Origin of the sequence: Ornithinibacillus scapharcae TW25 (assembly GCF_000190475.1) — a bacterium.
GTDB lineage: Bacteria > Bacillota > Bacilli > Bacillales > Amphibacillaceae > Ornithinibacillus > Ornithinibacillus scapharcae.
The window spans coordinates 1-57,671 of record NZ_AEWH01000004.1 but is presented as its reverse complement, the minus strand read 5'-3'; the positions used below and the strand labels follow the sequence as shown (position 1 = coordinate 57,671).

Below are 57,671 nucleotides of genomic sequence, written 5' to 3'. Positions count from 1 at the left end.
AACTTTTTACCCTCATCCGTCTGTTGTTCTTAAAGACAATCATGATGTAAAATATATTACACCGCTTCGAGAAAAACAGGAGATAATGGAAAGTCTAGGAGTAGACCGATTATATATTATTTCCTTTACAAAAGAATTATCTTCATTATCACCACAAGAATTCATCAATCATTTTATCATGGGGTTAAACATTCATCATGTTGTCGCTGGTTTTGATTTTACATATGGGCATAAAGGAAAAGGGAACATGGAGACGATTAGTGAGCATTCTAAAGGATTATTTGGGTATACGACAATTGATAAAGTTACTTTAGGTAATGAGAAGATTAGCTCTACTAGAATTAGAAACCTACTTGCTTTGGGTGATATGGAACTAGTCAAAACGTTATTAGAAAGACCTTATATAACGAGAGGTATCGTTATTCAAGGAGATAGTCGGGGCAAAGAGATTGGCTATCCGACTGCAAATATTCAATATAACGATGAAGCTTTACTTCCAAAACCAGGTATATATGCAGTTAAAGTGAGAATAGATGATGAGTTGTTTGTAGGAATGGCTAGTTTAGGAACCAATCCGACCTTTACGGAGGATCGTAAGGACCTCTCGTTAGAAGTAAACATATTAGATTACCAAGGTAATCTCTATGGAAAAGAATTAGTAGTGGAATGGTATAAATACATTCGTGATGAGGAAAAATTTAATAGTGTAGAAGAACTAGTTCAGCAGATAGTTGAAGATGAGAAAGCTATTCGGAATTATTTTGCGGTTAAGTCTGAATAAGACTTATCCATTTCGTCTATTCTGCTAATCTCTTGCAATTATGATGAAAAAGGTGTAAGATAAAACAGTTAAAACCTTCGCTTGGCAAATCGAGACTCCGACGTTTGCTAGGGGACAGGGGATACTAAAAACTAGGAGGTGGCCTGAATGGCTATTACAAAAGAACGCAAGAATGAAATTATTAATGAGTACAAGGTGCATGAAAGTGATACTGGATCTCCAGAAGTACAAATCGCTGTACTAACGGAAGAAATCAATACTTTAAATGACCACCTACGTGTTCATAAAAAAGATCACCACTCACGTCGTGGTCTATTAAAAATGGTTGGTAAGCGTCGTAACTTACTAAACTACTTACGTAACAAGGATGTAACTCGTTATCGCGAATTAATTCAAAAGCTTGGCTTACGTAGATAATTGTAAAAGCAGGAGTAATCCTGCTTTTTTTATACGTTAGAGCAGTAAAATAACGTATACCATTTGGGATAGATTGAAATTTATCTCACAAATCGTTTAAAATACATAGCTAAATTTACATTATTGATTTTAAAGTATAAAATAATGATTAGAATGCTTTAAAGAAAGGAGTACTAGGAATAATGGCACAAGATAAACACGTATTCTCCACAGAAATCGCTGGAAAACCGTTTGTTGTAGAAATTGGAGAACTAGCTAAACAAGCAAGTGGAGCTTGTATGGTTCAATATGGAGATTCTTCTGTACTTGCGGTTGCAACGGGTTCAAAAGAACCGAAAGATTTACCATTTTTCCCTTTAACAGTTAACTATGAAGAACGCCTTTATGCGGTTGGTAAAATCCCAGGAGGCTTCATAAAAAGAGAGGGACGACCTAGTGAGAAGGCAATACTTGCTTCTAGATTAATTGACCGACCAATTAGACCGTTATTTCCAGATGGTTATAGAAATGAAGTTCAAGTAATTAGTACCGTTATGAGTGTCGATCAAGACTGTTCTACGGAAATTGCTGCAATGATTGGATCATCAATTGCTCTATCTATTTCTAACATTCCATTTGAGCAGCCAATTGCAGGTGTTCATGTTGGTAGAGTAAATGGAGAATTTATTATTAATCCAACTGTTGAACAAGAGGCATTGAGCGATATTGAACTTACAGTTGCTGGTACAAAAGATGCCATTAACATGGTTGAAGCTGGAGCTAATGAAGTACCTGAAGAAATCATGCTTGAGGCAATTATGTTTGGTCATGAGGAAATTAAACGTTTAGTAGCTTTCCAGGAAGAAATTGTACAAGCCATCCAACCTGAAAAGTCTGAAGTTGTTTTATTTGAGTTTGACCAAGACTTAAAAGCAAAAGTAGAAGCAGAAGCGCATGAATCTTTACTTGCAGCAATTCAAGTCAAGGAAAAACACGCTAGAGAAGCTGCAATAAGTGAAGTGAAGTCACAAGTACTAGCTAAATACGAAGAGGAAGAATCTGAGGTTGTTTCTCAAGTGAGCGCCATCTTAGACAAGATGGTTAAAGAAGAAGTACGTCGATTAATTACTAAGGAAAAAATCCGTCCGGATGGTCGTAAAATCGATGAAATTCGTTCCCTTTCTTCTCGAGTTGGAATTCTTCCAAGAGCTCATGGATCAGGTCTATTTACTCGGGGCCAAACACAAGCATTGAGTGTATGTACATTAGGTGCACTTGGGGATGTTCAAATATTGGATGGTCTAGACTTAGAAGAATCTAAGCGTTTTATGCACCATTATAATTTCCCGCAGTATAGCGTTGGGGAAACTGGACCAATAAGAGGACCAGGTCGAAGAGAAATTGGTCATGGTGCATTAGGGGAAAGAGCTTTGGAAAAAGTTGTTCCATCAGAAAAAGATTTTCCTTATACGATTCGATTAGTATCAGAAGTATTAGAGTCTAATGGTTCTACATCACAAGCTAGTATTTGTGCGAGTACGTTAGCTATGATGGATGCGGGTGTACCAATCAAAGCACCTGTTGCTGGTATTGCTATGGGACTTGTTAAATCAGGTGATGATTACACAATCTTAACGGATATTCAGGGAATGGAAGATGCTTTAGGCGATATGGACTTCAAAGTTGCCGGAACCGAAATAGGGGTTACTGCACTTCAAATGGACATTAAGATTGATGGATTATCAAAAGAAATATTAGAAGAAGCACTAACGCAAGCTAAAAAAGGTCGTTTACAAATTCTGGAGTCTATGATGGAGACAATTAGCCAACCTAAGACAGAATTATCTCGCTATGCTCCTAAGATTTTAACGATGTCTATCCATCCAGATAAAATTCGCGATGTAATTGGACCTAGCGGAAAACAAATCAATAAAATTATTGATGAGACTGGTGTTAAGATTGACATTGAACAAGATGGAAGTATCTTTATTTCATCTACTGACCCAGAAATGAATGAAAAAGCGAAACAAATAATTGAAGATATTGTTCGGGAAGTTGAAGTTGGACAAGTGTACCTAGGTACTGTAAAACGTATTGAGAAATTTGGTGCCTTTGTAGAAATCTTTAAAGGAAAAGATGGCTTAGTCCACATTTCTGAACTTGCTGAAGAGAGAACAAATAAGGTTGAAGATGTTGTGAAAATTGGCGATCAAATCATGGTTAAAGTGAAAGAAATTGACCACCAAGGCCGCGTTAACCTTTCTCGTAAAGCTGTGTTAAAAGAACAAAAAGAAAAAGAAGAAAAATCAACGATGTAATTTCTAAGAAGCTGGAACTCCAGTTTCTTTTTTTGTTCTAAAGATCATTATAATATTTCTCATTATGTTTCAAACAGATTTTGTTCTTTCATATCTTGTCCTTCTCTCTCATATAAATGGAGTAGAGGAGTGATAGAATGAACAATTATCGGAAGTATCTACATCTTATTGTTTTTGTCATTATAGTTATGATATCGTTTAACATAAATCAAAATCCTTTTCAAATTCATGACCAAGCTGTATTTTCCCAATTTGAATTCGTTCAATCGAACGATACATTGTACCAGGAGATTCAATCGAAAAGCGAGCATTACTTCGAAGAGCCGAGTGATGCTTATATTGACCGTGTATGGAAAAAGACACCAGGTCGAAATGGTCGAAAAGTAGATGTCGAGGCATCCTATCAGCGAATGAAAAAAGCAGGGAGTTTTAAAGAAGAATTATTAGTGTATGAGCAAATTCCACCAAAGGTATCCTTAGATGATCTAGAGCCTTCTCCCATTTATCGTGGTCATCCTAAAAAGGATATGATTGCATTCTTAATTAATGTTTCTTGGGGAACAGAGTATATTCCTGAGATTTTAGATATTCTTAAGAAACATAACGTAAAGGCCACATTTTTTATCGAAGGCAAATGGGCTAAGGAGAATGTTGATTATGTGAAAATGATTCAGGAAGAAGGGCATACTATTGGTAACCATGCCTATAATCATCCTGATATGGCTAGATTAGGTAGATCTGAAATTACGAAACAAATGGAGGAAACTAACAAAGTTATCCATGCAATTACAGGTCAAACACCAAAATGGTTTGCGCCACCAAGTGGAAGTTTTTCACATGAAGTTGTCAAAGTTGCCGATGAGCTTCATATGAATACAATTTTATGGACGGTAGATACCATTGATTGGAAGAAACCTTCTGTAAATGTTATGATGAATCGTGTAATGGGGAAAATTCATCCAGGTGCTACTGTACTTATGCATCCAACTCAATCTGTTGTTAATGGATTACCTTCCTTAATTACAGAAATAAAATCAAAAGGATACAAAATTGGAACTATTGACAAGCTATTGTCTGAAAGTCGATAGGTTGTTTGAAACAGGAGGAAGTAACTTGATTGAGAAACATACTAGTAAAAACGGACTACGAATCGTACTAGAAAAAATACCAGCAGTAAGATCCGTAACAATCGGTATTTGGGTTCTAACAGGATCCCGAAATGAAAATGAGAGAAACAATGGAATTTCGCATTTTTTGGAGCATATGTTCTTTAAGGGTACAGAAACAAGATCATCAGTCGATATTGCTGAGGCTTTTGATTCTATTGGTGGACAGGTAAATGCTTTTACCTCAAAAGAGTATACTTGTTTCTATGCTAAAGTATTAGATACTCATAAAGATTACGCTCTTGAAATTTTGGCAGATATGTTCTTTAATTCTTCCTTTGATCCGGATGAAATGGAAAGAGAGAAGAAAGTTGTTTATGAAGAAATAAAGATGTATGAGGATACTCCTGATGATATCGTACACGATTTATTAGCAAAGGCAGCTTATGGGAATCATCCATTAGGTTACCCTATTTTAGGAACAGAAGAATTATTGAATAAATTTACGCCGCAAACATTAAGAGAGTACATAAGTAACTATTACACACCGGAGAACGTTGTGATTTCGATAGCGGGAAATGTGGAGTCTGATTTTATTGCAAAAGTAGATAGTTATTTTGGAAACTATGGTAAAAATGTAACAAGACCAACTATCATGAAGCCTACATTTATCAGTGAGACCATTGAACGTCATAAAGACACGGAGCAAGCTCACTTATGTATCGGTTATAATGGTTTACCTCTAGGAACTGAAAATGTATACAGTTTAATCGTCTTAAATAATGTGCTTGGTGGAAGTATGAGTTCGAGACTCTTCCAAGAGGTTAGAGAAAAACGTGGACTAGCATACTCTGTATTTTCGTATCATTCAGCATACCAAGATAGTGGCATGCTTACTATTTATTCTGGTACAGGTAAGGAACAGTTAGGATTACTACGAAAAACCATTGAGGAGACTGTTGAATCACTAGTTCAAACAGGACTAACAGATAAAGAGTTAAGAAATAGTAAAGAGCAACTAAAAGGAAGCTTAATGCTTAGCCTAGAAAGTACGAATAGCAGAATGAGTAGAAATGGTAAAAACGAATTACTACTGAAGAGACATCGTACACTGGATGAAATGATACAAGAGATTGATGCTGTCAATCATGATTCCATTCGACTAGTGATTGATGAAACTTTTGGTAGTAATCCTTCAGTGGCAATTATTGCACCGAAAATTGGCTAGAAATACTGATTGAAGATAGAACCTATGATAACATAGGTTCTTTTTTTTAGGCATATACATATAAAAAAGAGGTTGGGGTGTGTAGCATTGCGGTATAACGATATTAGTAGCAAAGAGATTGTGAACATTACCAATGGGAAACGCCTAGGAGTTCTAGGTCAAACCGATTTAGAAATCGATGAACATACTGGACAAATTCAATCTTTTATTTTACCGAATTATAAATGGTTTGGTTTAAAGAAAGAAGGCGAAGAAGCAAAAATACATTGGAATTCGATTAAAAAAATTGGTGAGGATATGATTATGATTGAGGCTAAACCGTAAGAGTCAAAAGGGCTAGTATCTACAGAGATACTAGCTCTTTTTTGGTAAATAGAAATGTATAAAAATCTTTCTAGCCTGCATAAGAAAACGAACGCATTCGTAAAAAGACGAGCGAATGCGTTCGTTTTTAAAGGTTTTTTCATAAGTACCATTCACTATCCGCCTAAAAACACATAAGCTATAAAGAAAAATGCATTCATGATAATCCAGCAAAAGTAACAGAAGGATAATTTTATAGGTTGGAGGGTGTTCTAGGTAATGAAACTATTAATAGCTGTAATAGGTGGAGATGCGAGATATTTAGAGTTAATTCGGCAACTGAAAGCCATTGACAATATAGAAATAGCTTTAGTTGGATATGACAAGTTAGAACAAGGATTCACAGGATTAAACCAAATTGATTTTCAAGAACTTCAGGTGGAAGACCTGGATGTAGTTATTTTACCTATCACAGGTATGGATGAGGAAGGGAATGTAGAGACCGTTTTTTCTGACCAAGACATTCAATTAACAGAAGCGTGGTTTAGAAAATTGAAAGAAAAAGCTATTGTTTTTACGGGAATAACAAATACCCATTTATCAGAACTAACTAAAAGAACTGATACAGAGTTAATCCCATTATTTGATCGAGATGATGTCGCAATATACAATTCTATTCCTACTGCTGAAGGCACCATTATGATGGCGATCGAGAACACGGATTATACCATTCATTCTTCGAGAGTTATTGTAGCGGGATTCGGTAGAGTCGGAAACACGGTTGCAAGTAAATTTGCTGCACTTGGTGCTAAGGTTTCTGTTGCAACAAAAAAATCTAGCGACTTAGCAAGAATTACGGAAATGGGCTTAAATCCTATTTCGTTAAATAAATTGCCGGATTATACAAGTGAGTGTGACTTGTTAATCAACACCATTCCAGCAATGGTCATCACCAAAGAGGCCATTCAAAATCTTCCATCAAGTTCCGTTATTATTGATTTAGCCTCTAAGCCTGGTGGTACTGATTTTGCTTATGCAAAACAAAGAGGTATCGAAGCCATATTAGCACGTAGCCTGCCAAGTATTGTTGCACCTAGAACAGCAGGTAAAATATTGGCAGATGTTATTATTCAAATTTTAACAAAAGAAAAGGAGTTATAACGAATGGATCTTAAAGGAAAAAGAATTGGTTTTGGAGTTACTGGCTCCCATTGTACCTATGAAGCAGTATTTGGACCAATGGAACGCTTAGTAGAATTGGGTGCTGAAGTTGTTCCTGTTGTAACCTATACCGTGATGAATGTCGATACTAAATTTGGTAAAGCAAAGGATCATATTGCTCGTATTGAATCCATAACGGGGAAGAAAGTCATTTCCACTATGCCAGAAGCTGAACCGCTTGGACCTGCAAATCCACTAGACTGTATGGTCATAGCTCCACTTACGGGAAATTCAATGAGTAAGTTTGCTAATGCACAGACAGATTCTCCACCTTTAATGGCAGCGAAAGCTACGATGAGAAACGGTAGTCCAGTTGTGTTGGGTATTTCTACAAATGATGCATTAGGATTAAACGGGGTAAATCTAATGCGATTAATGGCAAGTAAATTTATCTATTTCGTTCCCTATGGTCAAGATGATCCGTTTAAAAAGCCGAATTCACTTGTTGCTCATATGGAGTTACTACCAGAAACAATTGAGGCAGCAATTCAAGGGAAACAACTTCAGCCTCTATTAGTATCATTTTCTAACTAAGTTATGATAAAATATATCATTAAGATTTATATGATTCAAAAAATTAATTAAACTACTACCTTTGAGGAGGGTGTCATCATCATGACAAAAGAGACGTATAACCTGGCAATAGTTGGAGCAACAGGAGCAGTAGGTCAAAAGATAATGAGTATACTAGAGGAAAGAGATTTTCCAATCAATCAATTAAAGCTTTTATCCTCCAAGCGTTCTGCGGGAACTAAGGTGTTGTTTAAAGGTGAAGAATTAATTGTTGAAGAGGCTGTGGAAGATAGCTTTCTAAATATAGATATTGCGTTGTTTTCTGCTGGAGGTGCAGTGTCCAAACGATTGGCACCCGAAGCGGTTAAACGAGGTGCAGTAGTTATTGATAATACAAGTGCATTCCGGATGGATGATGATATTCCATTAGTGGTGCCAGAAGTAAATGCAGAAGACTTGGCACTGCATCAAGGAATAATTGCTAATCCAAATTGCTCCACTATTCAGATGGTCGCCGCACTAAAACCGATAAAGGATGCATTTGGTCTGAATCGGGTGATTGTATCTACCTATCAAGCTGTTTCAGGTGCCGGTAATCAAGCAGTAGAAGAGTTAAGAGATCAATCGGAGAGACTATTAAATCAAGAAGAAGTCGTACCAGAATTGTTACCGGTAAAAGGTGACAAAAAGCATTACCCAATAGCATTCAATGCTCTTCCTCAAATTGATTTATTTCAAGATAATGGGTACACCTTTGAAGAAATGAAAATGATTAATGAAACTAGAAAAATTATGCATGTCCCTGATCTGAAAGTCACGGCAACATGTGTACGATTACCATTTTTCACTTCTCATGCAGAAAGTGTATATATTGAAGTAGAGCAAGAAGGATTAACTACTTCTGATGTATGGAAAGTTCTTGAGCAAGCTGAAGGTGTTATCCTACAAGACGATCCTAGTAATCAAGTATATCCAACTCCTCAAAGTGCTTCTGGGAAAAAAGAGGTTTTTGTAGGGCGGGTAAGAAAAGATTTAGATGATGACAAGGGCTTCCATATGTGGGTGGTTTCCGATAACTTGCTAAAAGGTGCAGCTTGGAATACAGTTCAAATTGCTGAGCGCATCGTAGAGAAGGGACTGTTGTTAAAATAATTATGTTGTTAGGTAGAGGTGTCAAATTGTGCAGATAGTAGTGCAAAAATTTGGTGGAACTTCTGTACAAAGTAAAGAAACTAGACAACATGTATTAGATCATATAGAAAACGCACTAGACAACGGCTATAAGCTAGTTGTAGTGGTATCTGCTTTAGGTAGGAGTCCAGGAGCGTATGCTACTGATTCACTTCTTAAACTAGTTGATTATCCTGAACACTCGGTTTCCAATCGAGAGTTGGATATGTTGATGGCATGCGGAGAAATTATCTCGTCCGTCGTATTATCGAACGAATTAAAAATGCGTTCCGTTAATTCCATAGCGCTAACTGGAGCACAGGCTGGTATCATTACAAATGCCGATTATACGCAAGCAAAGATAAAAGAAGTTAATCCAAATCGTATTCAAGCAGAATTGAAAAAACATGATGTAGTAGTTGTTGCTGGCTTTCAAGGGAAAAACTCACAAGGAGAGCTTACTACGTTAGGACGTGGTGGAAGTGATACAACAGCTGCTGCATTGGGTGCAGCATTAAATGCGTCAAGCATTGATATCTTTACAGATGTAAATGGGATTATGACTGCAGACCCACGAGTTGTTAAAGATGCTCAATCTCTTGATGTGGTCACCTATCAAGAGATTTGTAATCTTGCATACCAGGGTGCCAAAGTAATTCATCCTAGGGCAGTAGAGATTGCGATGCATGCAAAAGTTCCAATTCGAGTTCGTTCGACGTATGAAGAATCTGGTGGAACACTTGTTACAACTGCTTCAGATAGAAAAGTTGGTGTCGATATTTCTGACCGTTTAGTTACTGGCATAGCTCATTTAGCAAATATAACGCAAATCAAGGTCCAGACAAAAGAGAAGGAAGCTTATCGACTTCAATCAGAAGTATTTAAAGTGATGGCTGATGCAGGAATATCAATTGATTTTATAAATATCTCACCTACAGGGGTTATTTACACTGTTCCTGAAGTACAAAGGAAAAGGGCTGTATCCATGTTAGAGAAGAATGGGTTCCAGCCTACAGTTATAGAAGACTGTACAAAGGTTTCAGTAGTAGGAGCTGGAATGACAGGGGTTCCAGGTGTAGCATCAAGAATCGTGCAGGCACTAACAAATCAGGGAGTACAAATACTACAGTCAGCAGATAGCCATACAACCATTTGGGTATTAATTCCAAGTAGAGACGTATATCAAGCAGTCAATGCACTACATGAGGAATTTGAACTAGCTAAGAAATCGACAATTTTGCATGATTTTATTATAGAAAGGTGAGTTATCATGAAATTTGGGAAAATATTAACAGCGATGATTACTCCATTTGATGAAAAGAATGAAATAAATTTTGAGGAAACGACTAACTTAGTGAACTATCTATTAGATAACGGAACAGAGGGATTAGTTGTGGCTGGAACTACTGGAGAGTCTCCAACACTCACAACCGAAGAAAAAATTGCGCTGTTTTCTCATGTCACAAAGGTTGTCAATAAGCGAGTACCAGTTATTGCAGGTACAGGTGGAAATAACACAAAAAGTTCTATCGAATTAACAAAAGCAGCTGAAGATTGTGGTGTAGATGGTGTTATGTTAGTTGCACCATATTACAATAAGCCTAATCAGCAAGGACTATATGACCATTTTAAGGCAATTGCAAGTGAAACTAATCTTCCTGTGATGCTTTATAATATACCTGGAAGATCTGTAGTGAAAATGTCCACAGATACGATTATTAAGCTAAGTGAAATTGATAATATTGTTTCTGTAAAAGAAGCAAGTGGGGATTTAGATCAAGCTGCAATAATTATCGAGAATACAAGTGAAGATTTTTCCGTTTATAGTGGTGATGATGGGTTAACATTACCAATGATGGCAATAGGCGGGGATGGTATTGTTTCTGTTGCTTCCCATATAATTGGTAATGAAATGCAAGCAATGATTGAGGCGTTTGAGCAAGGTAATCATAAACTGGCTGCTTCACTCCATCGAAAACTACTCCCAGTTATGAACGGTTTATTTGAAGCCCCATCACCAACTCCAGTAAAAGCAGCACTTAAAACAAAAGGAATTGCATCAGGTGGGGTAAGATTACCATTAGTTCCATTGACAGAATCAGAGGAGAAAAAATTACTCTCCCTTTTGAATACAATAAATGTAACGAACGGCGTTTAGTCGTCTACTGATACTTTTTAAACCGAACTAATTCCGACAAAATATCGGGAATAGTTCGGTTTAACTTTACTATAAATGATTATTCCTTACCTGAAACATACCGTAACGGTGCCAGCAGTAATCATTCTAATAAATGGAAACTGATACATTTTGGATGCTATGTTTTCTTAGAATGTTATCTGCTGTTTACGTTCATACTATATTTATAGTTATGATTGGAAAGGAGTTATGAAATATGGAAAAAGATACCGAAAAAAAAGAGGGTCAGGATGAACAGTCTGGATCTTCTTTAGTCCAAAAGATTCAAGCGCTTGGGCAGACAAATGTACCGCAAGCTCCAGATTCAAATATTCATGTCTTATCGATAATTGGCCAGATTGAGGGGCATATTCAATTACCACCTCAAAACAAAACAACCAAATATGAGCATTTATTACCACAATTAATCGCGATTGAGCAAAATCCCAAAATAGAAGGGTCGTTATCCTCTTAAATACAGTAGGTGGGGATGTTGAAGCGGGACTAGCTTTATCTGAGATGATTGCATCTCTTTCTAAACCTACTGTATCCATTGTCCTTGGGGGTGGACATTCGATAGGTGTTCCAATCGCTGTATCTACCAATTATTCGTTTATTGTTCCAACGGCTACAATGACCATCCATCCTGTACGTCTAACGGGATTGGTAATTGGAGTTCCGCAAACCTTTGAGTATTTAGATAAAATGCAAGAACGAGTGATAAATTTTGTTGTGAACCATTCCAACATCAAAGAAGAAAAATTTAAAGATTTAATGTTTGCAAAAGGCAACCTAACACGAGATATTGGTACGAATGTGGTGGGAACAGATGCTGTGGAATATGGTTTAATTGATGAAGTTGGCGGTGTAAAGGAAGCCATGGCTAAAATAAACGAACTCATCAATGAGACCAAGGGGACAATGGAACAGGAGGTCATCCAATGATTTTGTACACACCTCTTTCACAAGACGATATTTTCCCTACTACTGAGAATGTATACAACAATCGACAATGTATTACATACGAGGGGAAAACTTGTTATGTTGAAAAGAATAGCAATGGCGAATACCAACTCATTCAATTATTATCGACAGATCCGCAAGATTTTCTAAATGTGAACTTTACCCCGGGAACAATCATCGGTTAAATTGAATCGTTTAATTTCTTACCTTATGATATACTATATCTATTCAGCATGAAAAAACCCTTGCCATAAATGTTGGCAGGGGTTTAGATTTAATGGCAGCTAAGACAGCTGTAAGAGGGTGAGTAAATGGCTAAGAGAAAAAGAAAAAAGAAGAAACAAACATTAAAAAAACAGGTGCAATTTGAATTATTAGGGATATTATTTGTGTTTCTAGCAATCTTCGGTAGTGGAGCAAGTGCCATTAGTGATGGAGCCATTCCTGGAGGCTTGGAACATATATTTCGCTTTTTTCTAGGTGTTTGGTATTTTGTTGCATCCCTGTTTTTATTGGGTATCGGTTTATATCTAGTAATTAAACGGAAATATCCAAACTTTTTACATAGAAAAATGGTAGGCTTCTATATTATTTTATTAGGGATTTTACTTTATACACACATACAATCTTTTGAAAGTTTACTAGTGTCGTCAAAAGATACTTCTATTATAAAAGCTACCTGGGATAACTTTTTCGATTTCATTGGTGGACAAGTTCCTGCTAGTCAAATAGGAGGAGGGATGGTTGGTGCAATTCTTTTTGCTTTTTGTTATTATCTATTCTCCTCTGTCGGGGCTAAAATAGTAGCTGTTTTCTCCGTGTTAATTGGACTAATCTTTTTAACAGAGTTTTCAGTTGGCGATTTCCTTACTAAGCTTCTAAAACGTAGTAAAGATTCTGTAAAGAAAGCAAAAGGAAGACAGAAAACGAAAAAAACAGTAACTGAACACAATCAACCATTAGAAGAGGATGTTCTGGTCATTGACCCTGAACCGGTTACAGAGGTAAAGGCGGACGAATACCCGGACGTTACGTATGCATTTGATGCCCAACTTGAGCAAGAAAAAGAACCTACTGTATCCGTACGTGCAAAAGGTGCAAAAGAAGCTGAGCATAAAGAGGTAGATGACCTCGGTGATGTAATGACAATGGCCGAAACGGAAAATCCGGAATATATCTTACCATCTCCTAGTTTATTGGCTGAACCAGCCAATAACTCTCAAATACAAGATAAGTCACAAATTCAATCGGTAGTTAGAAAACTAGAACGTACTTTTCATAGTTTTGGTGTCAAAGCAAGAGTGACGAAAGTAAATGTCGGACCTGCTGTGACGAAATATGAAGTATATCCAGAAGCAGGTGTGAAGGTGAGTAAAATTGTTAGTCTACATGATGATTTAGCTCTTGCCTTAGCAGCAAAAGATATTCGTATCGAAGCTCCAATTCCTGGTAAGTCTGCAGTGGGGATAGAAGTACCAAATCAGGAGATAGCGATGGTATCCTTACGGGAAGTATTAGACAGTACGAGTAATAACCAAGCATCCAAACTTCTTGTCGCACTTGGGAAGGATATTTCGGGAGAAGCGGTACTAGCTGAACTGAATAAAATGCCACATTTATTAGTTGCTGGGGCAACTGGAAGTGGGAAAAGTGTTTGTGTTAATGGCATCATCACAACAATTCTGATGAGGGCAAAACCACATGAAGTAAAAATGATGATGATTGATCCGAAAAAAGTAGAACTCAATGTTTATAATGGTATTCCACACTTATTAGCGCCAGTTGTAACAGATCCTAAGAAGGCATCCCGTGCTCTAAAGAAAGTAGTGGCTGAAATGGAACGTCGTTACGAATTGTTCTCTGATACGGGAACTAGGAACATTGAAGGTTATAATGAATATGTAAGAAAGCATAATCGTTCGGTGGACGAGACCGAGCAACAACCAAATCTACCATATATTGTAGTTATTGTAGATGAATTAGCTGATTTAATGATGGTTGCTTCCAGTGATGTAGAGGATGCTATAACACGACTTGCGCAAATGGCAAGGGCTGCTGGAATTCACTTGATTATCGCTACACAAAGACCTTCTGTAGACGTAATTACAGGCGTTATTAAAGCCAATATTCCATCCCGTATTGCCTTTAGTGTGTCATCTTCAACAGATTCGAGGACGATACTTGACTCTGGAGGTGCGGAAAAACTACTTGGGCGTGGGGATATGTTATTTTTACCAGTGGGATCCTCTAAGCCTATTCGCGTACAAGGTGCATTTTTATCAGATGATGAGGTTGAAAGAATTGTGGACCATTGTATTGAACAACAAAAGGCTAGTTATCAAGAAGATATGATTCCAGAGGATACCAATGAAGAAATCGCTGAAGTAGATGATGAACTGTATGATGATGCCGTTCAATTAGTACTAGAAATGCAAAGTGCGAGTGTATCGATGCTCCAAAGAAGATTTCGAATTGGCTACACTAGAGCTGCCAGACTAATCGATGCAATGGAAGCAAGAGGGATTGTCGGTCCATATGAGGGAAGTAAGCCAAGAGCAGTACTTATCTCACAAACGGAAGAAAAAACATCATAAAGAAGAATATTATAAGGACTAGGTGACAATGTATTATTACACATCGTTTTCTAGTCCTTTTTAGCAAATAGAATAGTATGACTTTTCCATAGAATCTAACTATATTCCTGCACTCAGTAGAAATTTTGAATGAATTGTCAGTTATGAAGAAATATTGTCATGATTTTTTACAAAAACTATTTATTTGTTGGGTAAATAATGATATATTAATCAAGGTATGGTTGTCAGTATTTGTCGGATAACCTATCGCCCAATAAGTATCGGGTAAAATAATTGGGGGTTCAATATGTCCATAAAATCAGACTCAAGGCATCTATATTTACAAGTTATCGATAGGATTAAACAAGATATTGAAAACGGTTTATATTCTGCCAATGAGAAATTACCGTCAGAATTCGAGCTTTCTAAAAAACTAGGAGTATCAAGAGCTACGTTAAGAGAAGCACTTCGAATTTTAGAAGAGGACAATGTTGTGAAGCGAAAACATGGTGTTGGTACGTTTGTAAACCCAAAACCAATTGTTTCATCTGGTATTGAAGAATTGACAAGTGTTACACACATGATTGAAAAAGCTGGTAAGGAAGCGGGTTCTCAATATTATTCTACAGATATCATCGAACCAACTGAGGAGGATCGTTTGAAATTTAAACCAAACGATATAACCCAGTTAGTAAAAATTGAACGAATTAGAACAGCAGATGGAAAGCCTGTAGTATTCTGTATCGACAAAGTACCACAGGGCCTAATTCCTTTAGAAGAGGCACATAAAGAAGATTCTTTATTTAAAATTATGGAAGAGCATTCTGGCAAGAAGATTAGTTATGCTATTGCATATATTGAACCAGTGAGTTATCATGAGAAAATTTTCAATGTATTGGATTGTGAATTTGATCAATCTTTGTTATTACTGAAACAGATGCACTATACAGAGGACGATGAGCCGGTCTTATATTCGCTTAACTATTTTCGTTCTGATGTATTTAGTTTCCAAGTACTACGGAAGCGCATATAGATTTATTGACTAAAAACTTCGCCGGATAATGGACTTAAACTTGTCTGAATAGGGTATTAAGTCTTAATGATAGTAAGTATGCGAATGAAATTGCGCACTTTTAGGGGGTGATTTTAGGACTTTTGTAGGAAGGAAACATAAGAAGTACAAGCCATTTATACTTAATTAAAAATTTCTTATTGGGGGTATTTTCCATGAAAAAACTAGGCTTTTTATTAGTACTTTTCCTTGGATTAGGATTACTATTAGCTGCTTGTGGTGGAGAAGAGAAGGAAACTGACAAAGGTAACAATGATAAAGGTGATAAAGCGTCTAGCGAAGAATCATCAGATTTCTCAGTAGGTATGGTTACGGATATTGGTGGGGTAGATGATAAATCATTTAACCAATCTGCTTGGGAAGGTATTAAAGCATTTGGTGAGCAAAACGGCATGACTCAAGGTAACGGTTTTGATTATGCACAATCAAATGATAAAGCTGACTATGTACCAAACTTAACTCGTCTAGTTCGTGACGAATATGATCTAATCTTCGGTATTGGTTTTGAACTAAAAGAAGATTTACAAGCTATTGCTGAACAATACTCTGATACTAACTTTGCTTTAGTAGATGATATTGTAGAAGCACCTAACGCTGTAAGTATTACTTTTAAAGAGCATCAAGGATCATTCTTAGTTGGTGTAGCTGCAGCACTTAAAACAGAAACAAATAAACTAGGTTTTGTTGGTGGTATTGACTCACCATTAATCAATAAGTTTGAAGCTGGTTTCATTGCTGGTGCGAAATCAGTAAATCCTGATATCGAAGTTGAAGTACAATATGCAGAGAGCTTCGGTGATCCTGCAAAAGGTAAAACAATTGCAGCTAGCATGTATGACAGTGGAATTGACGTAATTTACCATGCTTCAGGTGGTACTGGTAATGGAGTGTTCAACCAAGCGAAAGATATTAAACAAAATGATCCGGATCGTCAAATTTGGGTAATCGGGGTAGACCGTGACCAACATGATGAAGGACAAATTGGTGACCATAACGTTACATTAACTTCTATGATTAAACGTGTAGACGTTGCAGTTGAGGAAGTTTCAACTATGGCTTTAAACGGGGAATTCCCTGGTGGAGAAAAATTAGAGTTTGGTATTGAAGAAGATGGTATTGGTTTCGCTACTACAAACGAAGAAGCGATGACTGAGGAAATCGTTGGAACAGTTAATGAATATCTAGATAAGATTCTAAATGGTGAAGTAGAAGTTCCGCAAACTCGTGAAGAATTAGAAACTTTTCTTGGATCATTATAAAAATTAGATAAGATTGGTGGAAAAGGCCGTAGTTATCGGTCTTTTCCCATCTTTAACTTTTCAAGATAAAATTCTCAACTGAAGAAGATGAAACTTCATCTTTTTCATTTGGTGATTTTATATAATGAAATCATATAGTGAAACTACAATGTCTAATAATGTTTTAGCAAATATCAAGTATATTGTAGTGGAACAAACGTAGTGTTTGACTATTTGTATATCTTTATATGTACTAAATGATAAAGGAGGAGCATCTAGGTAAACCTGCGATAAATATATTTTCTTCTATCATCTAGTAGAAAAATGAGGGGTGACATTAGTGGAATATGTGATTGAAATGTTAAATATCCGTAAGGAATTTCCGGGTATTGTTGCTAACGATAACATTACAGTCCAGTTAAAAAAAGGGGAAATTCATGCACTTCTTGGAGAGAATGGTGCAGGGAAATCCACTTTAATGAACGTTTTATTTGGATTATATCAGCCAGAAGCTGGTCAAATTCGAGTAAAGGGAGAAGAAGTAAAGATTACAAATCCAAACGTCGCAAATGACTTAGGGATTGGAATGGTTCATCAACATTTCATGCTGGTAGAGCCTTTTACAGTTACGCAAAATATTATTTTAGGAAGCGAACCTAAGGGCAAATTTGGTAAAATTGATATCAAAAAAGCAGAAAAAGAGATTCAAGAAATTTCTGATCTTTACGGATTAAAGGTCGATCCATCTGCTAAAATCAGTGATATATCTGTAGGAATGCAGCAACGTGTTGAAATCTTAAAGACACTATACCGTGGTGCAGAGGTTCTTATATTTGATGAACCAACAGCGGTGTTAACACCTCAAGAAATAACAGAATTAATTGAGATTATGCGTTCCCTAGTTAAAGAGGGCAAATCTATTATTCTTATCACACATAAATTGAAAGAGATTATGGAAGTTTGTGACCGTTGTACCGTTATTCGCAAAGGGAAAGGGATTGGAACGGTTAATGTAAAAGAGTCCAATCCAGATGAACTTGCATCTCTAATGGTAGGACGAGAAGTAAACTTTAAGACTGAAAAAACGCAAGCACAACCTAAAGAGGTTGTATTAGACATTAAAGATTTATTTGTCAAAGATGCTAGAAAAGTAGATATCGTAAAAGGTTTGAATCTGGACGTTAGAGCAGGAGAAATAGTAGGAATAGCTGGTGTTGATGGTAACGGACAGTCCGAATTGATTGAAGCAATTACTGGCCTTCGAAAATCTCAATCAGGACAAATTATGTTGAACAATAAGAATATCACGAACATGAGTCCTAGAAATGTGACAAAGAGTGGGCTAGGTCATATCCCTCAAGATAGACATAAGTACGGATTAGTTCTAGATTACCCAATTGGAGCAAACATGGTACTCCAAACGTATTACCAAAAACCTTTTTCAAACGTTTCTGTCTTAAATTACAAAGAGATTTACAAAAAGGCAAATGAATTAATTAACGAATACGATGTGCGTACACCAAGTGAATTTACTCCAGCTCGTGCTTTATCTGGAGGAAACCAACAAAAAGCAATTATCGGGCGTGAAATCGATCGCTCTCCTGACTTGCTAATAGCGGCTCAACCTACACGTGGTCTTGATGTAGGGGCTATTGAATTTATTCATAGAAAATTAATTGAAGAACGAGATAAAGGAAAAGCTATTTTACTAGTTTCCTTTGAACTAGATGAAATTATGAATGTTAGTGATCGAATTGCGGTTATGTTTGATGGTCAAATCATCGCTAATGTGAAGCCTGAAGAAACGAACGAACAAGAACTTGGTTTATTAATGGCTGGTAGTAAGCAAGATGAGGCAGGTGATTCAAGTGACAACTAATAATAATCGGCTTTTTGGACTTTTAGTTCCAGTTATTTCTGTAATTCTAGGTTTATTAGTTGGTGCAATTATCATGATTGCGTCAGGTCACAATCCAATCGAAGCATATGGTGCACTATGGAGAGGTGCATTTGGAGATGCATTTACGATAGGAGAAACGATTCGCCGTATTACTCCCTTAATCCTAACAGGTTTAGCAATTGCCTTTGCTTTTCGTACTGGATTATTTAATATTGGTGCGGAAGGTCAAGTGATTGTTGGCTGGTTAGCGGCTGTTTGGGTAGGTTTAGCTGTTGACGCTCCAATGATTATTCATTTACCGATGGCGATTCTTGCGGGGGCTATTGCTGGTGGTCTTTGGGGGTTCATACCTGGTATTTTAAAAGCGAAACTAGGTGTACATGAGGTTATTGTTACGATTATGATGAACTACATTGCCATGTTTGTCTCGAATGAAATCGTTCGTTCTGTCCTAACTGATCATAAAACGACAACAGAAAGAATAGCTGATACCGCTTCCCTGAGTTCTGCTTGGCTTCAAGGGCTAACTTTCTATTCGAGAATGCACTATGGAATTTTAATTGCTTTATTTGCAGCAGTCGTTATGTGGTTTATTATTCAACGTACAACATTAGGGTATGAGCTGAAAGCTGTTGGTTTCAATAAACATGCATCAAAATATGCCGGAATGAATGTTAGTAAAAGTATTGTATTGTCGATGGTAATTGCTGGTGGATTTGCAGGACTAGCAGGAGCTATGGAAGGTCTGGGCACCTATGGAAGTGTGTCCGTTATATCTGGATTTACTAACTTAGGATTTGATGGAATAGCTGTAGCTCTTCTAGGAGCTAATAATCCCTTTGGTGTAGTACTTGCAGCTATTTTATTCGGAGTATTAAAAGAAGGTGCAGGAGAAATGCCAACTGGTGCAGGAGTACCTACTGAACTAGTAGATATTATCATTGCTATCATTATTTTCTTTGTCGCATCCAGTTATATTATTCGTTGGGCTTTACTTCGCTTCAAAAAGGAGGGGAAATAAATGATTGATATTTTACAATCTGTCATTCCTACAGTATTATTCTTTTCAGCACCCCTTATACTAACTGCATTAGGCGGAGTATTTAGTGAACGTTCTGGTGTCATCAACATTGGTCTAGAAGGATTAATGGTAATTGGGGCATTCGTAGGTATTGTATTTAATTTAACATTTGCCGATTCATTAGGAGCTTGGACACCTTGGATTTCAATCATTGTTGCTTCCATCGTTGGGGCATTATTCTCTGTCATCCACGCTGTTGCATCTGTATCTCTTCGTGCCGATCAGACGGTAAGTGGGGTAGCAATTAACATGCTAGCACTTGGACTCGGGGTTTATTTAACGAAGGTATGGTATGACAAAGGGCAAACAGATATGGTAACACAACCATTTTTCTCAACTAATATCCCAATCCTATCCGAAATTCCAGTGATTGGACCTATCTTCTTTAAAGGGATATATGTCACATCCTATATTGCTATTATCCTTGCATTTGTTGCTTGGTATGTGCTTTATAAGACAGCATTTGGGTTAAGACTACGTGCTGTAGGTGAGCACCCAATGGCAGCAGATACGAATGGTATCAACGTATATAAAATGCGCTATATTGCTGTCATAATTTCAGGTGCTTTAGGTGGTCTAGGTGGGTCAATCTTTGCGTTAACAATCGTATCGAATTTCTCACATTCTACCATCGTAGGACAAGGGTTTATGGCGCTGGCTGCCGTAATCTTTGGTAAATGGCATCCGCTTGGAGCTATGGGTGCGGCATTATTCTTTGGATTTGCTCAAAGTTTAAGTATTGTTAGTTCAGGAATACCTGTACTTTCTGATATTCCACAAGTCTTCTTGCTTATCGCACCATATTTATTAACAATTCTTGCTTTAGCAGGGTTTATTGGACGTGCAGAAGCACCAAGAGCAAATGGTGTGCCTTATATTAAAGGTAGTAGATAACTAAAAAATGAAACTGATTTGAACAGATGTTCAAGTCAGTTTTTTTTGGTTCTACTAGGGAATAATGGTAAACTATGGTTATCAATAAATCGTTCATGGAATTACCAAAAATCGTGCAAACTATTTAGTAGCATTTTTGGATTGTATCAAATTGGAGGAACTAAAATGGTCAGTATACAAGAAGAAGTGAAACAATTAACTGGTTTTAATTTGCATCTTATACCGAATGAAAAATTTAAGACGGTCAACATCGTAATGAAATTTAAAGCACCTTTAAATCGAGAAACCATTACAAAACGTGCCTTATTACCACACGTGTTACAACAGGGTTCAGAAAAATATCCTAGTCGCAAGGAACTGCAAGTAGCTTTAGATAATCTCTACGGTGCTGGATTATCAATTGACGGTGGAAAAAAAGGTAACAACCATATCATTAGTTTTAGACTAGAAGTTGCCAACGAAAAATTTATTCCAAACGAATCAGAGGTGTTAGAGAATGCCATTCGTCTTTTAAATGAAGTAATCTTTCACCCGAATATTGAAAATGATTCTTTTAACGAAACAGTATTTGAAAGAGAAAAGGAAACATTAAGACAGAAGATTAAATCAATCATCGATGATAAGATGAAATATGCCAATATGAGATTAATTGATGAAATGTGTGATGGAGAAGTATACCAGCTTCATGTAAGTGGATATGAAGAAGATTTGGATAAGATAACTGCCAAAGATCTGTATCAATACTATCAATCCCTCTTACAAGAAGATCAAGTAGATATTTATATATTAGGTGATGTGGACAGTGGAAAATTGGAGTCCATCATTAACGCCAATTTCGAAAGACAAGATTCTCCTAATCCGTCCGTAGAAATTGAGGAAGACCAATCGAAGTCTTCGCAATCGGATGAATTAAAAGAAGTGATTGATAATCAAAATGTCCAACAAGCAAAACTTCATATTGGTTATCGTACAAATATTCGATACCAAGACGAGCAATACCCTGCTTTGCAAGTTTTTAATGGGATTCTAGGTGGATTTCCTAATTCTAAATTATTTATCAATGTTCGGGAGAAAAACAGTCTTGCATACTATGCTTCTTCTCGATTAGAAAGTCATAAAGGATTATTACTTGTTTTCAGCGGGATTGCTCCTAATGATTATGAGAAGGCAAGAAAGATTATGGAAGAACAAATAACAGCAATGAAAAACGGGGAAATAACAGAGGAAGAACTAAGTGAGACAAAGGAACTCATTGTTAACCAACTATTAGAAACTTTAGACCACCCACAAGGTATCATCGAGATGTTCTATCAAAGTGTCATCGCAAATGCAGAGCTTTCTCCAAACCAGTTAATTAGAAAAAATTAAGGCCGTTACGTTAGATGATGTTAAAAAAATAGGAGATAGCATCGTTGGTGACACAGTATACCTATTGACTAGTGAAGGAGGTTCAGGAAATGAGTAAAAAACAGTATAACCATATTCAGGAGACACTTTACCAAGAAAAATTAGATAACGGACTAACTGTATTCTTATTACCTCGACCCCAAATGTCGAAAACGTATGCCATTTTCTCGACAAACTATGGTTCCATTGATCGAACATTTGTACCAATTGGGGAAACAGATAAGATTACGGTACCAGATGGAATTGCTCATTTCTTAGAGCATAAACTCTTCGAAAAAGAGGATCGGGATGTTTTTGCAGATTTCGGAAAACAGGGCGCATCTGCTAATGCTTACACATCTTTTACAAAGACAGCTTACTTGTTTTCAGCGACCACAAATATTGAGGAGAATGTGAAGACCTTATTAGACTTTGTCCAGGATCCTTACTTCTCTGAAAAGTCAGTAGAAAAAGAAAAGGGTATAATTGGTCAGGAAATAAAGATGTATGATGACCAACCAGATTGGCAGTCCTTTATGGGAACATTAAAAGGGTTGTTTAAAGAAACCCCTGTGAATATAGATATTGCTGGAACAGTAGAGTCTATTAGTAAGATTACAAAAGATGACCTCTACACTTGTTATCATACATTTTATCATCCAGAAAATATGGTATTTTTATGGCAGGTAATTTTAATCCTGAACAAATGTTGCAAATGATTAAAGAAAATCAAAGTGGAAAAAAATTTGATAAGCTTGAAGATATTCAACGCTTCTATCCTGAAGAGCCAGAAGAAGTTGCCAAGAAAGAAAATGAACAAGTGATGCCCGTATCAGTTGCAAAATGTACAATTGGAATAAAGGAATCCGTCGAAGAATTGGAAGGTGATGCATTTATCAAGAAGGATTTATTACAAGACATGATGCTAACCTATTATTTCTCGAAGAGTGGACAATTTTATGAAGAGCTCTATCAGCAGAATATAATCGATTCTAGCTTCTACTTCGAAACCAATTTAGAAAAGAATTTTGGATATTCTATTTTAGGTGGTAATACAGATGACCCAGATAAGTTTGTGGAAAAATTAAAGCATTTGTTATTATCCACAAATGAACGGAAAATTTCAGAAGAAGATTTTTGAACGAATGAAACGAAAGAAGATTGGTCAGTTGCTCAGATCCATGAATTCACTGGAAAACATTGCATCTAAGTTTATTCATTATCATACAGTTGGGGTTGATTACTTTGAAATCATTCCCATTATCCAAAAGTTAACTGTAGATGATGCAAATGAGTTTTTACAGAATTGGATCAAAGAAGAACGTTTAGGTGTTTGTAAGATAGTCGCAAAGTAAGGAGAATATATGGGGAAAAATGTTTTAATTATCGGTGCAAGTGGTGATATTGGAAAACAGGTGGCATACCAACTGGGGCAGGAAGGATATTTTTTAATCCTCCATTACCATAACAACAACAATGCCGTTGGGGAACTACAGGATAAATTAGGAAATCAAGTGATTGGAACGATAAAAGCGGATTTGTCTCATGTTGATGGTATTGAAACTTTATTATCCAACATACTATATCCGATCGATTCGGTGATTTTTGCCAGTGGTATTGCTTATTATGGATTGTTTCAGGATACCCCTGAAGCAATCTTTGATGAGATGATTGCCATTCATGTAAAAGCACCATTTTCTATTGTCAAGGCATTGTTACCGGCAATGATTAGTCGTAAGGCGGGAAAAATCATCTTAATTTCCTCGATATGGGGAGAAATAGGGGCAAGCTTTGAGGTCCTTTATTCTGCAGTTAAAGGAGCACAAAATAGTTTTGTTAAAGCATTAGCTAAAGAGGTTGGGCCAAGCGGAATTACTGTAAATGCAGTTAGCCCTGGTTTCATTGATACCAAAATGAATCCTTTAAGTGACGATGACAAAGCCGCATTAGTAAATGACATTCCATTGAATCGGGCTGGGACTACCCAGGATGTGGCGGATGCTGTGTCATTTTTATTAAGTGATAAAGCAAGTTATATTCATGGTGAGATTTTGAAAGTAACTGGTGGTTGGGACTAAGAAAATAATTCCTTTTCCATGTGATAAACATGCATAATCACGGAATATATTCAAATACTATGCATGTATCATGAGAAGGAGGAATGAAGATGTCTGTTTTAGATAACTTTGAATCCTGGAAGCACTTTTTGGCGAATAGATTAGAACAAGCACAAGCACAGGGAATGTCTCAAGATACAATTTCCCAAGTTGCTTATGAAGTTGGAGATTATCTTGCGAAAAGTGTCGAGGCAAAAAATAGTGAAGAAGCAGTATTAAGAGAACTGTGGAATGCGGCCTCTAAGGAAGAACAGCAAGCAATTGCGAATTCCATGGTTAAATTAGTACAAAGTCAAGGCAATAGTTAAGTTTGAAATGCAAATAAAAGAAGCTGCGCAAAATCGTAGCTTCTTTTATATTCTAGTAAGGGATGTCTCACGGGAATGAATATATCATAACGAAAAAGTACATTCTTTAGGAATTATTTACACTAATACTTTAAACAAAAGTAAAAATCATTTATTATATGATTATAGGAACTTTTTGGTTATGATACCATTTGGCGAAGGGGAGTTTCTTACTTGAAAAAAACAGAATGGTACTTAGAATACGAAATTCAAATCAATCGCCCTGGCTTATTAGGGGAAATTTCTTCTTTGCTTGGAATGCTGGCCATTAACATTGTCACGATAAACGGTGTCGAAAATGGTCGAAGAGGTATGCTACTTCTTACGGATAACCAAGAGCAAATTACTCGACTTCGATTAATTCTAAAAACCATGGACACGATTAAATTGACAAAATTACGTAAATCAAAGCTTCGTGATCGCCTTGCAGTTAGACATGGAAAATATATACATAGAGATGCAGATAACCGCAAGACGATTCAATTTGTACGTGATGAATTAGGAATACTAGTTGATTTTATGGCAGAGCTTTATAAAACAGAAGGACATAAACTTATTGGTGTAAGAGGGATGCCTAGAGTTGGCAAAACAGAATCCATTGTGGCAGCAAGTGTTTGTGCTAATAAACGTTGGTTGTTTGTATCTAGTACTTTAATAAAACAAACTGTTCGAAGTCAGCTAATTGCTGGTGAATATAGTAACGATAATATCTTTATTATTGATGGTATTGTATCGCAGCAGAAAGCAAATGAAAAACATTGGCAGTTAATCCGTGAAATAATGCAGCTTCCTGCCATTAAAGTTGTAGAACATCCGGATATATTCGTACAATCTACAGAGTATAATATTGACGACTTTGATTATATTATTGAATTGCGAAGCCATGAAGATGAAGAAATTACATATGAAGTTGTTGAAAACACACATTTTAATCAAGGAAATGGTTTTTCAATGTTTGATTAATAAATTGGATGGTGTTATTTATGGGAATTGGTGCAAGATTGAGGGAAGCTAGAGAATCAAAAGATTTATCGCTTGATACCTTACAAGATATTACAAAAATACAAAAGCGATATCTTGTAGCAATTGAGGAAGAGAATTTTTCCGTTCTACCAGGAAAGTTTTACGCTAAAGCTTTTATTAAGGAATATGCAATTGCTGTTGGGTTAGATCCTAATCAGTTAATGGAAGAATATGTGGAGGATATTCCTTCACCAGAAGAGGATACAACACAGTATACTAGGATACATCGTTCTAGAAAGGATAATATGCCAACGAAAAGTAATGCTATCTTTTCTTTTATCCCAACATTAATTGTTGTAATATTAATTATCGGTATTTTCTTTTTAGCGTGGTGGTTTATTACATCAAAAGCAAATGATGATAATTCGTCACCAAACGAAGAACCAGAGGATAGTGCTTTTTACAGAGATGATAATAAAAAAGGTTCTAATAATAGTGGTAGCGATGATGAAAACAGCGATGATAATAAAGATGATACTAATGACAAAAATGCAACTGATGAAGACCAAGAACAAGACACTACTGAAGATAATGCAACCGATAACCAAGAGAACGATACAGAGAATGAAGCAGAGCTTGGTATCACGGTGTTAGAACAAGGGACAGTTCCAAAACCACAGTCAGAGGTGGAGCTAACGAATGTTGGCGAGGAATTGATTCTAGAATTTACGGCTACTGCGGATGTTTGGCTAGATGTTAAAAGCGCAGACGGACAATCTTTTTATAGTAATATGGTTAAACCTAATGAGCCTGTAGAATTGACACTCACCGGGCAGCAAAGATTTCTACTAAACATCGGTAATGCTCCAGGGATGACTGTTAAGATTAATGATGTAGCTTTAGAATATCCGGTGGATCCAACACAAAGAGGAGCCGATCATCAACGTATTTGGTTAAATGTTGTAGAATCAAATGAATAGGATATAAACCCTTCTAAAAGCTTTAGTGCTTTAGGAAGGGTTTTATACCTTTTATTATTGGAGGAGACATAGAAATGAACATACCTAATCGTATTACACTATCAAGAATATTATTAATTCCTATTTTTATCATTCTAATGAGTATTCCATTTGACTGGGGAGAATGGGATATTGGTGATACTAATTTACCGATATCACACTTTATTGCAGCACTATTATTTATTATTGCTTCTACTACTGATTGGATTGATGGTCATTACGCAAGAAAACATAATCTCGTTACCAATCTAGGTAAATTTTTAGACCCATTAGCAGACAAATTATTGGTTTCAGCAGCTTTAATCATTTTAGTAGAAATGGGTGCTGCGCCAGCGTGGGTTGTAATTCTAATTATAAGTAGAGAATTTGCTGTTACTGGATTGCGATTGGTAGCAGCTGGGGAAGGAATTGTACTTGCTGCTGGTAAAATGGGGAAACTGAAAACAGCTACCCAAATGATTGCCATAGCAACATTATTATTGCATAATTTTCCATTTTCCTATATTAGTATTCCTTTTGGGACTATTATGTTATATATTGCTTTATTCTTTACAGTCCTTTCAGGTGTTGATTATTTCGTTAAAAACTGGCATGTCATGAGGGATTCTAAGTAATGAAGAATGCGAATGCGGAAATAATTGCTGTTGGTACGGAACTTCTATTGGGGCAAATTTCGAATACGAATGCTCAATGGATTTCTGAACAGTTAGCGGTACAGGGAATAAATGTCTATTATCATAGTGTTGTTGGTGATAATTTGAAACGTGTTCAAGACATCTTTACGCTTGCTGAGAAACGCTCGGATATTGTAATCGTAACCGGTGGTCTTGGACCAACTGATGATGACTTAACTAGAGAGGCATTTCACTCTATAACTGGGCTTCCAATCCTTGAACATAAACCTTCCATGGATAAGATCGAAGCATTTTTTATCAAGAACAATGTAGTCATGACACCTAACAATCGAAAGCAAGCACGTGTGTTTGAGAATTCAATTGTCATCGATAACCATGTCGGTATGGCACCTGGAATGATATTAAGACAAGAGGAAACTATATGGGTATTCTTGCCTGGTGTTCCTCGAGAGATGAAATCCATGATGACAAATAGCGTTTTACCGTATTTAACGAAAACCTTAGAACTAAACGCGGTAATAAAATCATATGTTCTTCGTTTTATTGGAATAGGGGAGTCTAAGCTTGAGCATGACTTAAAAGAACTGATGGAACAACAACAAAATCCAACTATCGCACCATTGGCTCAAACTAATGGTGTTGTGATTAGATTAACTGCAAAAGCAGAAACGGATGCGGATGCAATTCGCTTGCTTGATCATACGAAACAGGAGATTTTAAATAAAGTTGGCTCGTACTATTACGGTATGAATGAAGAAACTCTGGAACAAACCATTCTTAATAATTTGAAGAGAAAAGAATTGAAAATCGCTTCTGCTGAAAGTCTTACTGGTGGGAAATTTATCGAAAGACTAATTTCTGTTCCGGGGGCTTCACAGGTTTGTAAAGGATCTGTAGTTTGTTATGACACTTCCGTAAAACGAGAAGTACTGAAAGTCTCTGATAACATTATTCAAAAATCTGGTACTGTGAGTGCGGAATGCGCTTTGGAAATGGCCAAAAATGTCGCACAAATTTTGGATGCTTCGATTGGTATAAGTTTTACCGGTGTAGCTGGCCCAGATATGGTAGAGGGTAAGCCTGTTGGCACCGTATATATTTCCATATATATGAATGATAGAAAACAAATAGTAGAAAAGTTCGAATTCACTGGGAGTCGCGAAAGAATTCGAGATCGAGCTGTACTAAAAGGTTATGAAATTCTATGGAATCTATTAAAATAAACTAATACAAAGAAATTTCAATTCAAAATTCGATTATAGGTATGGTTACACATCCTATAATCGAATTTTTATGAGATACGACACGTGAAAAAATGAGAACATTTATTCGATTTTTTACTTGGCAAAATGAAAAAAACAATGTATGATAGATATAGTTAATTTAAGGAGGTAGTATCGTTGAGTGATAGAAAACAAGCCTTAGACATGGCTTTAAAACAGATAGAAAAACAGTTCGGTAAAGGTTCCATTATGAAATTAGGAGAAAATGCTGGTCAAAAAATAGAAACGACATCTAGTGGTTCTCTAGCTTTAGATATTGCATTAGGTATCGGTGGTTATCCAAAAGGAAGAATTATTGAAATTTATGGTCCAGAATCTTCAGGTAAAACAACTGTGGCTCTACACGCTATTGCTGAAGCACAGAAGCAAGGCGGTCAAGCTGCTTTTATTGATGCGGAACATGCACTTGACCCAACATATGCAAGAGCATTAGGTGTTAATATCGATGAATTATTACTATCTCAACCGGATACTGGGGAACAAGCGTTAGAAATAGCAGAAGCACTAGTTCGTAGTGGAGCTGTTGATGTACTTGTTGTTGACTCAGTTGCTGCATTAGTTCCAAAAGCAGAAATTGAGGGTGAGATGGGAGATTCTCACATGGGTCTACAAGCAAGACTTATGTCACAAGCCCTTCGTAAACTATCAGGTGCTATTAACAAATCAAAAACAACAGCAATTTTCATTAACCAGGTTCGTGAGAAAATCGGTGTCATGTTCGGTAATCCAGAAACAACTCCTGGTGGGCGCGCTCTTAAATTCTATTCGTCTGTAAGACTGGAAGTTCGTCGTGCTGAAACCTTAAAACAAGGTAATGAGATGATTGGAAATAGAGCAAAAATTAAAGTGGTTAAAAATAAAGTTGCACCACCATTCAAAACTGCTGAAGTCGATATCATGTACGGTGAAGGTATTTCAATTGAAGGGGAAATACTTGATATAGGATCTGATTTAGATATTGTTCAAAAAAGTGGTGCTTGGTATGCTTACCAAGGTGAAAGACTTGGCCAAGGAAGAGAGAACGCAAAAGAATTTCTAAAGGAAAATCCAGAAATAATGTCGGAAGTTCATCAAGCAATTCGTGATCATTATGGACTCGATGGCAGTGTAGATGCAACGGTAGAAGAAGAAGCAACACAAGAGACATTGGATGTTTAAATAGAAATTGTTGACATATTAAATATGTTATACGATTTTGAAAGGTCTGTACCTACTGCTGGTACAGACCTTTTTTGAACATGGAGGGGTTTAGGTCTCTAGACCCAGTATAAAAGTTACAATTGCTATTTAAAGTGACGAATATTTACTTAATTTATGTCGATTCCTTGACATTATTTTTACGTAAAGATAAAATTAGTATGTATAATTTTAACTTTTATTATACGATTAGAAAATTATTCATTGAATATGGTACATGCCGACATTTTAAATGAATGAACCGAAAAACAATTTTATAGCAAGAGGAGGTGAAAACGTGGAAGACTTTAATCTACTCATCTCCATTTTGCTTGCCGTATTTTTCCTTGTAGTCGGTTTGTTTGTTGGTTATCTGATTCGTAAATCTATTGCGGAAGCTAAAATCTCAAGTGCGGAAAATTTAGCGAAGCAAATAGTTGAAGAAGCACATCGAAATGCAGATGCCGCCAAAAAAGAGGCGCTTCTTGAGGCGAAGGATGAAAATCATCGCCTTCGTCAGCAGACAGAGCAAGAATTACGTGAACGTCGTTCTGAAGTACAAAAGCAAGAAAATCGCCTGATGCAAAGAGAAGAAAATCTGGATAGAAAAAGTGAAACACTTGATAAGCGTGAACTCAGCCTAGAAAAACGTGACCAATCGCTTACAGAAAAACAACAACAAATTGAAGAAATGGAAAGCAAAGTGGAAGCAATTTTACAAGAGCAGCAATCTGAGCTTGAACGCATTTCCGGTTATACTACTGATCAGGCTAGAAGTATTATTTTAGAGCGACTTGAAAAGGAACTTGCACATGAAACAGCTATCATGGTAAAAGAGGCTGAAAATCGTGCGAAAGAAGAGGCAGATAAGAAAGCAAAAAATATCTTGTCTCTAGCCCTTCAACGCTGTGCTGCAGACCACGTTGCTGAGACAACTGTATCCGTTGTAAATCTTCCAAATGATGAAATGAAAGGTCGTATTATTGGTCGTGAAGGTCGAAACATTCGTACATTAGAGACGTTAACAGGAATCGATTTAATCATTGATGATACACCAGAAGCAGTCATACTGTCTGGTTTTGACCCAGTTCGTAGAGAAACAGCTCGTATAGCTTTAGAGAAACTAGTACAGGATGGCAGAATTCACCCTGCTCGTATCGAGGAAATGGTGGATAAGGCTAGACGTGAGGTTGACGAGTATATACGAGAGGTTGGAGAAGAAACAACATTTGAAGTTGGTGTACATGGTCTACATCCGGATCTAATTAAGATTCTTGGTCGCTTAAAATACCGTACAAGCTATGGTCAAAATGTGTTAAAGCATTCGACAGAAGTAGCCTATTTATCAGGTTTACTTGCTGCTGAATTAGGTGAAGATGTAAGATTAGCAAGAAGAGCCGGATTACTTCATGATATTGGGAAAGCAATTGATCATGAAGTAGAAGGAAGCCACGTTGAGATCGGTAAGGAGCTAGCTATTAAATACAAAGAACACGAAGTAGTCATTAATGCGATTGCTTCTCACCATGGTGATGAAGAACCTACTTCCGTTATTTCCGTACTAGTGGCAGCAGCAGATGCTTTATCCGCTGCGCGTCCTGGAGCGAGAAGTGAGACATTAGAAAATTATATCAAGCGACTTGAAAAGCTTGAGGAAATTTCTGAATCATTTGCAGGTGTAGAAAAATCATTTGCAATTCAAGCAGGTAGAGAGATTCGAATTATGGTGAAGCCAGATGAAATAGATGATATTGATTCTGCTCGCATTGCACGAGATATTCGTAAACGTATTGAGAGTGAGCTTGATTACCCAGGTCATATCAAAGTGACTGTTATACGTGAAACAAGAGCAGTAGAATATGCAAAATAATAATGAACTGCGTAAGTGGGGGATATTATTCCCTCACTTTTTTGTTTGTTCCATAATATATTTTGACATTATAGTCTCTTTGTGAAAAACTTAAAGGTACATTTTATATATATGTTAGGATGATTACGAGAATGAAAATATTATTTATTGGCGATGTATTTGGTTCACCAGGAAGAGATATGGTACAGGAATACCTTCCAAAGCTGAAAGATAAATATAAACCAAATGCTATCATTATAAATGGTGAAAATGCAGCCTCCGGTAAAGGAATTACCGAAAAAATCTATAAACAATTTATGGGATTGGGAGCAAATGTTATCACGATGGGTAATCATACATGGGACAAAAAGGACATCTTCGAATTTATTGATGATGCTAAAAATCTAATTCGTCCTGCGAATTTTCCTGTTGGAACTCCGGGCAAGGGTCTCACATTTATTAATATGAACGGTACGGAATTAGCAATTATGAACTTACAAGGTCGTACCTTTCTACCCGCAATTGATGATCCGTTTAGAAAGGTTGACGAATTAATTAAAGAAGCCAAAAAAAGAACCAATATTATATTCTTAGACTTCCATGCGGAAGCAACTAGTGAAAAGCAAGCTATGGGTTGGTATGTTGATGGCCGAGTAAGTGCTGTAGTTGGAACACATACGCACACACAAACAGCAGATAATCGCATTTTACCAAGTGGAACTGCATATATTACGGATGTAGGGATGACAGGACCATATGATGGAATATTAGGTGTCGAGCGAGATGCCGTCATTAAGAAATTTCTAACTAGTTTACCAGTTCGCTTTGAACCGGACAAAGAAGGTAGGACACAACTAAACGGTGTAATTGTTACTATCAATGAACAAAATGGAAGAGCAACAAAAATTGATAGAATCATGATAAATGAGGATAATCCTTATCTAGACTAGAAGGTCACCTCCAGGAAATTTGAATTTTTTGAATTCTTGATGCATAATATGGTTATAAGCTTACGATGAAAAGAATATAGTAGCTATAGAACTATAATAGCAAATGAAGGAGGTACTAGTAGTGGAAATATTAAAAGTCTCAGCAAAATCAAATCCAAATTCAGTAGCGGGAGCACTTGCGAATGTATTACGCGAACGTGGCACAGCAGAAATTCAGGCTATCGGTGCTGGTGCGTTGAACCAGGCCGTTAAAGCAGTTGCGATCGCTCGAGGATTTGTAGCACCTAGTGGTGTCGATCTTATCTGTATCCCAGCTTTTACGGATATAATGATTGATAATGAGGAGAGAACAGCAATTAAACTAATTGTAGAACCCCGGTAAGCGTTTTACATAGTGTTACGCGAATATGCGTAGCACTTTTTTATTTGGCGAAATAGATTGCCTCGATTTATGGATGGAACTATCCCTGCTAGTATCAGAAGGGTACCTACTTACATCATTTTTGCATAATATAAATGCACTTATATGTGACGAATTTTCACATTTATTGTTAAAATGATTGAAAAGCTTTATACTGTAATAATGAATGCCCATACATAACATTTTTCCTGATAGAAAGGAGATTGCTTAATGAATGAACAACAAAGACTCGCTCAAGCGCAAATTAACCAGGTTAATTCTATGGATACAGAATCCGAACAGGATAATATGGAACGAATTAAAAAGATTTCTAGTGATGAATTGATAGCGAAATATTTTCAAACTAGTTATCAGCCACCAGATTTAAAGAAAGCAAGAAAGCGACGTAGAGAAGAAGTTCAATTTCATTATGACTTTCAAATTCCTGAAGAAATGCAAGAAATAGGAAAAGGTAAAAAGTTCTTAATCCGTACATACGGTTGCCAAATGAATGAACATGATACTGAGGTCATGGCAGGTATTCTTTCAGAAATGGGATATGAGTCAACTACTGAGACCAGTGAAGCCGATCTCATCTTACTCAATACGTGTGCGATTAGGGAGAATGCAGAGAACAAGGTGTTTGGTGAAATCGGACACTTGAAACCGTTGAAAACAGAAAAACCTGATTTAATTCTAGGTGTCTGTGGCTGTATGTCTCAAGAAGAATCAGTTGTTGATAGAATTATGAAGAAGCACCAACATATTGATTTAGTATTTGGTACACATAATATTCATCGGTTACCGAACTTAGTACAGGAAGCGATGTTTGGTAAAGAGCAAGTGGTGGAAGTATGGTCTAAAGAAGGAGATATTATCGAAAATCTCCCTAAGGCTCGTAAGGGTAAAATTAAAGCATGGGTTAATATCATGTATGGCTGTGATAAGTTTTGTACTTACTGTATCGTACCGATGACCCGTGGGAAAGAAAGAAGTCGTCGACCAGACGATATCATCCAGGAGATACGTCATCTTGCGGCAGAGGGATATCAAGAAGTAACTTTATTAGGTCAAAATGTAAATGCCTATGGAAAAGACTTTGAAGACATTGACTATCGATTTGGAGACTTAATGGACGACATTCGTAAAATCGATATTCCACGTATTCGATTCACTACGTCTCATCCAAGGGATTTTGATGACCATCTAATTGAAGTCCTTGCAAAAGGTGGAAATTTATTAGATCATATTCACTTACCTGTTCAATCTGGTAGTAGTGAAGTTCTTAAGCTTATGAACCGAAAGTATACACGTGAGGATTATCTGGAAGTGGTTCGCAAAATTCGAGAAGCTATTCCAAATGCAACACTTACAACCGATATCATTGTTGGTTTCCCAAATGAGACTGACGAACAGTTTGAAGAAACGATGACCTTGGTGGAAGAGGTTGGCTTTGAAGCAGCATATACATTTATTTATTCACCAAGAGAAGGTACTCCAGCTGCTAAAAAGAAAGACGATGTTCCAGAAGAAGTGAAAAAACAGCGCTTGTACCGTTTAAATGAATTAGTGAATAAACAGTCAGCTGCATCTATGAAATCATATGAAGGCAAAACCGTTAAAGTACTTGTTGAAGGGGAAAGCAAAAAGGATCCTAATATTCTTGCGGGTTATACCGAAAAGAATAAACTAGTAAACTTTAAAGGCCCTAAATCATCGATTGGAAAGATAGTCGATGTCAAAATTACAGAAACAAAAACATGGTCCCTAAATGGAGTCATGGTGGAAAATACGGTAGAGGTGAAATAAATGACTCAATATACACGCACAGACATACTGGAAGAAGCAAAAAGATTAGCTAACATGCTTGCTAATACAGAAGAAATCGATCGATTTAAGCAAGTGGAAGCAAAAATTAACGAAAACAAGAAGGTTCAAAAGTTAATTCAAAAGATAAAGACTTTGCAAAAACAAGCGGTTAATTTCCAAGCATACGAAAAAAGAGAAGCTCTAAAGAGAATTGAAGAAGAAATTGATCGCCTTCAAGCAGAAATTGATGAAATTCCCATTGTACAGGAATTTAAGGAAACGCAAATCGTTGTTAATGATGTGCTACAGCTTGTATCAGGAACGATAGCGAGAGAGGTTACGAATCAAGTAATCGAATCAACTGGCGGAGATCCGCTATCAGGTAAGACGGCTTCTGGTGAGCAAAATAGTGTAGGCTGCGACCATTAATTTTGTACTAAACAAGAAATCCGAACAAGAATTCCATTCGAATTCGTTCGGATTTTTTATTACAAAGATTTAATTTCGAGTAAATAGTATCCCTGCAATTCCTGTTGTGTAACGGTTTATGCCTATATTTTTACTACTTTCTTCACCTTTCATAGATTCATTATGCACTTTAGGTATTTGTCTTGCATAAAATGACTATGAAAAAAGAGGAGGTAAACGTAACTATGAGCTTTCTAGATAAAGACTATCGAGAAATTATCACAAAAGCGGTTATCGGAAAAGGTAAAAAATTTACGCAAGCTACTCATTCTGTTTCGCCATCACATAGACCTACAAGTATACTGGGATGTTGGGTGATTAATCATCTATATAATGCAAAGAAAAAATCCGAAGATACCATTGAGGTTAATGGAAGCTATGACATTAACATTTGGTATTCTTATAATGATAATACAAAAACTGAAGTCGTGACAGAAAGGGTAACATATTGTGATTACATTCCATTAGGAGTGTTAGATGAAAATTGCATTAATGATGATTATGATGTAATTTGTAAGGTCCTTCAACAACCTAATTGTCTGGAATGTAGAATTGCAAATCAAGGTAATAAGGTACTTGTCGACATCGAACGAGAATTTCTAGTTCAAGTAGTTGGTGAAACTAAAGTATTTGTTAAAGTTAGCACAAAAGGTCATCAATCGCACGATGACGATGAAAGCTGGGATTACGCTGTAACGGAGGATGAGTTAGGCAATTTAAACCCAGACTTTTTAGAGAGTAGCTCAGCAAGCAGAAATAAAGATTAACAAAACTTACGGGGGATGTTCCTCGTAAGTTTTTTTTTGAAGATAATAACATTTAACCCGCAAGGTAAAAAACGCTAGATGCAATCGTAATAATACATTTTATGATATAATACTAGAATAATATGTAGGCTTTTGGAGGATTTTGTAATGGCAAAATATACACCAATGATGGAACAATATTTAACAATTAAAGCAGATTATCAAGATGCATTTTTATTTTTTAGACTAGGTGACTTTTATGAGATGTTCTTTGAGGATGCAATAAATGCCTCTAGAGAATTAGAAATCACTCTAACCAAGCGGGATGCGGGACAAGATGAAAAGATTCCAATGTGTGGAGTCCCATACCATTCTGCTGAAAACTATATAAAAAACTTAGTTGAAAAAGGGTATAAAGTAGCCATTTGCGAACAGGTAGAAGATCCTAAAACAGCAAAGGGAGTTGTCAAAAGAGAAGTTGTACAACTAATTACTCCTGGAACTGTAATGGAAAGTACCATGTTAAATGAACGAAATAATAATTACATTGCTAGTGTATCCCATTTTGGGGATGGCTCCTTTGTTGTGGTATACCTTGATTTATCTACAGGAGAAAGCAGAATTGCGCATGTAGAGGTAAGCTTTGATCGTGTCATTCACGAATTATATAACCAACCAATTAAAGAAATTGTCATTTCATCTAACTTACCGGAAGTACTGCAAAAGCAATTGAAGGATCGCTTACAAATTACGCTCTCATACCAGGATGAAGTGACATTCAATGGGGAGTACCGTGATATCTGTGAAAATCTAAATGATGAGCGATTGGTCAAAGCTTTTAGTCGTCTGTTAAATTATGTGCAATTTACTCAAAAGCGCTCACTAGACCATCTGAAACGAGCAGAAGTGTTAGAACTGGATCAGTATTTATCATTAGATATGTATTCTAAACGAAATCTAGAGCTAACGGAGACCATCTTAAGAAACAAGCGTCATGGTAGCCTGCTTTGGGTGTTAGATAAAACAGTAACTGCTATGGGGTCAAGAATGCTTAAAAAATGGTTAGAACGACCCTTACTAGATAAAGTCTTAATCGAAAATCGTCTAGAAGCAGTAGAAGGCTTTTACCACGCATTCATGGAGCGAGATGCATTACGAGATAGTCTGAAGTCTGTTTATGATTTAGAACGGTTAGCAGGACGAATTGCATTTGGAAATGTAAATGCACGAGATCTTATACAGCTTAAAAAATCTCTAAATAGAATTCCAGAAATCAAAGAATTATTGGTAACAATAGATAATCAAGAGATTGTAAATTTAGCGAACGAACTAGATTATCCTGAGGACATTGTTCGTATACTGGAAACAAGTATTGCTGAAGAACCGCCGATATCGATAAAAGAGGGATCGATTATTAAAGACGGATATAATGATCAGTTGGACAGTTATCGAGATGCTTCTCGAAACGGCAAAAAGTGGATTGCGGAATTAGAACAAAGAGAAAAACAGGAAACTAATATTAAATCTCTGAAAATAGGTTTTAACCGAGTATTTGGTTACTATATAGAAGTTACGAAGGCTAACCTCCACCTTTTACCAGAAGGTAGATATGAACGTAAACAAACATTAACGAATGCCGAACGGTTTATTACCCCAGAATTAAAAGAAAAAGAACAATTAATTTTAGAAGCAGAAGAAAAAAGTGTTGATTTAGAATACACACTGTTTACGGAGATACGTGAACAAATTAAATCAAAGATTCCTAGAATTCAAACCCTTGCAGACATTGTGAGCAAAATTGATGTTTTACAAGCATTTGCCACTGTTAGTGAAGCAAATAATTATCATCGTCCAAGCTTTACAGATAATCGACTCCATATTAAAAATGGACGTCACCCGGTTATAGAAAAAGTAATGGATGATGGTACATTTGTCCCTAATGATGTAGAGCTTGACGAAAAGAAAAGTATGTTATTAATTACTGGGCCAAATATGTCAGGTAAAAGTACGTATATGAGACAGCTAGCGTTAATCGCTATAATGGGACAAGTTGGTTGTTTTGTTCCATGTGATGAAGCGGAATTAATGATATTCGATCAGATATTTACACGAATTGGTGCCGCAGATGATCTTGTGTCTGGGCAAAGTACATTCATGGTGGAGATGTTAGAAACCAACCATGCGATTGAACATGCAACTAATCGAAGCTTAATCTTACTGGATGAGATTGGTAGAGGAACAAGTACGTATGATGGTATGGCACTTGCCCAAGCAATCGTTGAATATATTCATCATAATGTTAAAGCTAAGACTTTATTCTCAACACATTATCACGAGTTAACAGCCCTTGAGGATAGTTTACCTAAGTTAAGTAATGTACACGTTCGAGCAGAAGAATATGAGGGTAATGTTGTATTTTTACATCAAATTAAAGAAGGCGCAGCAGACAAAAGTTATGGAATTCATGTTGCGAAGTTAGCGAGCCTTCCGGAAAATTTAATAAATCGCGCAAGTGTTATATTAAATCAGCTCGAAAGTAAAGGTTCTAAAGTAGATGGTAATAACGGTGAAGTAAGTGAGGGAACATCAGATCAATTATCATTTTTTATAGAAGAAAACGTGACGGAAAATAATAAAACGTTAAATGATGATGAAGAAAGTATTATCAAGGGATTGAATGAACTTGATTTATTCGATATGACACCATTGGAAGCGATGAATGAATTACATCGCTTGCAGAAACTAGCCAAACAAAAATGGAAAACAAAGTAGTTAAAGATAGAAAGGGTTCTTTCTAATGAAAATTTATCAAATGCCTGATGCTTTAGCGAATAAAATTGCTGCAGGTGAAGTAGTGGAACGACCAGCATCAGTTGTGAAGGAATTAGTCGAAAACAGCATAGATGCTGGAAGTACGTGGATTAAGGTTGATGTAAACGAAGCAGGACTTGAACTAATTAGAATTACCGATGATGGAGAAGGAATGGCGGAGGATGACGTAGAAAGAGCCTTCCTTCGTCATGCAACGAGTAAGATACGGAACGAATCCGATTTATTTCATGTACAGACACTAGGATTCCGCGGTGAAGCACTTGCTAGTATTGCTTCTGTCAGCCGCTTAGAAATTAAAACGTCTCAAGGAGATAGTGCAGGTACTTTTTTATCCTTAGAAGGCGGAAACGTAGTGGACCGTGGTAAAAGTGATGCTAGAAAGGGTACTGAAATAACCGTTTCTGACTTATTTTATAATACTCCAGCCCGATTAAAGTATATGAAAACTATTCATACGGAACTCGGTCATATTACCGATTTATTAAATAGATTAGCTCTTTCTCATCCAGAAGTACGGTTTGAAGCAACACATAACGGCAAACCATTATTTAAGACTCCAGGTACGGGGGACTTACTTCAGGTTATTGCTCAAATCTATGGAATGGGTGTAGCAAGGAAAATGTTACCTGTAGAAGAAGAGACATTAGATTTTAAAGTAAGTGGGTATATCGCAAAACCCGAAATTACAAGAGCATCAAGATCCTATGTATCCATTATTTTGAATGGTAGGTTTATTAAAAGCATTCCATTAACACAGGCTATTATCCGAGGATATCATACTTTATTACCTATTGGCCGCTCACCGATAGTAGTTTTACAAATTGAAATGGACCCGATTTTAGTAGATGTCAATGTTCATCCAACAAAACTAGAAGCTAGATTTAGTAAGGATAAAGAGTTGTATTTGTTAGTAGAAGAGTTAATCCGTAAAACGTTTAGACAAACAAGACTTATTCCTGAGATTCCTCAAAAACCAATAGAAAAACCAAGACAATCCTACCAAAATACAATAGACTTTGATACGGCTAAGCCGATAGCAAAAGAAGATACATGGAACCGAACAGGGCTAGTACAAGAAAAATCTAGTATACAACCAGATCCATACGGATTTAAAAATCAGACCAACGAATTCAACAAGGAAGAAGTCGGGGTCACAAATGATAGTGAGACCGTTGAACAAGTAGTGGAAGAACAGATTGAGATAACAAAGGAGGAAGTCTTTGCTCCTGAGGAACGTGTACCAACGATGTATCCAATTGGACAGCTTCATGGTACGTATATACTTGCTCAAAATGAAAATGGTTTTTACATGATAGATCAGCACGCAGCTCAAGAAAGAATCAAGTATGAATTTTTCAAGAAAAAGCTAGGGAAAACAACTAATGAGGTGCAAGAACTACTCATTCCACTTACGTTCGATTTTTCAAAACAAGAAGCAATTTTTATTGAACACTATCAAGAAGATTTAGAAAAAGTAGGATTGTTTTTTGAATCGTTCGGAAACCAATCTTATATTATTAGATCGTATCCGAATTGGTTCCCTACAGGTTTTGAAGAAGAGGTTATCCGAGAGATGATTGAACAAATTATGCAAGATGAACGTATTAATATCGAGTCTATTCGTGAGGAAGCGGCGATACTAATGTCTTGTAAACGTTCCATTAAGGCGAATCATTATTTAAATCATGACGATATGTTCCGGTTACTAGAAGATTTAAGAAAAACAACGGATCCGTTTACATGTCCACATGGACGACCGATTATTGTTCATTTTTCAACATATGAATTAGAAAAAATGTTTAAACGAGTGATGTAACTAGGTATATTTCCACTGCACTTCGAGAATCCTAATAAAGAGGTGGAGTGCAGATGGAAAATCAAAAACTAATAAATTTCTTAAATCAACTATTATCTAATCAATTTGTCATGTATGTGAAGCTACACCGGTATCATTGGTTTGTTCAGGGACGACATTTCTTCCAACTTCACAAGATATTTGAGGAAATGTATACCAAACTCGCTGTTGACATAGACGAGGTTGCAGAGAGAATTCTTATGATTGATGGAAAACCATTAGCTACTATGTCAAAATATTTAAAAGAAGCAACATTAGTGGAAGCAAATGCAGATGACGAAGAAGATGAAATTATCGACCAGCTACATCATGATTACAAGCAAATGATGGATGAAATTCGTGATATTGGATTTAAGCTTGCTGAAGAACGAAACGATGAACCGACAAAGGATTTATTAATATCACTTCTAGGAAGCTATGAAAAATATGTTTGGATGTTATCCGCATATCGAGCATATAAATAAGTATCGTTATAGGGGAAGATAAATGAAGCAAAAGGTAATAGCTATTGTTGGACCAACTGCAGTTGGAAAAACAAAACTTAGTATAGAGATAGCAAAGGCATATAACGGAGAAATCATCAGTGGCGATTCCATGCAAGTGTATAAAGGGATGGACATTGGTACAGCTAAAATCAAAAAGGAAGAGATGCATGGAGTACCTCATCATATGATTGATATTAAAAATCCAGATGAGGATTTCTCTGTAGCTGATTTCCAGCATTCAGTTCAAAAATACATCAAAGAGATTGCATCAAGAGATAGACTACCAATTATCGTTGGTGGCAGTGGATTATACATACAAGCAGTTCTGAAAGACTATAATTTTTCAAGTGAAAAAAGGGATGATGCTCTAACTAAAAAACTTGAGAAAGAAATGGATACATACGGTATAAAAGTCCTGTATGATCGTCTACAAAAGGTTGATCCTATACAAGCAGATAAGATTCATCCTAATAACTATAGAAGAGTCATTAGGGCGTTAGAAGTATACGAAAAGACTGGACTAACCTTATCTGAATTTCAAGCCCAACAACAAGGAGCGAGTCATTATGACAGTTTGTTGATTGGACTGGAAATGGACAGACCGCTCTTGTATGAAAGAATTAATCAACGTATCGATGTAATGATAGAAGAAGGTTTATTATCAGAAGTCAAACAGCTCATGGATAATGGATATGAAAACTATCAATCAATGAAAGCCATTGGATATAAAGAGTTAGTCCCATACTTTCACGGTGAGACTACATTGGAAGAGGCTGTTGAAATTCTAAAAAGGAATTCTAGAAGATATGCCAAGAGACAATATACTTGGTTTAAAAACAAGATGGAAGTTAACTGGTATAAGATTACACCATTAACAATAAATGAAAAATTTAATGACATTTTACTTGATTTAGCAGGATTTCTTAAAAGTTAAGTAGAAATATATAGTATAGACAGAAAAGAGGAGGAAATGAAAGTGGCACAATCCGTGAACATTCAGGACCAATATTTAAATCAATTAAGAAAAGAGCATATTTCCGTTACAGTATTTTTAACCAATGGCTTCCAGTTAAGAGGTATTGTCAAGGCTTTTGACAATTTTACAGTTTTGTTGGAAACAGAAGGAAAACAACAGCTTATTTTTAAACATGCTATTTCTACTTTTGCTCCAGCTAAAAATGTTAATCTTGAAAAAGAGTGACATTCCATTCGTATCCTAATCCTTTAAATATAGTGTTAGAGTACAGGGTCTGTTTTCCAATGGTAAAATTGGGGGGCAGGCCCTTCACACTATTACCATAGGCGTTTGTCACAACTTTATCGCTTAAAACGTATAATAACTTTGACTAAGGAGTGATAAAGTTGGCTATGCAAAGGATACATCATAAGAATGGTAAAATAAATATTGTCTTGCAGGATAATAAAGCAACCCATATAGAAAATAATAATGCTCATGATTACAGTGGTAAGGACCCTTTTGCTCACATAGACCAAGAATTATCTGATTTTGTGGGATTGGATACGTTAAAAAGTAAAATTAAAGAGATCTATGCAACAATTGTGATTAATGAGAAACGGAGCCAAATGGGTATGGCCAATACGAAACAAGTATTGCATATGCTGTTTAAGGGTAATCCAGGTACAGGGAAAACAACAGTTGCACGTAAATTAGCTAAGATATATTTTGACATGAATCTTTTGTCTAAGGGCCATTTTATTGAAGCGGAAAGAGCTGATTTAGTCGGAGAATACATTGGCCAAACCGCACAAAAAACTCGAGCTCTCATTCAAAAGGCAATGGGTGGAATACTATTTATCGATGAAGCTTATTCGCTAGCACGAGGTGGAGAGCGAGATTTTGGCAAGGAAGCCATAGACACGTTAGTCAAACATATGGAGGATAATGGCGATGATTTTGTCTTAATCCTTGCCGGATACCCATTTGAAATGGAACGATTTCTGACTTTGAATCCTGGTTTAAAGTCTAGGTTCCCTTTTATACTGGATTTTCCTGATTATGATGTGGACCAATTGATGGAAATTGCACGGCAAATGGCATCTAAACGTGAATACCAATTATCCAAAGACGCAGAATGGAAACTAAGAAATTACTTATATAAACAGGGAAACGCAAAAGACCGAAACTTTTCAAATGCCCGATTTATTCGTAATGTGATTGAACACGCTATTCGTATGCATGCAGTGAGATTACTTTATAAGGATAATATCTCACCAGATGAATTAATACTATTAACAGGAAGTGACTTAAAATTGGATGACATTGAAATGATTTGGTAAATATGATTTGAATTCATCTAATTTTAAGTTGTAATTACATGTAGAGAGGTATGAACTAATGTCTGAAGAAAGAATTATAGCAATTGCAGTGAAGAAACCGAATCAGCAAGATGATTTATTTGATTCTTCGCTAGATGAACTTGTGTCGCTAGTTGAAACGGCAGGCGGTAGAGTAGTAGAAATCATGACACAGAATCGAAATCGCATTCATTCTGCTTTTTATATTGGTGAAGGTAAAATGGAAGAAATAAAAGAGAAAATAGAAGAGTACGATGCTGACCTAGTTATTTCTAATGATGAATTATCAGCTGGGCAATCTAGAAATTTAAGTGACTTTTTTGGGTGTAGGGTAATTGATAGAAGTCAATTAATTCTTGATATTTTCGCTTCCCGGGCAAGAACGAAAGAAGGTAAATTACAGGTGGAACTTGCTCAACTTCAATATCTACTGCCACGATTACGAGGGCAAGGAACACAACTTTCACGTTTAGGGGCAGGTATTGGAACGAGAGGACCAGGTGAAACAAAGTTAGAGACCGATCAGCGCCATATTAGAAATCGGATTGATGAGATAAAGAGGCGACTAAAACAAGTAGTGAAACAACGTGAACAATATAGAAAGCGTAGAAAGCTTAATGAAGTATTTCAGGTTGCACTTGTTGGTTATACTAATGCAGGTAAATCAACGATATTTAATCGACTTACCAATAGTGAATCTTTGGAGGAGAACAAATTATTTGCTACTTTAGATCCATTAACTAGGAAGTTGCAATTACCATCAGGATTTCAAGTGCTATTAACAGATACAGTTGGTTTTATTCAACAGCTCCCTACTTCTTTAATAGCTGCATTCAGGTCAACATTAGAAGAGGTTAGGGAGGCTGACTTTATTCTACATGTAGTGGATAGTTCTCATCCTGATAACGAACAACACCAAGAAACCGTTTTAAAATTATTAGACGAACTCGAATGTAGTAACATTCCTACCCTAACAGTCTATAACAAAAAGATTTAATAACAGATGATTTTATCCCCAAACATCGACCATATATCACAATTAGTGCAATGGATCCGCTAGATTTATCTCGTTTAATCCATAAAACGGAGCAGGTTCTCCTAGATGAATGGGAACACTACCAAGCATCCATCGGAGCGGAGAATGGAAATTTGCTAAATCGCTTTGAACATGAGACAATTCTTGTAGATAAAACTTTTGATGAAGAGACAGAAACCTACGTTGTAACAGGATATATACGTCCTGAACACCCGCTTAAAGGTAAACTAAAGGAGAAAAGTTAGAACCATGATTGAGAAAGTCGTAGAACAAGCAGAAAAAGACATTGTAGAAATACATCAGAAAATAAACAAGACAGTGGAAGTAAATCAAAAAAGAGTCTTGGATGCATTTAAAAAAAATAGAGTAAGCGATAGCCACTTTAATTCAACGAGTGGCTATGGTTATGACGATTTTGGACGAGAAACTTTAGAAGCTGTGTATGCAGATGTTTTTGGTGGAGAGTCTGCAATCGTTCGTCCACAATTAGTATCAGGGACACATGCGATAACAACCGTTTTATTTGGATTACTTCGGCCCAATGATGAATTATTGTATATAACAGGTAAGCCCTACGATACGTTAGAGGAAGTAATTGGAACAAGAGGAGAAAATACGGGATCTTTAAAGGATTTTCATATTACATATAATGAAGTGGCTTTAGGAGAGAATGGCCAAATTGATTTTACTGGAATAAAAGAAGCTATTACTACGAAAACAAAAGTCATTGCTATCCAACGTTCGAAAGGCTATGCAGACCGACCTTCATTCACTGTAGAACAGATAGGGGAAATGGTTCGGTTCGTAAAAGAAATTAGATCGGATTTAATCGTCTTTGTAGATAATTGCTATGGTGAGTTTGTAGAGGAAAACGAACCTCTACATGTAGGTGCTGACATCATTGCTGGCTCTTTAATTAAGAACCCTGGTGGAGGAATTGTACGAGCAGGTGGATATATAGTTGGTAAAGAAGATTTAGTGAATTTATGTGCATATCGTTTAACAGCACCGGGATTAGGGAAAGAGTTAGGTGCAACCTTTCATTTATTACAAGAAATGTATCAAGGTTTTTTCCTAGCACCACATGTCGTAGGAGAAGCTTTAAAAGGCGCAGTATTTACATCGCGCTTTTTAGAATTGTTAGGTTTTGTGACCAAGCCTAATTACCAAGCGGATAGAACAGACCTAATCCAAACTGTTACCTTTGAAACAGCAGACCAAATGGTGGCTTTTTGCCAGGCTATCCAACAATATTCACCAGTTAATTCATTTGTTACGCCTTATCCTAGCGGTATGCCAGGCTATGAAGACGAAGTAATCATGGCTGCTGGTACATTTATTCAAGGTTCAAGTATCGAATTATCCGCGGATGGACCAATTCGAATGCCGTATACCGCATTTGTACAAGGCGGATTAACATATGCCCATGTCAAAATAGCTTTGATTGAAGCAGTTAAAGCTATAACGGTGTCCTAATTTCACTTTTTTTACCCCAAAAGGCTGAGCTTGTAAATGATTCATAGAGGCTTAAAGCTTAAATGAATGCGTTAAAAAGAGTTGAAATATACTCTTTTTATTTTTTTGTAAGAAAACCTAACATTGTGTTGACATGAAACCTAACATTCAATATAATAATTTATAGATGAAAGGGAGGTCATATTGTGAATGACCAAGATCGCCGTTCGATGCCTTTATTCGGAATCGGTATTGTAATGAAACTAACAGAGTTAACGGCAAGACAGATTCGATACTATGAGGAACAGGGATTGGTTAATCCCGGACGTACCTCTGGCAATCAGCGGTTGTTTTCATTCAATGATGTTGATCGACTTCTTGAAATCAAGAAATACTTGGATAATGGCTTGAATCTTGCTGGAATCAAACTTTTGCTCACAGAAGGTGAAGAGAAAGTAGAGAATGGTCCTAAAGAAGCACCACTCACTAAAAAGGAAACAGAGCTTTCCAAGAAAGAATTGCGGGAAAGATTACGCCAAGAAATGAATGAAGCGGGTAGATTTGGCAAGGCAAGTTTACGCCAAGGAGAATTAGCGAGATTTTTTGTAAATCGTTAAAAAGACAAATTTTAGGAGGAGATTTATGGGGTATTCAAGAGAAGAAATTGTACAAAAAATTAAGGATGAAAATGTTCGGTTTATTAGATTACAATTTACGGATATGTTAGGAACCATTAAAAATGTGGAAATCCCATTAAGTCAGCTAGATAAAGCGCTCGATAATAAAATGATGTTTGATGGTTCTTCTATTGAAGGCTTTGTTCGTATTGAGGAATCTGATATGTATCTATATCCTGATTTAGATACATTCGTTGTTTTCCCTTGGACTTCAGAAAAAGGGAAGGTTGCTCGTTTTATTTGTGACATTTATAATCCTGATGGGACACCATTTGAAGGTTGTCCTCGATATAACTTGAAAAGAAATTTGGAAAAGATGACTGAGCTTGGATTCGACGCATTCAATATAGGAACAGAGCCAGAATTCTTCTTATTTAAATTAGATGAAAATGGTGAGCCTTCCCTTGAGCTAAATGATCACGGTGGTTACTTTGATTTAGCACCTACAGACTTAGGGGAAAATTGCCGACGTGATATTGTGTTAGAACTGGAAGAGATGGGCTTTGAAATCGAAGCATCTCACCATGAGGTAGCGCCAGGACAACATGAGATTGACTTTAAATATTCTGATGCTCTAAAGCACGCAGATGATATTCAAACATTTAAATTAGTTGTAAAAACGATTGCAAGAAAGCATAATCTACATGCTACGTTCATGCCTAAACCATTATTTGGTGTAAACGGATCTGGTATGCATGTGAACATGTCATTATTTAAAGGCGGAGAAAATGCTTTTTATGATACTAATGGGAACCTTCAATTAAGTGATACAGCCTTCCAATTTATTGCAGGTATCATGAAGCATGCTACTGGTTTTACAGCAGTAACAAATCCGATAGTTAACTCTTATAAACGTCTAGTGCCTGGATATGAAGCGCCTAGTTATGTTGCTTGGTCTTCATCCAACCGTAGTCCGTTATTACGTATTCCTAATTCAAGAGGTCTAAGTACACGTGTGGAAGTTCGGAGTGTTGACCCATCAGCAAATCCGTATTTGGCTTTAGCAGTACTTTTAGCTGCTGGTTTAGATGGCGTTCAAAACGAACTAACACCACCACCAGCTGTTGACCGCAACATTTATGTAATGACTAGAGAAGAAAGAGAAGAGAATCATATTGTTGATCTTCCTGGTACATTAAAGGATGCTTTATCTTTACTAAAACAAGATGAGATCATAGTGAACTCATTAGGTGAGCATCTGTTTGAACATTTTGTTGAAGCAAAAGAGATTGAATGGGATATGTATCGTACTACTGTACACCCATGGGAGAGAGAGCAATATTTAAGTATGTATTAAGGGTGTCACTTATTTTGGTAATTTATTGTTGGAAAATACCGTCCTTGTCATTTATGATAGGGACGGTATTTTTTTGTGACATATATTTTCGATATTTATAGTGGTGTAGAAATAGCAAGTATTATTATTGGAAAAGTTACAAAATTGTGTATATCAGCGCAATAATATATATATTTCTATCAACTTATATATAATTAAATTAGTACAGTTGTTCAAGAAGCCAGTTCACTTGAACCTGTTTTTAAGTAAGCGGTTACCATCTTTTTAGGTTATATACGAACCACGATGAGGGGGAATCAGTTTGAAAATCTGTTTAATTGGAGACAGTTTAACGGAAGGGCGACCAGGGATTTCTTTCGTAAATATTCTTACGGAAAAACTACCGACCGCTACATTCGACAATTATGGTAAACCAGGGGAAACAATAAAAAGTCTACATACTAGATTAACGAAGAAGAAGTTAGATAACCACTACGATTTAACCTTTCTTTGGATTGGAGTAAATGATATTTATTCTAAATTAATGAGTGTTCAAGCACAACCTATAGCAAATGATAATGAAGAGTTTAAGGAATACTACCAAAAGGTATTAGACATTGTCCTTTTATCATCTAAGCAAGTTGTTGCGGTCTCGCCGGCAATTGTGGGCGAAAATCCTATGAGTGAACCAAATAAAGAGTTAGCAGAATTATCTCATATCATTCAATCCATATCCTCACAACATGCAAAAGTTACGTTTCTAAATTTACATTCCCTTTTTCAGAAACACCTATCCGAAGTCGATAGTTCGGATTTCATAGGTACAAAGGTTAGTAGAGTTATGTTAGATGTTCTTATCTATAAGAGTACTTCTCGAATTGATCGATTATCCCAAAAGCGAGGACTAAACTTCACATTAGATGGTATCCATTTCAATAGTAAGGGTGCAGGAATAGTGGCTAAAGAATATCTCTCAATGATTGAAAGCCTCATCATACAAGATAAATAGTGTCCTAAGCTTATTACTTTTAAAGAGAATTATAACTTATAAGGGGAGATTACCAATGAAGGAAGAACGAAAAATTGCAATTGTAACAGGAGGGGCATCAGGAATTGGCAGGGCTATATACAACGAGTTAGTGTTACGGAATGTTTACGTCATTATCGCATACATAAATATGCAATTGGGTAAATCTTTAGAAACTGAACTCAATCTAAAAGGATTCAATGCTAGGTTTGTGTTATTGGATGTTACGGATTTTAATAGCGTTGAAAAGGTAATTTACGACATTCACACAGAATTTGGTAGGCTGGATTATCTTTTCAATAATGCAGGTATTGCCATGTATGGTGAATTATATGACATGACTATCGAAGACTGGAGAGAAATTATTGATATTAACCTATGGGGGGTCATTCATGGAACACAAATAGGTATAACATCATGAAAGAACAAAGATTTGGTCACATAGTATATCCAGCTTCTGCAGCAGGGCTAGGACCATCCCCAATATCATCTGCCTATTCAACTACTAAACATGCTGTCGTAGGCTTAACAACATCTCTCCACTATGAGGCAGAACTATATGGCGTAAAAGTTAGCAAACTTTGCCCAACTTTTGTCAATACACCTATTTTTGCTAAAGCTAAAGCTATTAATATAGGCTATTAAAGAGCAACTACAGAAGCAAAAGTTGATACCTCCTCAAAAGCTTGCCAAAATAACAATCGATGGAATTCATAAGAATAAAGTAATCATATGTCCGATGCCAATGCGTAAAACAATGGATATTTTCTTCACTATCTTTCCCTTAGCCCACAAGTCACTAATGCGATTTGTTTGCAAAGTGAGTAGAGAAGCTCAATAAATACTCTGGAATAAACCAATGCTATCCTCATAAAGAAAAAGTCGACTTATTAGAATTGTTCTTCTAATAAGTCGACTTTATTTATGTATAGTACCTTAGCGAATGTGACGATATAATCCAACCACTTTTCCAAGAATGGATACATTTTGATAGATTAAGGGATCCATTGTAGCGTTTTCCGGTTGTAGTCGAATATGGTCTTTCTCTTTGAAGAAACGTTTTACTGTTGCCTCATCTTCTTCCGTCATCGCTACAACAATATCACCATTTTCAGCAGTGTTTTGTTGTTTAACAATTACCATATCTCCATCTAATATTCCTGCCTCAATCATACTTTCCCCATCAATAACAAGACAAAAATATTATCATCTGGTCCAGCTGCTGAGCTTGGAATTGGAACAAATTCTTCAATGTTTTCTACAGCCGTAATTGGAAGTCCGGCTGTTACTTTACCAATTACAGGCGCATAACGTGCATCATCCTTAGGAATACTAGTTTCTTCTTCCAAATCTAGTATTTCTATCGCTCTCGGTTTAGTAGGGTCACGACGAATGAACCCTTTGCTCTCTAACCTTGAGAGGTGGCCATGTACGGTTGAGCTTGATGCTAAACCCACGGCTTCTGCAATTTCCCTAACAGAAGGTGGATAACCTTTTAGTCTAACTTGTTCTTTTATGTATTCCAGAATAGCTTGTTGTCTGGAAGATAATTTTGTCATCTATTAAACACCTCGCACATAGAATTTATTAAAGCTAGTTTACCACTGTTTTTTAGAATATGCAAACATTCGTTCGAAAATTAGTTGACAAGAGCGTATGTTCTGTTATAATAAATTTAGCGAACAAAGGTTCTGTTGTAAAAAACTATTAGGAAGGATGATGAACAATGTTTGGAAAAGTAAGTAAAGTTGATTTGTTTTATATCATTGCTTTTGCTTTTACATTAGGTTTCTTATACCTTTCATTAATTAATGCGTAATAGGGAGTTTAACACATTGAATGTTGTAATATACTGCAGAGTGAGTACGGATAAAAAGACACAAGAAACATCACTGGCAAGACAAAAGGAAGAGTTGTATCAACTAGCAGGTAGACATCACTTTCATGTCGTCTCCATTATTCAAGAACAGGAAAGTGGGTACCAGGTAGAAAGAGAAGGGATCTTTCAAATGTTAGAGCTCTTTGAAAGTGGACATGCTGATGCACTTTTAATACAGGATGAGACTAGGTTAGGTCGAGGTAATACCAAGATTGCATTATTTCACCAATTAGCTAAATTAAATATTCCTATTTATACATTAGCTAATGATGGCGAAATTGAAATATCAGAATCGGATTCAATGGTCTTACAAATAGTAGGTATTGTAGAGGAGTATCAACGGAAGATACATAATGCAAAAATTAAACGAGGTATGAAAAAGGCAGTTAAAAATGGGTACAATCCTTCTAAAAACTTATCTAATAAACATATGGCATCTGGTAGAGAGCGTAAAGAAGTTCCAATTGAAGAGATTGTCCGTTTGCGAAATAACGGTTTAACTTTTGCTGAAATTTCTAGAACGTTAAATGGATTGGGATATGATATTTCAAAAGCAACTGTTCATCGTCGATATAAAGAATCTCAAATAATTGATTCAAATACATCGAAAAGGTAATATTAAGAAGCAAGGGCATGCAATTGTTCTTGCTTTTTTATCTGTATGTAAGAACATAGTGACTAAGTAAGCCTAGGAGGAATGACATGTTATCGAAAGAAAAACTAGAGCGAATAAATACCTTGGCTAAAAAGGCCAAAACACCAGAAGGTTTGTCAGATTCTGAGAAACTAGAACAAAAAAGTTTGCGTGAGGAATATTTACAAAACGTTAGGAGCTCCTTTAAAAATCAATTAAAAACGACGACAGTAATAGACCCTGCAGGAAACGACGTTACCCCACAGAAACTGAGAGATATGCAAAATAGAAGTAAAATGCATTAAAGATTGTACTATTTAATGATACTATTACTTGTTAAGCTTCCATTTTAATTATAATATAAACATGGTGAAAATATTACCGCTACATGAAAGGAGTTATACTATGTCAAAAAATATGGAACAACTATCCATCAACTCAATTAGAACTCTATCGATCGATGCTATTGAAAAAGCTAACTCTGGTCATCCGGGCTTACCGATGGGTGCAGCACCAATGGCATATACATTATGGACTGATTTCATGAATCACAATCCAAAAAATTCCAAGTGGTTTAATCGTGACCGTTTTGTACTTTCAGCAGGTCATGGCTCCATGTTATTATATAGCCTTCTCCATTTATCAGGCTATGATGTGACAATGGACGATCTAAAGGATTTTCGTCAATGGAGTTCTAGAACTCCAGGACACCCGGAAGTACATCATACAGATGGGGTGGAGGCAACTACAGGACCATTAGGTCAAGGTATTGCCATGTCTGTAGGTATGGCGATGGCTGAAGCACATCTTGCTGCAAAATACAATAAAGATGATGTGAAAGTAGTAGATCACTATACATATACACTAGTAGGTGATGGTGATTTAATGGAAGGTATTTCCCATGAAGCTGCATCACTTGCTGGTCATTTAAGACTAGGGAAATTAATCGTATTATATGATTCAAATGACATATCATTAGATGGCGAATTAAATCGTTCCTTCTCTGATAATACGGAACAACGTTTTAAATCTTATGGGTGGCAAGTAATTCGAGTAGAAGATGGAAATGATCTAACGCAACTCCGCTCTGCTATTAAATCAGCAAAAGAAAACACGGAACAACCAACCCTAATTGAAATCAAAACTGTTATAGGTTATGGGTCTCCAAATAAATCTGCTTCATCAGAATCACACGGGGCTCCACTAGGTAAAGACGAAGTGGTTCTAACGAAAGAATTTTACCAATGGGAACATGACGATTTTCATGTACCAGATGAAGTTTATGCTGATTTTGAAGAGAAAATTATCGTAAGAGGGAAACAATCGGAAGAGGAATGGAATAGCCTTTTCCAAACATATAAAGAGAAATATCCTAACGAAGCGAAAGAGCTAGAAGCTGCAATAAGTGGAGAACTTCCTGAAGGTTGGGAAAAGACTCTTCCAGTATACGAAGTAGGAAAATCTGTTGCAACTAGATCTTCTTCTGGTGAAGTTTTAAATGCAATTGCCAAAGAATTACCATACTTCCTTGGAGGTAGTGCTGACTTAGCTGGTTCTAATAAAACCACTATTAATGGGGAAGAGGACTTGACTCGAAACAATTATAGTGGAAGAAACATTTGGTTTGGAGTACGTGAACATGCAATGGGTGCTGCATTAAATGGTATGGCATTACATGGTGGAGTAAAAGTATTTGGTGGCACGTTCTTCGTATTTAGTGATTATTTACGACCAGCTATTCGCCTTTCGTCTATCATGAAGACACCTGTAACATATGTGTTCACTCACGATTCGATAGCAGTCGGAGAAGATGGCCCAACACATGAACCAGTTGAACATCTATCTTCATTTAGAAGCGTACCTAATTTATCCGTTATTCGTCCTGCAGACGGTAATGAAACACAAGCAGCATGGAGAATTGCGGTCGAATCTACAGATCAACCAACCATGCTTGTATTAACAAGACAAAACCTACCTACTTTAGAGGGTACGAAAGAGAAGGCATATGAAGGTGTTAAACGTGGTGGTTATATCCTTAGTGATTCAACTAAAGAAACACCTGATGCAATCTTAATTGCTACTGGTTCAGAAGTACAATTAGCAGTTGACGCACAAAAGCAACTTTTTGAAGAAGGTATTGATGTAAGAGTAGTTAGTCTTGCGTCTTGGGATCGTTTTGAAGCACAAGACCCAAGCTATAAAGAAGCAGTACTTCCAAAAGCAGTGAAAAATCGTGTAGCCATTGAAATGGGATCACCGCTTGGATGGGAACGCTATGTAGGTTTTGAAGGTAGAATTATGGGTATAAATACCTTTGGTGCTTCTGCAAATGGAGAAAAGCTTATTCAAGAATATGGATTTACAGTTGAAAATGTAATGAAACATGTAAAAGAATTAGTAAAATAATATAGTATACAGAGTAGGGCTGTTCATTTAATGATGAACAGCCTTTTTTAGTCAAATAGTGAATTCGACAAAACTAGTGGCTATTTCGTTACATATTATGACATTATTTTTTAATAGAATCCGTATAATAGAAGAAAAGGGAGGGTTTAGTATAATGAAAGAGTATAGGGTATACTGGATAAAAGAAGAATTTGCCAGACACTATTATTATAAAAGTGATATATTATATCGATTCATACAAGAATTCCATGATAAACAATCCCGTCCTGATTTAGTATCACAATTTCATTTCATTACCGAAAGCTTCCCAAAGGATTCTATTAGATCCCAATTAGTGAGGCAACCCATGAACACATTGAAGAAAAAAAGCATCGATAATCATTTCGAAATCGGGAACTCTCATAACTATATTTCTTTACATATTGCTGAAAAACAGATAAAATTTCGTTGTGAAACATTACAAGATGCCGAATCATTATTATTTCCTACTTTACGACGACTACATACATATCTTTTCATCGTGGATAGTGACTATGAAAATTTTGGTTGGATTTCACCAGTTAAGTTGAGTAGTGGCTATAATAATGGACAAGTATTGTATTCTTAGAACTGTTTTACTATACTGTATAAGAGACAACACGAAGGAGGAAGAAAATAGATGGAGTTAGGCATAGTTTGGGTTATACTTATTGCTATAGCAGCTTTAATTGCTGGTGTTGCTCTTGGATTTTTTGTCGCAAGAAAATACTTGATGAATTATTTGAAAAAGAATCCACCTATTAATGAGCAGATGCTACGTACGTTAATGATGCAAATGGGGCAAAAGCCTTCACAAAAGAAAATCAATCAAATGATGCGTGCAATGAATAATCAAATGGATAAGTAACATATAGCAGTTCGTTATTTGTATACATTGCGCCTATACCCCGTACTAATCAATAGTAGGGGTTTTTTCATAATTAAATTCGACTAATTGTCATATTCACCTCGAATGTATTTGCTTACATTCTGTTATAATAGAATGTAGTAAAAAGTAACAGGGGGCTTATTATGTCTGAAATTAATATATTTCTTGCATTTGGTGCAGGTTTCCTTTCTTTCATTTCACCATGTGTGTTACCACTGTATCCTGCATTTCTATCATACATAACTGGAATGAGCGTTAGTGAAATAAAAGAAGATAATAAAATGATAAGTCGTAATAGTATCATCCATACGATTTGTTTTTTAATAGGTTTTTCCAGTATATTTTTAGTTATTGGGTTCGCTACGTCTTTCTTAGCTGAATTTTTAGTCGCTTATCAAGATATAATTAGACAAGTTGGAGCACTCTTGATTATATTTTTTGGTCTAGTAATTGTCGGTATATTCAACTTTAAATTCTTAATGAAGGATAAGAAAATCACCTTTAAGAATCGTCCTTCTGGTTTTCTTGGATCTTTATTAATTGGTTTGGCGTTTTCATTAGGATGGACGCCATGTACTGGTCCAATACTAGGTGTTGTTTTTACACTTGCTGCAAATGACCCAAGTAGAGGTATGGTCATGATGATCGCTTATATTCTAGGATTTTCGATTCCATTCTTTGTATTATCGTTCTTTGTTGGAAAACTAGGTTGGATTAAGCGGCATAGTCTTAAATTGGTGAAAATTGGTGGTTACTTCATGATCGCACTAGGGATTGCACTCTTCTTTGATTGGATGACAAAACTCACTGCTTTCCTAGCAGGATGGATTGGTTTCACTGGATTTTAGTGGTAAACTATATTAATATAGGCCTATAGAATGTAGATAAGGAAGTGTTGTTTTGAATAAACCTAATAATCTAATCCTACAGACTGCTACAGGACTGATTGCATTTCTATTATTAGGGTTTGCATTATATTTGTTTCTTGCAGGACATAATTCTCCAGGTGGGGGATTTGTCGGTGGATTAGTTACCGCTGCTGCAATTGTTTTATTATATATGGCTTATGGAATTAATTTTGTAAATAAGATCTTACCGATTAATTTCCGAGTTCTAATTCCGATAGGACTACTTGTAGCTTTATTAACAAGTATGGGGTCATTTATATTTAATGTACCTTTTCTATCACATACCTTTGATTACTTTGAATTCCCTATATTTGGGGAAGTTGAACTAGCTACAGCAATGCTATTTGATTTGGGAGTGTATTTAACAGTTGTAGGGGTAACTGTCACAATTATCATTAATATTGCAAACGATAGAGAAGCTTAGACTCAATTAATATTGAAGTATGGGGGAATTGTATATGGCGAGAATTTTGATTGTTGATGATGCAAAGTTCATGCGTACTACAATGCAGGCGATATTGACAAAGGATAATCATGAAATTGTAGGGGAAGCAGAGAACGGATTAGAGGCAGTATCCTTGTACAAGGATAAAAATCCGGACTTAGTTATCATGGATATTACTATGCCTGTTATGAATGGTATTGATGCAATTAAAGAAATTATGAAGCATGATGAAAATGCGAACATCATTGTGTGCTCAGCGATGGGACATCAAAAAGTCGTAGTAGATGCAATTGAGCTTGGGGCAAAGGAATTTATTGTAAAGCCATTTGATGAACATCGAGTACTTGAAGCGGTAGGCCGCGTACTTTCTTACATAACCAATTAATTTATACACCGAAAAGAGTGTTACATATGTTCTGGATTATTGCTAGCACGATAGTAGCAATAGTAATGGCTACTGTTATGATTTTTATAAGATTAAAAGTTTCAAAGAGGCCAGCTTCAGTTAAACGTATTATCTTACCACCAATTTTCATGAGTACTGGTGCACTAATGTTCTTGTTTCCTGAGTTTCAAGTTAAGACAAGCCAGGTGATCGAAGCCTTAGTATTAGGCGTTCTATTCTCTATTTTATTGATCAAAACTTCTAAATTTGAAGTTCGGCAAGAACAAATATATTTAGTTCCGTCTAAGGCATTTGTTTTTATATTGTTTGGTTTATTGATTGTTCGAGTTGTCTTAAAGTTAATCATCGGAAGTTCGATTTCATTAGGGGAAACTAGTGGAATGTTCTTTTTGTTAGCCTTTGGTATGTTAGTTAGCTGGAGAATCGTCATGCTATACAAATTTAAACAGCTTGAAAAACAAATAAAGGTGTCTTCATTAACTTGAAGACACCTTTATTTTTGGCCTATTATCGCATATCCTTTATAATTCTTAGTTTTTCTTGTAAGCTGCTTGCCAATTTTCTCGATAGTTCTCTTTGGAAAGCTTGAATAGCGGTTCATAAGGAGTAACGTCAATATGCTTTTCTTTTAACTTTTTCCTTAGAAACTTATGGTCGCGTTTGGGAGTTGCAATGATATAACCTTCAATTACTATTTCCTGATTAATCCTATTTATTTCTTTATTTAAGGCAACTTCGCCAATTTTACTAGCGATTTTTTGCCTAGCAATATCACGGAATAATTCTGGTACAGGAGAGACAAGCTCATCTAGCAGTTTTTTTTCTTCCTCATCCCACATATGTTTAGTTATTTCGAGATAATGAAGTTCCCAATCCATTATCGATTTTCCATCAGATTTAGGAATCTGTTTTAGGAATTTACGAAACATGAAGTAACCACCAATTGCCATGAATCCAATCATAAAGAATCCCCAAAAAACAATAATGTATGACATAATTTCCACCTATCTCCAGAAATGAATTTACATAAACCAAAGTGTGTACGT

Annotated in this window: 55 protein-coding genes and 4 pseudogenes (1 of these 59 running past the window's edge); 57 read left to right on the top strand and 2 right to left on the bottom strand. The window is 36.3% G+C overall.

All coding sequences use genetic code 11. The annotated features are described in order from the left end of the window. The 48 genes and pseudogenes from G5W_RS0100725 to G5W_RS21830 all read left to right on the top strand — a co-directional run. Window positions 1–781, top strand: the 3' portion of a protein-coding gene (locus G5W_RS0100725; protein ID WP_010093359.1) for a bifunctional riboflavin kinase/FAD synthetase. Its footprint begins 164 nt before the window's first position; 781 of the gene's 945 nt are visible here — the last part of the coding sequence; its start codon lies off the left edge, out of view; it ends in the stop codon at window positions 779–781. A gap of 147 nt (window positions 782–928) precedes the next feature. Beyond that, a complete protein-coding gene (rpsO, locus tag G5W_RS0100720; RefSeq protein WP_010093357.1) occupies window positions 929–1,198 on the top strand; it encodes a 30S ribosomal protein S15 in 270 nt (89 codons plus the stop codon). 182 nt (window positions 1,199–1,380) lie between these two features. Continuing rightward, window positions 1,381–3,495: a polyribonucleotide nucleotidyltransferase gene (locus G5W_RS0100715; protein WP_010093354.1), complete on the top strand. Its 2,115-nt coding sequence runs from the start codon at window positions 1,381–1,383 to the stop codon at window positions 3,493–3,495. Between the two features lie 137 nt (window positions 3,496–3,632). Then, window positions 3,633–4,583: a polysaccharide deacetylase family protein gene (locus G5W_RS0100710; RefSeq protein WP_010093353.1), complete on the top strand. Its 951-nt coding sequence runs from the start codon at window positions 3,633–3,635 to the stop codon at window positions 4,581–4,583. 25 nt (window positions 4,584–4,608) lie between these two features. Beyond that, on the top strand, window positions 4,609–5,829 hold the full coding sequence (locus G5W_RS0100705; RefSeq protein ID WP_010093350.1) for a M16 family metallopeptidase: 1,221 nt from the start codon (window positions 4,609–4,611) through the stop codon (window positions 5,827–5,829). A gap of 87 nt (window positions 5,830–5,916) precedes the next feature. Continuing rightward, window positions 5,917–6,153: a YlmC/YmxH family sporulation protein gene (locus G5W_RS0100700; RefSeq protein ID WP_010093348.1), complete on the top strand. Its 237-nt coding sequence runs from the start codon at window positions 5,917–5,919 to the stop codon at window positions 6,151–6,153. A 258-nt stretch (window positions 6,154–6,411) separates the two neighbouring features. Further along, window positions 6,412–7,293 (top strand): dipicolinic acid synthetase subunit A, encoded by an 882-nt coding sequence (dpaA, locus tag G5W_RS0100695; protein ID WP_010093346.1) that lies wholly within the window; start codon window positions 6,412–6,414, stop codon window positions 7,291–7,293. 3 nt (window positions 7,294–7,296) lie between these two features. Beyond that, entirely contained in the window at window positions 7,297–7,887 is a 591-nt protein-coding gene (gene dpaB, locus G5W_RS0100690) for a dipicolinate synthase subunit B (RefSeq protein ID WP_010093344.1), read from the top strand. An 81-nt stretch (window positions 7,888–7,968) separates the two neighbouring features. Next, a complete protein-coding gene (asd, locus tag G5W_RS0100685; RefSeq protein WP_010093342.1) occupies window positions 7,969–9,018 on the top strand; it encodes an aspartate-semialdehyde dehydrogenase in 1,050 nt (349 codons plus the stop codon). Window positions 9,019–9,046: 28 nt separating this feature from the next. Continuing rightward, complete coding sequence (gene dapG, locus G5W_RS0100680; protein WP_010093340.1) at window positions 9,047–10,300, top strand: aspartate kinase; 1,254 nt, start codon at window positions 9,047–9,049, stop codon at window positions 10,298–10,300. A 3-nt stretch (window positions 10,301–10,303) separates the two neighbouring features. Continuing rightward, a complete protein-coding gene (dapA, locus tag G5W_RS0100675; RefSeq protein ID WP_029190953.1) occupies window positions 10,304–11,194 on the top strand; it encodes a 4-hydroxy-tetrahydrodipicolinate synthase in 891 nt (296 codons plus the stop codon). Between the two features lie 235 nt (window positions 11,195–11,429). Beyond that, window positions 11,430–12,157, top strand: a pseudogene (locus G5W_RS21850) (ClpP family protease). After that, entirely contained in the window at window positions 12,154–12,360 is a 207-nt protein-coding gene (locus G5W_RS0100665) for a YlzJ-like family protein (protein ID WP_010093333.1), read from the top strand. The pseudogene G5W_RS21850 and the gene G5W_RS0100665 overlap by 4 nt, the downstream one beginning before the upstream one ends. A gap of 126 nt (window positions 12,361–12,486) precedes the next feature. Continuing rightward, a complete protein-coding gene (locus tag G5W_RS0100660; RefSeq protein ID WP_010093331.1) occupies window positions 12,487–14,769 on the top strand; it encodes an FtsK/SpoIIIE family DNA translocase in 2,283 nt (760 codons plus the stop codon). Between the two features lie 286 nt (window positions 14,770–15,055). Further along, window positions 15,056–15,781, top strand: coding sequence for a GntR family transcriptional regulator (locus G5W_RS0100655; protein WP_010093329.1), 726 nt, complete (start codon window positions 15,056–15,058; stop codon window positions 15,779–15,781). A gap of 194 nt (window positions 15,782–15,975) precedes the next feature. Then, window positions 15,976–17,079, top strand: a complete 1,104-nt coding sequence (locus tag G5W_RS0100650; RefSeq protein WP_010093327.1) for a BMP family lipoprotein — start codon at window positions 15,976–15,978, stop codon at window positions 17,077–17,079. Window positions 17,080–17,398: 319 nt separating this feature from the next. Further along, window positions 17,399–18,937, top strand: a complete 1,539-nt coding sequence (locus tag G5W_RS0100645; RefSeq protein WP_010093325.1) for an ABC transporter ATP-binding protein — start codon at window positions 17,399–17,401, stop codon at window positions 18,935–18,937. Continuing rightward, the gene (locus tag G5W_RS0100640) at window positions 18,909–19,979 is read left to right on the top strand and encodes an ABC transporter permease (RefSeq protein WP_033445522.1); all 1,071 of its coding nucleotides are present in this window, start codon (window positions 18,909–18,911) and stop codon (window positions 19,977–19,979) included. Before G5W_RS0100645 ends, G5W_RS0100640 begins: the two co-directional genes overlap by 29 nt. Then, the gene (locus G5W_RS0100635) at window positions 19,980–20,933 is read left to right on the top strand and encodes an ABC transporter permease (protein ID WP_010093322.1); all 954 of its coding nucleotides are present in this window, start codon (window positions 19,980–19,982) and stop codon (window positions 20,931–20,933) included. Window positions 20,934–21,098: 165 nt separating this feature from the next. Beyond that, window positions 21,099–22,301, top strand: coding sequence for an EF-P 5-aminopentanol modification-associated protein YfmF (gene yfmF / locus G5W_RS21845; RefSeq protein ID WP_010093320.1), 1,203 nt, complete (start codon window positions 21,099–21,101; stop codon window positions 22,299–22,301). A gap of 89 nt (window positions 22,302–22,390) precedes the next feature. Continuing rightward, complete coding sequence (yfmH, locus tag G5W_RS24795) at window positions 22,391–23,038, top strand: EF-P 5-aminopentanol modification-associated protein YfmH (protein ID WP_010093319.1); 648 nt, start codon at window positions 22,391–22,393, stop codon at window positions 23,036–23,038. Beyond that, window positions 22,999–23,460, top strand: a complete 462-nt coding sequence (locus G5W_RS24790; protein WP_010093317.1) for an insulinase family protein — start codon at window positions 22,999–23,001, stop codon at window positions 23,458–23,460. The genes yfmH and G5W_RS24790 overlap by 40 nt, the downstream gene beginning before the upstream one ends. A 4-nt stretch (window positions 23,461–23,464) precedes the next feature. Continuing rightward, a complete protein-coding gene (locus G5W_RS24785) occupies window positions 23,465–23,674 on the top strand; it encodes a hypothetical protein (protein ID WP_010093315.1) in 210 nt (69 codons plus the stop codon). 9 nt (window positions 23,675–23,683) lie between these two features. Further along, entirely contained in the window at window positions 23,684–24,397 is a 714-nt protein-coding gene (gene ymfI / locus G5W_RS0100620) for an elongation factor P 5-aminopentanone reductase (protein ID WP_010093313.1), read from the top strand. Between the two features lie 89 nt (window positions 24,398–24,486). Further along, window positions 24,487–24,744: a DUF3243 domain-containing protein gene (locus G5W_RS0100615; protein ID WP_010093311.1), complete on the top strand. Its 258-nt coding sequence runs from the start codon at window positions 24,487–24,489 to the stop codon at window positions 24,742–24,744. Between the two features lie 213 nt (window positions 24,745–24,957). Then, a complete protein-coding gene (locus tag G5W_RS0100610; protein ID WP_010093309.1) occupies window positions 24,958–25,746 on the top strand; it encodes a DUF3388 domain-containing protein in 789 nt (262 codons plus the stop codon). A gap of 20 nt (window positions 25,747–25,766) precedes the next feature. Then, a complete protein-coding gene (locus tag G5W_RS0100605; RefSeq protein WP_010093307.1) occupies window positions 25,767–26,726 on the top strand; it encodes a helix-turn-helix domain-containing protein in 960 nt (319 codons plus the stop codon). Between the two features lie 74 nt (window positions 26,727–26,800). Beyond that, window positions 26,801–27,379, top strand: coding sequence for a CDP-diacylglycerol--glycerol-3-phosphate 3-phosphatidyltransferase (gene pgsA, locus G5W_RS0100600; protein WP_010093305.1), 579 nt, complete (start codon window positions 26,801–26,803; stop codon window positions 27,377–27,379). Further along, complete coding sequence (locus G5W_RS0100595; RefSeq protein ID WP_010093303.1) at window positions 27,379–28,623, top strand: competence/damage-inducible protein A; 1,245 nt, start codon at window positions 27,379–27,381, stop codon at window positions 28,621–28,623. Before pgsA ends, G5W_RS0100595 begins: the two co-directional genes overlap by 1 nt. A 177-nt stretch (window positions 28,624–28,800) precedes the next feature. Beyond that, window positions 28,801–29,841, top strand: coding sequence for a recombinase RecA (gene recA / locus G5W_RS0100590; protein WP_010093301.1), 1,041 nt, complete (start codon window positions 28,801–28,803; stop codon window positions 29,839–29,841). A gap of 271 nt (window positions 29,842–30,112) precedes the next feature. After that, complete coding sequence (gene rny, locus G5W_RS0100585) at window positions 30,113–31,729, top strand: ribonuclease Y (RefSeq protein ID WP_050801628.1); 1,617 nt, start codon at window positions 30,113–30,115, stop codon at window positions 31,727–31,729. Window positions 31,730–31,860: 131 nt separating this feature from the next. After that, window positions 31,861–32,658: a TIGR00282 family metallophosphoesterase gene (locus G5W_RS0100580; RefSeq protein ID WP_010093297.1), complete on the top strand. Its 798-nt coding sequence runs from the start codon at window positions 31,861–31,863 to the stop codon at window positions 32,656–32,658. 121 nt (window positions 32,659–32,779) lie between these two features. Beyond that, window positions 32,780–33,040 carry a stage V sporulation protein SpoVS gene (gene spoVS / locus G5W_RS0100575; protein ID WP_010093295.1) on the top strand — a complete coding sequence of 87 codons (261 nt, stop codon included), beginning with the start codon at window positions 32,780–32,782 and terminating at the stop codon, window positions 33,038–33,040. Window positions 33,041–33,289: 249 nt separating this feature from the next. Beyond that, entirely contained in the window at window positions 33,290–34,867 is a 1,578-nt protein-coding gene (gene miaB / locus G5W_RS0100570) for a tRNA (N6-isopentenyl adenosine(37)-C2)-methylthiotransferase MiaB (RefSeq protein WP_010093293.1), read from the top strand. Further along, a complete protein-coding gene (locus tag G5W_RS0100565; protein ID WP_010093291.1) occupies window positions 34,868–35,296 on the top strand; it encodes a YlbF/YmcA family competence regulator in 429 nt (142 codons plus the stop codon). A 224-nt stretch (window positions 35,297–35,520) separates the two neighbouring features. Beyond that, complete coding sequence (gene cotE, locus G5W_RS0100560; RefSeq protein WP_010093289.1) at window positions 35,521–36,102, top strand: outer spore coat protein CotE; 582 nt, start codon at window positions 35,521–35,523, stop codon at window positions 36,100–36,102. A gap of 147 nt (window positions 36,103–36,249) precedes the next feature. Continuing rightward, entirely contained in the window at window positions 36,250–38,853 is a 2,604-nt protein-coding gene (gene mutS / locus G5W_RS0100555; protein ID WP_010093287.1) for a DNA mismatch repair protein MutS, read from the top strand. A 25-nt stretch (window positions 38,854–38,878) separates the two neighbouring features. Further along, window positions 38,879–40,729: a DNA mismatch repair endonuclease MutL gene (gene mutL, locus G5W_RS0100550; RefSeq protein WP_010093285.1), complete on the top strand. Its 1,851-nt coding sequence runs from the start codon at window positions 38,879–38,881 to the stop codon at window positions 40,727–40,729. Between the two features lie 53 nt (window positions 40,730–40,782). After that, window positions 40,783–41,232 (top strand): Dps family protein, encoded by a 450-nt coding sequence (locus tag G5W_RS0100545; protein ID WP_010093284.1) that lies wholly within the window; start codon window positions 40,783–40,785, stop codon window positions 41,230–41,232. 22 nt (window positions 41,233–41,254) lie between these two features. After that, the gene (gene miaA / locus G5W_RS0100540; protein WP_010093281.1) at window positions 41,255–42,187 is read left to right on the top strand and encodes a tRNA (adenosine(37)-N6)-dimethylallyltransferase MiaA; all 933 of its coding nucleotides are present in this window, start codon (window positions 41,255–41,257) and stop codon (window positions 42,185–42,187) included. Between the two features lie 42 nt (window positions 42,188–42,229). Further along, window positions 42,230–42,454 (top strand): RNA chaperone Hfq, encoded by a 225-nt coding sequence (gene hfq, locus G5W_RS0100535; protein WP_010093279.1) that lies wholly within the window; start codon window positions 42,230–42,232, stop codon window positions 42,452–42,454. A gap of 167 nt (window positions 42,455–42,621) precedes the next feature. Next, entirely contained in the window at window positions 42,622–43,551 is a 930-nt protein-coding gene (gene spoVK, locus G5W_RS0100530) for a stage V sporulation protein K (protein ID WP_029190952.1), read from the top strand. Between the two features lie 58 nt (window positions 43,552–43,609). Continuing rightward, a pseudogene (gene hflX / locus G5W_RS21835) lies at window positions 43,610–44,850 on the top strand (GTPase HflX). Window positions 44,851–44,854: 4 nt separating this feature from the next. Continuing rightward, window positions 44,855–46,081 (top strand): methionine gamma-lyase family protein, encoded by a 1,227-nt coding sequence (locus G5W_RS0100520; protein ID WP_010093276.1) that lies wholly within the window; start codon window positions 44,855–44,857, stop codon window positions 46,079–46,081. A 185-nt stretch (window positions 46,082–46,266) separates the two neighbouring features. After that, window positions 46,267–46,677 (top strand): MerR family transcriptional regulator, encoded by a 411-nt coding sequence (locus G5W_RS0100515; RefSeq protein WP_010093275.1) that lies wholly within the window; start codon window positions 46,267–46,269, stop codon window positions 46,675–46,677. Between the two features lie 25 nt (window positions 46,678–46,702). Continuing rightward, window positions 46,703–48,034, top strand: coding sequence for a type I glutamate--ammonia ligase (gene glnA / locus G5W_RS0100510; RefSeq protein WP_010093274.1), 1,332 nt, complete (start codon window positions 46,703–46,705; stop codon window positions 48,032–48,034). A gap of 301 nt (window positions 48,035–48,335) precedes the next feature. Beyond that, entirely contained in the window at window positions 48,336–49,022 is a 687-nt protein-coding gene (locus G5W_RS0100505) for an SGNH/GDSL hydrolase family protein (protein ID WP_010093273.1), read from the top strand. 55 nt (window positions 49,023–49,077) lie between these two features. Then, window positions 49,078–49,881 (top strand): annotated as a pseudogene (locus G5W_RS21830) (SDR family NAD(P)-dependent oxidoreductase). 95 nt (window positions 49,882–49,976) lie between these two features. Here G5W_RS21830 and lexA read toward each other — a convergent pair. Next, window positions 49,977–50,599 (bottom strand): annotated as a pseudogene (lexA, locus tag G5W_RS21825) (transcriptional repressor LexA). Between the two features lie 276 nt (window positions 50,600–50,875). Here lexA and G5W_RS0100485 point away from each other — a divergent pair. From G5W_RS0100485 to G5W_RS0100445, 9 genes are all read left to right on the top strand, one after another. Next, window positions 50,876–51,535 carry a YneB family resolvase-like protein gene (locus G5W_RS0100485; protein WP_010093271.1) on the top strand — a complete coding sequence of 220 codons (660 nt, stop codon included), beginning with the start codon at window positions 50,876–50,878 and terminating at the stop codon, window positions 51,533–51,535. 86 nt (window positions 51,536–51,621) lie between these two features. After that, window positions 51,622–51,858, top strand: coding sequence for a DUF896 domain-containing protein (locus G5W_RS0100480; RefSeq protein WP_010093269.1), 237 nt, complete (start codon window positions 51,622–51,624; stop codon window positions 51,856–51,858). 100 nt (window positions 51,859–51,958) lie between these two features. Then, window positions 51,959–53,959: a transketolase gene (gene tkt / locus G5W_RS0100475; RefSeq protein ID WP_010093267.1), complete on the top strand. Its 2,001-nt coding sequence runs from the start codon at window positions 51,959–51,961 to the stop codon at window positions 53,957–53,959. Between the two features lie 154 nt (window positions 53,960–54,113). Next, window positions 54,114–54,566 (top strand): sporulation inhibitor of replication protein SirA, encoded by a 453-nt coding sequence (sirA, locus tag G5W_RS0100470; protein ID WP_010093265.1) that lies wholly within the window; start codon window positions 54,114–54,116, stop codon window positions 54,564–54,566. A gap of 51 nt (window positions 54,567–54,617) precedes the next feature. After that, window positions 54,618–54,845: a YneF family protein gene (locus G5W_RS0100465; protein ID WP_010093263.1), complete on the top strand. Its 228-nt coding sequence runs from the start codon at window positions 54,618–54,620 to the stop codon at window positions 54,843–54,845. A gap of 164 nt (window positions 54,846–55,009) precedes the next feature. Beyond that, the gene (locus G5W_RS0100460; protein WP_010093261.1) at window positions 55,010–55,714 is read left to right on the top strand and encodes a cytochrome c biogenesis CcdA family protein; all 705 of its coding nucleotides are present in this window, start codon (window positions 55,010–55,012) and stop codon (window positions 55,712–55,714) included. Window positions 55,715–55,766: 52 nt separating this feature from the next. Then, on the top strand, window positions 55,767–56,198 hold the full coding sequence (locus tag G5W_RS0100455; RefSeq protein WP_010093259.1) for a Na(+)/H(+) antiporter subunit B: 432 nt from the start codon (window positions 55,767–55,769) through the stop codon (window positions 56,196–56,198). 34 nt (window positions 56,199–56,232) lie between these two features. After that, window positions 56,233–56,604, top strand: a complete 372-nt coding sequence (locus tag G5W_RS0100450; protein WP_010093257.1) for a response regulator — start codon at window positions 56,233–56,235, stop codon at window positions 56,602–56,604. Between the two features lie 26 nt (window positions 56,605–56,630). After that, window positions 56,631–57,110, top strand: a complete 480-nt coding sequence (locus G5W_RS0100445; protein WP_010093255.1) for a CcdC family protein — start codon at window positions 56,631–56,633, stop codon at window positions 57,108–57,110. Window positions 57,111–57,155: 45 nt separating this feature from the next. Here the strand turns inward: G5W_RS0100445 and G5W_RS0100440 are convergent, their stop codons facing one another. Beyond that, the gene (locus G5W_RS0100440) at window positions 57,156–57,620 is read right to left on the bottom strand and encodes a DUF2621 family protein (RefSeq protein ID WP_010093253.1); all 465 of its coding nucleotides are present in this window, start codon (window positions 57,618–57,620) and stop codon (window positions 57,156–57,158) included. Window positions 57,621–57,671: the final 51 nt, after the last annotated feature.

Coding starts and splice junctions, on each gene's coding strand:
- G5W_RS0100665 (WP_010093333.1), top strand. CDS start 12,154: ATGATTTTGTACACACCTCTTTCACAAGACGATATTTTCCCTACTACT.
- G5W_RS0100650 (WP_010093327.1), top strand. CDS start 15,976: ATGAAAAAACTAGGCTTTTTATTAGTACTTTTCCTTGGATTAGGATTA.
- G5W_RS24790 (WP_010093317.1), top strand. CDS start 22,999: ATGGCAGGTAATTTTAATCCTGAACAAATGTTGCAAATGATTAAAGAA.
- tkt (WP_010093267.1), top strand. CDS start 51,959: ATGTCAAAAAATATGGAACAACTATCCATCAACTCAATTAGAACTCTA.
- G5W_RS0100660 (WP_010093331.1), top strand. CDS start 12,487: ATGGCTAAGAGAAAAAGAAAAAAGAAGAAACAAACATTAAAAAAACAG.
- glnA (WP_010093274.1), top strand. CDS start 46,703: ATGGGGTATTCAAGAGAAGAAATTGTACAAAAAATTAAGGATGAAAAT.
- spoVK (WP_029190952.1), top strand. CDS start 42,622: ATGCAAAGGATACATCATAAGAATGGTAAAATAAATATTGTCTTGCAG.
- G5W_RS0100565 (WP_010093291.1), top strand. CDS start 34,868: ATGACTCAATATACACGCACAGACATACTGGAAGAAGCAAAAAGATTA.
- sirA (WP_010093265.1), top strand. CDS start 54,114: ATGAAAGAGTATAGGGTATACTGGATAAAAGAAGAATTTGCCAGACAC.
- G5W_RS0100715 (WP_010093354.1), top strand. CDS start 1,381: ATGGCACAAGATAAACACGTATTCTCCACAGAAATCGCTGGAAAACCG.
- G5W_RS0100480 (WP_010093269.1), top strand. CDS start 51,622: ATGTTATCGAAAGAAAAACTAGAGCGAATAAATACCTTGGCTAAAAAG.
- asd (WP_010093342.1), top strand. CDS start 7,969: ATGACAAAAGAGACGTATAACCTGGCAATAGTTGGAGCAACAGGAGCA.
- G5W_RS0100640 (WP_033445522.1), top strand. CDS start 18,909: ATGAGGCAGGTGATTCAAGTGACAACTAATAATAATCGGCTTTTTGGA.
- G5W_RS0100520 (WP_010093276.1), top strand. CDS start 44,855: ATGATTGAGAAAGTCGTAGAACAAGCAGAAAAAGACATTGTAGAAATA.
- G5W_RS0100580 (WP_010093297.1), top strand. CDS start 31,861: ATGAAAATATTATTTATTGGCGATGTATTTGGTTCACCAGGAAGAGAT.
- G5W_RS0100465 (WP_010093263.1), top strand. CDS start 54,618: ATGGAGTTAGGCATAGTTTGGGTTATACTTATTGCTATAGCAGCTTTA.
- G5W_RS0100595 (WP_010093303.1), top strand. CDS start 27,379: ATGAAGAATGCGAATGCGGAAATAATTGCTGTTGGTACGGAACTTCTA.
- miaA (WP_010093281.1), top strand. CDS start 41,255: ATGAAGCAAAAGGTAATAGCTATTGTTGGACCAACTGCAGTTGGAAAA.
- G5W_RS0100440 (WP_010093253.1), bottom strand. CDS start 57,620: ATGTCATACATTATTGTTTTTTGGGGATTCTTTATGATTGGATTCATG.
- mutL (WP_010093285.1), top strand. CDS start 38,879: ATGAAAATTTATCAAATGCCTGATGCTTTAGCGAATAAAATTGCTGCA.
- mutS (WP_010093287.1), top strand. CDS start 36,250: ATGGCAAAATATACACCAATGATGGAACAATATTTAACAATTAAAGCA.
- cotE (WP_010093289.1), top strand. CDS start 35,521: ATGAGCTTTCTAGATAAAGACTATCGAGAAATTATCACAAAAGCGGTT.
- yfmF (WP_010093320.1), top strand. CDS start 21,099: ATGGTCAGTATACAAGAAGAAGTGAAACAATTAACTGGTTTTAATTTG.
- dpaA (WP_010093346.1), top strand. CDS start 6,412: ATGAAACTATTAATAGCTGTAATAGGTGGAGATGCGAGATATTTAGAG.
- G5W_RS0100605 (WP_010093307.1), top strand. CDS start 25,767: ATGGGAATTGGTGCAAGATTGAGGGAAGCTAGAGAATCAAAAGATTTA.
- rpsO (WP_010093357.1), top strand. CDS start 929: ATGGCTATTACAAAAGAACGCAAGAATGAAATTATTAATGAGTACAAG.
- G5W_RS0100635 (WP_010093322.1), top strand. CDS start 19,980: ATGATTGATATTTTACAATCTGTCATTCCTACAGTATTATTCTTTTCA.
- miaB (WP_010093293.1), top strand. CDS start 33,290: ATGAATGAACAACAAAGACTCGCTCAAGCGCAAATTAACCAGGTTAAT.
- pgsA (WP_010093305.1), top strand. CDS start 26,801: ATGAACATACCTAATCGTATTACACTATCAAGAATATTATTAATTCCT.
- G5W_RS0100545 (WP_010093284.1), top strand. CDS start 40,783: ATGGAAAATCAAAAACTAATAAATTTCTTAAATCAACTATTATCTAAT.
- G5W_RS0100655 (WP_010093329.1), top strand. CDS start 15,056: ATGTCCATAAAATCAGACTCAAGGCATCTATATTTACAAGTTATCGAT.
- yfmH (WP_010093319.1), top strand. CDS start 22,391: ATGAGTAAAAAACAGTATAACCATATTCAGGAGACACTTTACCAAGAA.
- rny (WP_050801628.1), top strand. CDS start 30,113: ATGAATGAACCGAAAAACAATTTTATAGCAAGAGGAGGTGAAAACGTG.
- G5W_RS0100445 (WP_010093255.1), top strand. CDS start 56,631: ATGTTCTGGATTATTGCTAGCACGATAGTAGCAATAGTAATGGCTACT.
- G5W_RS0100460 (WP_010093261.1), top strand. CDS start 55,010: ATGTCTGAAATTAATATATTTCTTGCATTTGGTGCAGGTTTCCTTTCT.
- ymfI (WP_010093313.1), top strand. CDS start 23,684: ATGGGGAAAAATGTTTTAATTATCGGTGCAAGTGGTGATATTGGAAAA.
- G5W_RS0100710 (WP_010093353.1), top strand. CDS start 3,633: ATGAACAATTATCGGAAGTATCTACATCTTATTGTTTTTGTCATTATA.
- G5W_RS24785 (WP_010093315.1), top strand. CDS start 23,465: ATGAAACGAAAGAAGATTGGTCAGTTGCTCAGATCCATGAATTCACTG.
- dpaB (WP_010093344.1), top strand. CDS start 7,297: ATGGATCTTAAAGGAAAAAGAATTGGTTTTGGAGTTACTGGCTCCCAT.
- G5W_RS0100450 (WP_010093257.1), top strand. CDS start 56,233: ATGGCGAGAATTTTGATTGTTGATGATGCAAAGTTCATGCGTACTACA.
- G5W_RS0100615 (WP_010093311.1), top strand. CDS start 24,487: ATGTCTGTTTTAGATAACTTTGAATCCTGGAAGCACTTTTTGGCGAAT.